This is a genomic window from Brachybacterium tyrofermentans, from assembly GCF_014897585.1.
Classification (GTDB): Bacteria; Actinomycetota; Actinomycetes; order Actinomycetales; family Dermabacteraceae; genus Brachybacterium; species Brachybacterium tyrofermentans.
In genome coordinates, this window is sequence record NZ_JABUXW010000023.1 from 1 (window position 1) to 57,671 (window position 57,671).

47 protein-coding genes (1 of these 47 running past the window's edge) are annotated in these 57,671 nt (G+C 71.2%); 22 read left to right on the forward strand and 25 right to left on the reverse strand.

Features of this window, described 5'->3' with window-relative positions; translation table 11 throughout:
• Window positions 1–420: 420 nt before the first annotated feature.
• The 7 genes from INT49_RS15770 to INT49_RS15800 all read right to left on the reverse strand — a co-directional run bounded on the left by INT49_RS15770 (window position 421) and on the right by INT49_RS15800 (window position 7,929).
• Window positions 421–636, reverse strand: a complete 216-nt coding sequence (locus tag INT49_RS15770) for a hypothetical protein (protein ID WP_226850713.1) — start codon at window positions 634–636, stop codon at window positions 421–423.
• Between the two features lie 20 nt (window positions 637–656).
• Window positions 657–962, reverse strand: a complete 306-nt coding sequence (locus INT49_RS15775) for a hypothetical protein (RefSeq protein ID WP_193118713.1) — start codon at window positions 960–962, stop codon at window positions 657–659.
• Window positions 963–1,461: 499 nt separating this feature from the next.
• Window positions 1,462–3,351 (reverse strand): ABC transporter ATP-binding protein, encoded by a 1,890-nt coding sequence (locus INT49_RS15780; protein WP_193118714.1) that lies wholly within the window; start codon window positions 3,349–3,351, stop codon window positions 1,462–1,464.
• A complete protein-coding gene (locus INT49_RS15785; RefSeq protein WP_226850715.1) occupies window positions 3,348–5,795 on the reverse strand; it encodes an ABC transporter ATP-binding protein in 2,448 nt (815 codons plus the stop codon). The genes INT49_RS15780 and INT49_RS15785 overlap by 4 nt, the downstream gene beginning before the upstream one ends.
• The gene (locus tag INT49_RS15790) at window positions 5,792–6,301 is read right to left on the reverse strand and encodes a DUF456 domain-containing protein (RefSeq protein ID WP_193118715.1); all 510 of its coding nucleotides are present in this window, start codon (window positions 6,299–6,301) and stop codon (window positions 5,792–5,794) included. The genes INT49_RS15785 and INT49_RS15790 overlap by 4 nt, the downstream gene beginning before the upstream one ends.
• Window positions 6,302–6,527: 226 nt before the next feature.
• Window positions 6,528–6,854, reverse strand: coding sequence for a branched-chain amino acid transporter permease (locus INT49_RS15795; RefSeq protein ID WP_319021656.1), 327 nt, complete (start codon window positions 6,852–6,854; stop codon window positions 6,528–6,530).
• Window positions 6,847–7,929: an AzlC family ABC transporter permease gene (locus INT49_RS15800; RefSeq protein ID WP_319021657.1), complete on the reverse strand. Its 1,083-nt coding sequence runs from the start codon at window positions 7,927–7,929 to the stop codon at window positions 6,847–6,849. The genes INT49_RS15795 and INT49_RS15800 overlap by 8 nt, the downstream gene beginning before the upstream one ends.
• Before the next feature lie 74 nt (window positions 7,930–8,003).
• Between INT49_RS15800 and INT49_RS15805 the strand changes: the two genes are divergently transcribed.
• A complete protein-coding gene (locus tag INT49_RS15805) occupies window positions 8,004–8,549 on the forward strand; it encodes an Lrp/AsnC family transcriptional regulator (protein ID WP_193118717.1) in 546 nt (181 codons plus the stop codon).
• On the opposite strand, the gene INT49_RS15810 is transcribed toward INT49_RS15805, so the two are convergent.
• Window positions 8,434–9,645, reverse strand: coding sequence for a VanZ family protein (locus INT49_RS15810; protein WP_193118718.1), 1,212 nt, complete (start codon window positions 9,643–9,645; stop codon window positions 8,434–8,436). The genes INT49_RS15805 and INT49_RS15810 overlap by 116 nt on opposite strands.
• 208 nt (window positions 9,646–9,853) lie before the next feature.
• On the opposite strand from INT49_RS15810, the gene INT49_RS15815 reads away from it, so the two are divergent.
• A complete protein-coding gene (locus INT49_RS15815) occupies window positions 9,854–10,552 on the forward strand; it encodes a VanZ family protein (protein WP_193118719.1) in 699 nt (232 codons plus the stop codon).
• Here INT49_RS15815 and INT49_RS15820 read toward each other — a convergent pair.
• The 4 genes from INT49_RS15820 to INT49_RS15835 all read right to left on the reverse strand — a co-directional run bounded on the left by INT49_RS15820 (window position 10,537) and on the right by INT49_RS15835 (window position 16,383).
• Window positions 10,537–10,926, reverse strand: a complete 390-nt coding sequence (locus INT49_RS15820) for a tautomerase family protein (protein ID WP_193118720.1) — start codon at window positions 10,924–10,926, stop codon at window positions 10,537–10,539. The two genes, INT49_RS15815 and INT49_RS15820, sit on opposite strands and share 16 nt — an antisense overlap.
• Window positions 10,927–10,996: 70 nt before the next feature.
• Window positions 10,997–11,968: a beta-ketoacyl-ACP synthase III gene (locus tag INT49_RS15825; RefSeq protein WP_193118721.1), complete on the reverse strand. Its 972-nt coding sequence runs from the start codon at window positions 11,966–11,968 to the stop codon at window positions 10,997–10,999.
• Window positions 11,969–12,136: 168 nt separating this feature from the next.
• A complete protein-coding gene (locus INT49_RS15830) occupies window positions 12,137–15,205 on the reverse strand; it encodes an AAA family ATPase (RefSeq protein ID WP_193118722.1) in 3,069 nt (1,022 codons plus the stop codon).
• Window positions 15,202–16,383, reverse strand: coding sequence for an exonuclease SbcCD subunit D (locus INT49_RS15835; RefSeq protein WP_193118723.1), 1,182 nt, complete (start codon window positions 16,381–16,383; stop codon window positions 15,202–15,204). Before INT49_RS15835 ends, INT49_RS15830 begins: the two co-directional genes overlap by 4 nt.
• Before the next feature lie 194 nt (window positions 16,384–16,577).
• Between INT49_RS15835 and INT49_RS15840 the strand changes: the two genes are divergently transcribed.
• From INT49_RS15840 to INT49_RS15850, 3 genes are all read left to right on the forward strand, one after another.
• Window positions 16,578–18,158 carry a dihydrolipoyl dehydrogenase family protein gene (locus INT49_RS15840; protein ID WP_193118724.1) on the forward strand — a complete coding sequence of 527 codons (1,581 nt, stop codon included), beginning with the start codon at window positions 16,578–16,580 and terminating at the stop codon, window positions 18,156–18,158.
• A 176-nt stretch (window positions 18,159–18,334) separates the two neighbouring features.
• On the forward strand, window positions 18,335–19,027 hold the full coding sequence (locus INT49_RS15845; protein WP_193118725.1) for a hypothetical protein: 693 nt from the start codon (window positions 18,335–18,337) through the stop codon (window positions 19,025–19,027).
• Window positions 19,028–19,143: 116 nt separating this feature from the next.
• The gene (locus INT49_RS15850) at window positions 19,144–19,947 is read left to right on the forward strand and encodes a class I SAM-dependent methyltransferase (RefSeq protein ID WP_319021658.1); all 804 of its coding nucleotides are present in this window, start codon (window positions 19,144–19,146) and stop codon (window positions 19,945–19,947) included.
• A 67-nt stretch (window positions 19,948–20,014) separates the two neighbouring features.
• Here the strand turns inward: INT49_RS15850 and INT49_RS15855 are convergent, their stop codons facing one another.
• The 5 genes from INT49_RS15855 to INT49_RS15875 form a co-directional block, all read right to left on the reverse strand.
• Complete coding sequence (locus INT49_RS15855) at window positions 20,015–20,692, reverse strand: SRPBCC domain-containing protein (RefSeq protein ID WP_193118727.1); 678 nt, start codon at window positions 20,690–20,692, stop codon at window positions 20,015–20,017.
• Between the two features lies 1 nt (window position 20,693).
• Window positions 20,694–21,194, reverse strand: coding sequence for an ArsR/SmtB family transcription factor (locus tag INT49_RS15860; RefSeq protein WP_193118728.1), 501 nt, complete (start codon window positions 21,192–21,194; stop codon window positions 20,694–20,696).
• Between the two features lie 72 nt (window positions 21,195–21,266).
• Window positions 21,267–22,877 carry an APC family permease gene (locus INT49_RS15865; RefSeq protein WP_193118729.1) on the reverse strand — a complete coding sequence of 537 codons (1,611 nt, stop codon included), beginning with the start codon at window positions 22,875–22,877 and terminating at the stop codon, window positions 21,267–21,269.
• A 27-nt stretch (window positions 22,878–22,904) separates the two neighbouring features.
• A complete protein-coding gene (locus INT49_RS15870) occupies window positions 22,905–25,709 on the reverse strand; it encodes an ExeM/NucH family extracellular endonuclease (protein WP_193118730.1) in 2,805 nt (934 codons plus the stop codon).
• 189 nt (window positions 25,710–25,898) lie between these two features.
• Window positions 25,899–28,463, reverse strand: coding sequence for a bifunctional metallophosphatase/5'-nucleotidase (locus INT49_RS15875; RefSeq protein WP_193118731.1), 2,565 nt, complete (start codon window positions 28,461–28,463; stop codon window positions 25,899–25,901).
• 714 nt (window positions 28,464–29,177) lie between these two features.
• Here INT49_RS15875 and INT49_RS15880 point away from each other — a divergent pair.
• On the forward strand, window positions 29,178–30,629 hold the full coding sequence (locus tag INT49_RS15880; RefSeq protein WP_193118732.1) for an NAD(P)/FAD-dependent oxidoreductase: 1,452 nt from the start codon (window positions 29,178–29,180) through the stop codon (window positions 30,627–30,629).
• Between the two features lie 57 nt (window positions 30,630–30,686).
• Here the strand turns inward: INT49_RS15880 and INT49_RS15885 are convergent, their stop codons facing one another.
• Window positions 30,687–32,399, reverse strand: a complete 1,713-nt coding sequence (locus INT49_RS15885) for an FAD-dependent oxidoreductase (RefSeq protein ID WP_319021659.1) — start codon at window positions 32,397–32,399, stop codon at window positions 30,687–30,689.
• A gap of 300 nt (window positions 32,400–32,699) precedes the next feature.
• On the opposite strand from INT49_RS15885, the gene INT49_RS15890 reads away from it, so the two are divergent.
• The 6 genes from INT49_RS15890 to INT49_RS15915 all read left to right on the forward strand — a co-directional run bounded on the left by INT49_RS15890 (window position 32,700) and on the right by INT49_RS15915 (window position 39,587).
• On the forward strand, window positions 32,700–33,926 hold the full coding sequence (locus tag INT49_RS15890) for a Gfo/Idh/MocA family protein (RefSeq protein WP_193118733.1): 1,227 nt from the start codon (window positions 32,700–32,702) through the stop codon (window positions 33,924–33,926).
• The gene (locus INT49_RS15895) at window positions 33,926–34,918 is read left to right on the forward strand and encodes an ABC transporter permease (protein ID WP_193118734.1); all 993 of its coding nucleotides are present in this window, start codon (window positions 33,926–33,928) and stop codon (window positions 34,916–34,918) included. Before INT49_RS15890 ends, INT49_RS15895 begins: the two co-directional genes overlap by 1 nt.
• A 4-nt stretch (window positions 34,919–34,922) precedes the next feature.
• Window positions 34,923–35,891, forward strand: a complete 969-nt coding sequence (locus tag INT49_RS15900; protein ID WP_193118735.1) for a carbohydrate ABC transporter permease — start codon at window positions 34,923–34,925, stop codon at window positions 35,889–35,891.
• Window positions 35,888–36,622: a DUF624 domain-containing protein gene (locus INT49_RS15905; RefSeq protein ID WP_193118736.1), complete on the forward strand. Its 735-nt coding sequence runs from the start codon at window positions 35,888–35,890 to the stop codon at window positions 36,620–36,622. The genes INT49_RS15900 and INT49_RS15905 overlap by 4 nt, the downstream gene beginning before the upstream one ends.
• Window positions 36,619–38,226, forward strand: coding sequence for a type 2 periplasmic-binding domain-containing protein (locus tag INT49_RS15910; protein ID WP_193118737.1), 1,608 nt, complete (start codon window positions 36,619–36,621; stop codon window positions 38,224–38,226). Before INT49_RS15905 ends, INT49_RS15910 begins: the two co-directional genes overlap by 4 nt.
• A 248-nt stretch (window positions 38,227–38,474) precedes the next feature.
• Window positions 38,475–39,587: an ROK family protein gene (locus INT49_RS15915; RefSeq protein ID WP_193118738.1), complete on the forward strand. Its 1,113-nt coding sequence runs from the start codon at window positions 38,475–38,477 to the stop codon at window positions 39,585–39,587.
• Between the two features lie 7 nt (window positions 39,588–39,594).
• Here the strand turns inward: INT49_RS15915 and INT49_RS15920 are convergent, their stop codons facing one another.
• The 3 genes from INT49_RS15920 to INT49_RS15930 are packed head-to-tail and all read right to left on the reverse strand — an operon-like array spanning window position 39,595 to window position 44,965.
• Window positions 39,595–42,324 (reverse strand): DUF3488 and transglutaminase-like domain-containing protein, encoded by a 2,730-nt coding sequence (locus INT49_RS15920; RefSeq protein WP_193118739.1) that lies wholly within the window; start codon window positions 42,322–42,324, stop codon window positions 39,595–39,597.
• An 8-nt stretch (window positions 42,325–42,332) separates the two neighbouring features.
• The gene (locus tag INT49_RS15925) at window positions 42,333–43,784 is read right to left on the reverse strand and encodes a DUF58 domain-containing protein (protein WP_193118740.1); all 1,452 of its coding nucleotides are present in this window, start codon (window positions 43,782–43,784) and stop codon (window positions 42,333–42,335) included.
• Entirely contained in the window at window positions 43,781–44,965 is a 1,185-nt protein-coding gene (locus INT49_RS15930) for an AAA family ATPase (RefSeq protein WP_226850717.1), read from the reverse strand. Before INT49_RS15930 ends, INT49_RS15925 begins: the two co-directional genes overlap by 4 nt.
• 140 nt (window positions 44,966–45,105) lie before the next feature.
• On the opposite strand from INT49_RS15930, the gene INT49_RS15935 reads away from it, so the two are divergent.
• The gene (locus tag INT49_RS15935; protein ID WP_193118741.1) at window positions 45,106–46,377 is read left to right on the forward strand and encodes a hypothetical protein; all 1,272 of its coding nucleotides are present in this window, start codon (window positions 45,106–45,108) and stop codon (window positions 46,375–46,377) included.
• An 84-nt stretch (window positions 46,378–46,461) separates the two neighbouring features.
• On the opposite strand, the gene INT49_RS15940 is transcribed toward INT49_RS15935, so the two are convergent.
• Window positions 46,462–47,718, reverse strand: coding sequence for an MFS transporter (locus INT49_RS15940; protein ID WP_193118742.1), 1,257 nt, complete (start codon window positions 47,716–47,718; stop codon window positions 46,462–46,464).
• Window positions 47,719–48,207: 489 nt separating this feature from the next.
• On the opposite strand from INT49_RS15940, the gene INT49_RS15945 reads away from it, so the two are divergent.
• From INT49_RS15945 to INT49_RS15960, 4 genes are all read left to right on the forward strand, one after another.
• Window positions 48,208–48,603 carry a phage holin family protein gene (locus INT49_RS15945; RefSeq protein WP_319021660.1) on the forward strand — a complete coding sequence of 132 codons (396 nt, stop codon included), beginning with the start codon at window positions 48,208–48,210 and terminating at the stop codon, window positions 48,601–48,603.
• A gap of 1 nt (window position 48,604) precedes the next feature.
• A complete protein-coding gene (locus tag INT49_RS15950; RefSeq protein WP_193118744.1) occupies window positions 48,605–49,060 on the forward strand; it encodes a DUF3618 domain-containing protein in 456 nt (151 codons plus the stop codon).
• 30 nt (window positions 49,061–49,090) lie between these two features.
• Window positions 49,091–49,387: a DUF4235 domain-containing protein gene (locus INT49_RS15955; RefSeq protein ID WP_193118745.1), complete on the forward strand. Its 297-nt coding sequence runs from the start codon at window positions 49,091–49,093 to the stop codon at window positions 49,385–49,387.
• A gap of 125 nt (window positions 49,388–49,512) precedes the next feature.
• The gene (locus INT49_RS15960) at window positions 49,513–50,838 is read left to right on the forward strand and encodes an ATP-binding protein (RefSeq protein ID WP_319021661.1); all 1,326 of its coding nucleotides are present in this window, start codon (window positions 49,513–49,515) and stop codon (window positions 50,836–50,838) included.
• Window positions 50,839–50,925: 87 nt separating this feature from the next.
• Here INT49_RS15960 and INT49_RS15965 read toward each other — a convergent pair whose 3' ends face one another.
• Complete coding sequence (locus tag INT49_RS15965) at window positions 50,926–51,555, reverse strand: AAA family ATPase (protein WP_193118746.1); 630 nt, start codon at window positions 51,553–51,555, stop codon at window positions 50,926–50,928.
• Window positions 51,556–51,762: 207 nt separating this feature from the next.
• Between INT49_RS15965 and INT49_RS15970 the strand changes: the two genes are divergently transcribed.
• From INT49_RS15970 to INT49_RS15980, 3 genes are all read left to right on the forward strand, one after another.
• A complete protein-coding gene (locus INT49_RS15970; RefSeq protein WP_193118747.1) occupies window positions 51,763–52,308 on the forward strand; it encodes a YdeI/OmpD-associated family protein in 546 nt (181 codons plus the stop codon).
• Entirely contained in the window at window positions 52,305–53,408 is a 1,104-nt protein-coding gene (locus tag INT49_RS15975; RefSeq protein ID WP_193118748.1) for a Gfo/Idh/MocA family protein, read from the forward strand. The genes INT49_RS15970 and INT49_RS15975 overlap by 4 nt, the downstream gene beginning before the upstream one ends.
• A gap of 73 nt (window positions 53,409–53,481) precedes the next feature.
• Complete coding sequence (locus tag INT49_RS15980) at window positions 53,482–54,534, forward strand: patatin-like phospholipase family protein (RefSeq protein ID WP_193118749.1); 1,053 nt, start codon at window positions 53,482–53,484, stop codon at window positions 54,532–54,534.
• 81 nt (window positions 54,535–54,615) lie between these two features.
• On the opposite strand, the gene INT49_RS15985 is transcribed toward INT49_RS15980, so the two are convergent.
• The gene (locus INT49_RS15985) at window positions 54,616–54,861 is read right to left on the reverse strand and encodes a hypothetical protein (RefSeq protein ID WP_193118750.1); all 246 of its coding nucleotides are present in this window, start codon (window positions 54,859–54,861) and stop codon (window positions 54,616–54,618) included.
• A gap of 59 nt (window positions 54,862–54,920) precedes the next feature.
• On the opposite strand from INT49_RS15985, the gene INT49_RS15990 reads away from it, so the two are divergent.
• The gene (locus tag INT49_RS15990; protein ID WP_226850736.1) at window positions 54,921–55,466 is read left to right on the forward strand and encodes a TetR/AcrR family transcriptional regulator; all 546 of its coding nucleotides are present in this window, start codon (window positions 54,921–54,923) and stop codon (window positions 55,464–55,466) included.
• Window positions 55,467–55,533: 67 nt separating this feature from the next.
• On the opposite strand, the gene INT49_RS15995 is transcribed toward INT49_RS15990, so the two are convergent.
• Window positions 55,534–56,301, reverse strand: a complete 768-nt coding sequence (locus tag INT49_RS15995; RefSeq protein ID WP_193118751.1) for a DUF6270 domain-containing protein — start codon at window positions 56,299–56,301, stop codon at window positions 55,534–55,536.
• Window positions 56,302–56,556: 255 nt separating this feature from the next.
• Between INT49_RS15995 and INT49_RS16000 the strand changes: the two genes are divergently transcribed.
• Window positions 56,557–57,671 carry the 5' portion of a glycosyltransferase family protein gene (locus tag INT49_RS16000; RefSeq protein WP_193118752.1) on the forward strand. 808 nt of this gene lie beyond the right edge of the window, so the window shows 1,115 of its 1,923 coding nt (coding positions 1–1,115); it begins with the start codon at window positions 56,557–56,559; the stop codon falls past the right edge of the window.

The window sequence follows — 57,671 nt, forward strand, 5'->3', positions numbered from 1 at the left end:
CCGTCAGCAAGGAAGTCCGTGTCCGCCTACAGGGAGATTGGCATGTCCGCTAGCAGCGAGAGCCCACGAGAGCTTGCCGGTGCCGGCCCCGAGGTCGACAGCGCGAGGAGCGGTGGAGGCCGCAGGGCGTGCGGTGCCGTCGGTGTCAACGGCGCATGCACCGGCTGCTGTCAGGTGGTCGCCGTTCATCTCGGCGAGGATCGCGTCGAGCGTAGCGGGCGGATAGCCGGGCCGGAGTCGGTCGTAGTCCTCGCCCTGGCCCTGGAAAGACGCCGCGAGAGCTTCTTTGCGCTCGGCACTTCCGAAGCGGGGCTCGTCGCGAGCGGAGATCGAGGGGACGGGAGGGTTCACGGGATCCGGCACGTCCAGGATTCTAGGTCCTTGCCGGCATGGACGGCTATGCCGGATGTGCCCCAGGTCTCAGTCTTCGATGTACCCCGTCTCCGGGTCGATCTGCTCCAGGAAGTTCCGAATGTTCGCCAGATGATCGGCCATCTCCAACGGTGGTGAGTTGTGGGCAGCGAGAGAGAACCCGTACTGAGCATTCGGGCCCGAGGTCCAGGCATAGCTGTAGTTGCCGGGAGCACCGCACGAGACCATGAAGACCTCCCCGTCGCACTCCACCCTGAAAGGCACCAGCGTCACCACCTTCCGCGTCAGTAGGTCCCGGCCCTGCTCAGCAGGAACGGTACGGCGATGAGCACCGCGAAGACAAGGACGAGGGCGAGAGCGGCCAGGGCGAGCCGCCAGGACGCTGCCTCCCGCCCGCGCACCAAGGCCACGAAGCTGAGCACGGTCGTCACGAGCGCGAGCAGACCGCCGAGAAGCGTCACGGGGATCAGGACCAGCACGCTCTCGATCCAGTCCTGATGCTCGGTGGCCTCCGTGGAGCCGTCCGGCGGCGGCAGGTAGTAGGTGATGCGAGCGGACGCAGCCGCTATCAGGGTCGCGAAAGCGGACACGAGCGTAGCGATGGCCCCGAGCACAACCGTGAGCACGGCTCGCAGGGATCGCTTCGCCCCGGGAACCGGCACCTCGGCCCGAGGCACGTCAGCCCGTGGTTCCCGGCCAGTGCTCGCCTCCGTACCCATGCCACTGCCCCTGCCTGCATCCGCATCCGTATCCGTGCCTCCGGCGTCGTGCTTCGTTCCCATGGCCCGCCCCCTCATCCCACGCGACCGTCGGTCCTCTCCGACGCAGAGCGGCCGGTCCTCCGGCCACCCCTGCAGGACAAAGAGTGACCGGGCAACCCGCCGGTGTCGATGGGGACTCCTCCACGAGCTGGCCGAAGCAGTCGGCCAGAGCAGTCAGCCAGATCAGCTGGCCGGAGCAGTCGGCCAGTAGCCAGCCGGATCAGCTGGCTGGAGCAGTCGGCCAGTAGTCAGCCAGATCAGCTGGCTGGAGCAGTGGGCCAGAGCAGCTGGCCCGGGAACCGCCCGCTGCCCGACCCGGCCGCCCTGGTCACCGCGACGCCCGATGCGCCACCCAGGAGCGGTGCAGGCCCGCGTAGATCCCGCCCTCGAGTTCGACCAGCTCGGCGTGGGTGCCGTGCTCGGCGAGGTCGCCGCCGTCGAGCACCATGATCCGGTCGGCGCGCTCCGCGGTGGAGAGGCGATGGGCGATGGTGATCGTGGTGCGGCCGCGGGCGAGGCCGTCGATGGCCTGCTGCAGGCGTACGTCCGCCGCGGGGTCCACGGCGCTGGTGGCCTCATCGAGCACGATCACGTCGGGGTCGGCGAGATAGGCACGGGCCAGGGCGACCAACTGCCGCTCTCCGGCGCTGAGGGACTCGCCGCGCTGGCCGACGGGGGTGGCCAGACCCTCGGGGAGCTCGTCGGCCCAGGTGCCCAGGCCCAGCTCAGCGAGCGCCTGGTGCATCTCGGCCTCGGTGGCGCCGGGCCGGCCGTAGAGGAGGTTGCCGGCGACCGTGGTGTCGAAGAGGAAGCCCTCCTGCGGCACCATGATCACGCGCGAGCGCAGCGAGGCGTACGGGATGAGGTGTACGGGCACCCCGCCGATGAGCAGCTCGCCGCTGGCGGGATCCATCATGCGGGTCAGCAGCTTGGCGAAGGTGGTCTTGCCGCTGCCGGTCTCCCCCACGATCGCGATGCGGCTGCGGGCGGGGAGGTCCACGGTGATGCCGTGCAGAACCTCCGGGCCCGTCGGGTAGGAGAACCGCAGGTCACGGATCTCGATGTCGAGCAGACCGTCGGGCAGCTCGGCCGCGCCGGGCACGGGATCCAGGCGCTTGCCGGTGTGGGGGTCCATGGCGCCGCCGGGGTCGGCGACGTCGGCCGGGGTGTCGAGCACGCCGAGCACGCGCCGCCAGCCGGCCACCGCGTTCTGGGCCTCCGAGAGCATCTCGATGCCCATCCGCACCGGCTGGCTGAACAGCGACACGAGGAAGACGAACGCGATGACGCCGCCGGCGGTGAGATCCGCGCCGGGCAGGTTCGCGCCGAACGCCTCGGTGCCCAGCAGGATCCCGACCACGACCACCACGGCAGTGGCGAGACCGTCGGCCGATTCGGAGAGGAAGAACGAGGCGGACTGCGGCTTCAGCACGGAGAACTGGGCGTTGCGCACATCCCGGACCCGCTCGAACTGGCCGGCGCGGGTGCGGTCCTCGACGCCGTAGGCACGCACGGTGGCGGCGCCGACGAGGGACTCCGACACGGAGCCGAGCATGGTGCCCACGTTCGCGCGGACCTGCTGGAAGCGAGCGCGGATGCGCTTCTGCAGCGACCCCATGATGAGCAGGATCGGGATGTAGCAGATCCACACCACGAGGGCGAGCGGCCAGGAGTAGAAGGCCATCACAGCGGTGGCGAGCACGAGCTGCATGCTCATCACCACGAGCATGATGCCGCCGAAGCTCATGAACTGGCTGACGGTGTCGACGTCGCTGGTCACACGGGACACGAGCGCGCCGCGCTGCTCGGTGCCCTGGGTGAGCAGCGAGAGGTCGTGGATGTGGCGGAAGGCGCGCTTGCGCAGAGTGGCCAGCGAGGTCTCGGCGAGCCGGAACAGCCGACGGTTCATCAGCACGTTGCAGGAGGCGGTGACCAGCAGGACCAGGGCGGCGAGACCGGCGGCGCCGGCGACGAAGGCGAGGTCGGGCTGTTCGGGGGCGATGATGCCGCGGTCCAGGATGGACTGCACCGCGATCGGCACGACGACCTTGCCGCCGGTGGCGACCACGGCCAGCAGCAGGGTGATCCAGATGCCGCGCAGCAGCTCCGGGGTCAGCGCGAGGCCGCGCCGGATCGTGTGCAGCGCGGACTCGTCGGCGGTGGTCTCGCTGCCGAGGGCGGAGGACTCGGCGCGGTCGGCTGCGGGTGCGGCGGTCATCGGCCATCCTCCTTCTCGTCGCGCGGGGCTGAGTCGGGTGCGGGGCGCGCCTCGTGGCGGCCGACGGGGCGCGGCGGGTCCGGTTCCGGGCCGACGTGGTCCGCCTCCGCACCGTCCGGGCCGACGGGACGCGGCGCATCCGGGCCGACGGGGCGCGGCTCCACACCGTCCGGGCCGACAGGGTCGAGCTCGGTCGGATCCGGCGGGAGCGCATGCATCGCCCCGGTGGTCGCGGGCGGCTCGCACTCGCACTCCCCATCGGGGGTGACATCCTCGCGGCGGTACCTGCCCTCGCCGTGGCGCTCCACCGCGGCGGAGACGGTGCGGGCCCGGTCGGCGTCCACGGCGATGCTGGGATCGGGGCCGTCGCTGGGCTGCGGTCCCGACGACTCGAGCAGGTTGTGGGAGATCGCCGCTTCGTCGTACGCATCGACCAGGGAGCGGTAGCCCTCGCTGCCCGTGCGCAGCTCCTCGTGGGTGCCGCTGGCGGCCACGCGCCCGTGGTCGAGGAAGACGACCTGGTCGGCGAGGGAGATCGTGGACTTGCGGTAGGCGATCAGCAGCAGCGTGGACGAGGTCATCTCGCGCCGGATCCCGTCGAGGATCGCGAGCTCCACGGTGGGGTCGCAGGCGCTGGTCGCATCGTCGAGGATCAGCAGGCGGGGCCTGCGTGCGAGGGCACGGGCCAGGGCGATGCGCTGGCGCTGCCCGCCGGAGAGCGATCCGCCGCGCTCCCCCAGCTCCGTGTCGAGGCCGTTGGGCAGGGCGTTCACGAAGCTCTCGGCCTGGGCCACGCGCAGCGCCCAGCGGATCGTCTCCTCGTCGATGTCCTCGCCGAGGGTGACGTTCTCGCGCACGGTGTCGTCGAAGATGAAGGCCTGCTGGAGCACCAGGGCGACATCCGCGGTGAGGGCGTCGGCCGTGAGGGTGCGCAGGTCCGCGCCGTCCACGGAGATGGCGCCCTGGTCGGGGTCAACGAGCCCGGCGGCGAGCAGGGCGAGGGTGGACTTGCCCGAGCCGGTGGCGCCGACGACGGCCAGCACGCGCGTGCCGGCGCCCGGATCAGCGCGCAGGGTGACCCCGTGCAGCGCCGCAGAGGTGCGCAGATGGTCTTCGGCGCGTGCGCCGCGACCGAGGATGACCTGGGCGGGGTCGTCGCGGTAGACGAAGGAGACCTCGTCGAAGGTGAGCACGCCGGGACCCTCGGGCAGGGCGTCGGGGCCGTAGGTGCGCTGCTCGGTGACGTCGAGGATCTGCTGCACGCGGCCGCCGCCGACGACGGTGCGCGAGAGGTCGCCGAGCACCCAGCCGAAGGAGCGGATCGGCAGGGACATCAGGGTGAACAGGTACGCGACCTCGACGAGCTGGCCCGTGGTGAGGTGCCCGTCGCCGATGCGCCACGCGCCGAGCACGGCGACGGCGAGGATGCCGAGGTTGGGCAGGGCGTCGATCGCGGGGTCGAACCAGCCGCGCACGTAGCCGAAGCGGATGCCCGTCTCGCGCAGGTCGTCCGCCGCGCGGGTGAAGCGCTTCTCCTCGACGTCCTCGCGACCCAGGGACTTCACGACGTTCGCGCCGTCGAAGGACTCGTGGGCGATCTCGGCGACCTCGGCGCGAAGCCGCTGGGAGCGCACCGCGATCGGGGTCGCGAAGCGCTGCAGCAGCACGTTGAGGATGATCAGCAGCACGATCAACGCGAGCATGACCAGCAGGATCACGGCGTCGATGCGGGCCACGACGACCGTCGCATAGACGAGCATCACGATCGTGGACAGCGCGAACGGGAAGGGCGCCATCGCGAAGAACGCGGCCTCGACGTCGGAGTACACGGAGCTCAGCAGGGTGCCGGTGGACTGACGGCGGTGCCACAGCAGCGGCACCTTCGCGTAGACCGCGGTGAGACGCTCGCGGTAGAGGCGGAACAGGTCGAACTGGGCGGCGGCGGCGAAGATGCGGCGGGCCATCACGGTCACCGCGCGGGCCACGGCGATGCCGAAGATCGCGAGGCCGCCGCCGACGATGAGGCCGATCTGCGGCTCGCCGCCGGCGAAGGACGGCACGACGACGTTCTCGGTGACGCGCCCGATGATCGAGGAGGTCGCGATCTGCAGCAGCGCGAAGACGGTCGCGCCGAGCACGGCCAGGGAGAACCAGGTGCGCTGCTCCCATGAGCCCTTGAGCAGGCGCTTCAGGCCCGGGACCAGCACGGCGGGGTGGTCGCGCTCGATGTTCGCGATCGGGCGCGGCGCGGAGGTGGGCGCGGTGCCGTCAGCAGGGTCGGGTGCGCTTCCGCGGGCGGGAGCGGGCGAACCGCCGGCGGTCGAGGCGGCGCGGGTGGGGACAGCGTCGGTCGTGGAGGCAGGGTCGGGCATGGGGGCAGCGTCGGGCGTGGTGCCGGGAGTCGCGGCGGAGCGCGGGCTGGGGCCGGGGACGGGGCTGGTCATGCGGTCACGAAGTGGACGACGACGCCGACCGCGAACACGATCGTGGAGAGCATGGCCAGCGAGAACTCGATCATGATGCCCACGCCGAGCGCCTTGACCGCGATCCAGGCGGAGCCGAGGCCTTTGCTCAGGTCCTTCTGCCGGACGGCCTCGCTGATGCACAGGCCGAGCACGAAGCCGATCGGGAGCCCCAGCAGCGGGATCACGAAGAAGCCGACGATGCCGGCGGCGATGCCCACATAGATCGGCCACATCGGCACCTCGGCGGCGTGCAGCTTCCGGCCGGTGAGCACGTAGCTGGTGGTCATGCCGATCGCGCTGAGCACCAGCACGATGGCGAAGACGATCCAGGCGGGCCAGCCGCCGATCACGATGGCCCAGACCAGGGTCGCGATCGCGATCGTGATGGTGCCGGGCAGCACGGGGACGACGATCCCGGTGAGTCCGACGATGTAGGCCAGACCCGCCAGGACGGTGACGATGATCTGGACGGTGAGGGAGTCCACGGGTCCTCCGGAAGGGCTCGAAAGGTTTCAATCCCCGGGGGTCGCGTGAGCGTTCACGGCCAGGATGCGGGGCGGCGTCGGCCCCGACGGACAGGGCTTTCTCCATCCTATCGGGATGGTCCGACGGATCGCCCGGAACAATCGCAGCGGCAGCGGCAGGAGCAGGAGCAGTCGAAGCGGCAGAGGCATGAGCAGGGGCAAGACCAGGAGGTCATGCTGCGCCTGGTCAGAACAGATTCACCAGGAGCACGAAGGTGAGGGTGCCGAGCCCGACGCTGAGGAGCGTGCGCCGGCCGCCCAGCAGATGCGCGGCGATGGTCACCACGGTCGCGATCGCCGCCGGGACGAGGCGGTCGGGATCGGCGTCGATCGAGCTGCGCAGCGTGGAGACGGCGAGGATCGCGAGGATCCCCACCGGCATCCACAGCGCCATGACGCCCACGAAGCGCGACTCCTGCAGCGGGCCGAGGATCGCGAAGGGTACGGCTCGCAGGGAGAACGTGATGACCAGGCCGATCACGAGCACAGCCAGGTAGTACCAGGCCTCAGGCACGATCGGCCCCCTGCGTGGCGCACGATGGAACCTGGGCAGCGCCCCTGGCGGCGTCCTGAAGCGCGCTCTGATCGCCAAGGGCATCCGGCACGGCGGGCCGACGTCGATCGGCTCTTCTCGCGGTGAACAGGTAACGCACGGCGAGCAGGGATACGAAGCCGATCATGCCCACGAACAGCGCGGATCCCGGGACCAGCAGCAGAGCGAGGCTCAGGGCGAGCCCGGCCAGCAGCAGCGAGGGGACCTGGCGGCGGGACCGGCAGGCGTCGAGGGTGAGCGTGATGAACAGGGCGCACAGGGCGTACTCGAGGCCCTCGATACGACCCGGCAGGAACGAGCCGATCGCGACGCCCACAAGGCCACCGCCCACCCAGTAGCTCTGGAAGGCGAGCTGCATGGCGACCAGTCGCGCGCCGGTCCAGGTGCCCGGCCGCGCGGCGGAGACGGCGTAGGCCTCGTCGATCAGCGCATAGAGGGAGTAGAGGCGAGCCAGCGGGTGGCGCACCACGCGCAGAGGGAACGAGAAGGCGTAGAAGACGTGGCGGAAGTTCACGAGAACTGCCGTGAGCGCGATCGTCGCCAGCGGGGTCCCGACGGCCATCAGCCCCACGAGCAGCAGCTCGACGGAACCGGAGAAGAGGAAGATCGACAGGCCCGGGGCGACCCACCAGGGCAGGCCGGTCTGCACCACGAGCATGCCGAAGGCGATGCCGATGGGGAACATGCCCAGACCGGCCGCGAAGGAGAGGCGCACACCGGTGGCGATCTCCTGGCGGCGCGTCCCGGCGGTCTGCGGAGGATCGGCGGGGGCAAGAGCGGGCGCGCTCTCGCCGACAGGGATGGCGTCGAACGCATCGCGCACCTCCGTGGCGTGCGCCCGCTCGTCGGCCCCGCGCTCAGCTCCACGTCCTGCCTCTCGCTCGGCCCCGCGCCCGGCCCTCTGCTCGGCCCTCTGCTCGGCCCCGCGGTCGGCCTCACAGCCGGCTCCGGGCAGTGGGTCATAGCCGGGGCCCGTCGGCGCCGCCGCCGTGCGGCCATTCCGGAGGCCACCCTCTGCGCTGATCAATTCCGTCACAGGAGCAATCATCGCAAGATCAGGGCTTCTGAGGATTGCGCATGCAGCAGTCCAGATACCCTACTATGCAATATATGAGCATTGATGACGTGGATCGCGCAATACTCGAGAACCTCCGTGAGGACGGGCGACTCTCGAACGTCGCGCTGGCCGATCGCGTGCACCTCACCCCCGGGCCGTGCCTGCGCCGGGTGCAGCGTCTGGAGGCCGACGGCGTGATCCTCGGGTACGCCGCACAGATCTCGCCGGAGGCGCTGGGGCGGGCCTTCGAGGTGATCCTCGACGTGGACCTCACCGCGTACGACCGCGGCACTGTGGAGCACTTCGAGACCACGGTCGCCGCCTTCGACGAGGTGATCGAGCTGAACCGTCTGTTCGGCTCCCCCGACTACTTCGTGCGCGTCGCGGTGAGCGACCTCGAGGCGTACGAGCACTTCCTCACCGAGCAGATCATCACGATCCCGGGGGTCTCGAAGATCTCCTCCCGCTTCACGATGAAGGTGCTCAAGAGTCAGCGTCCGTCGAGATCGACGGCGGCGAGTACGGCGGCGTCGGGTTCGGTGGCGTCGAGATCGATGGCGTCGTCGGCGTCCTCCGGTCCACCATCTGCGCGCCGCTGATCCGCCCGGACAGGCCGTTGCGGTCCACGAACAGCACCACGACCAGGGTTCCGAGCACCACGGCGGCCGCGGCCGCGTTCAGCAGCGAGGGCACGAGCGGCACGTGGGCTCCGGCGGCGAGGTCGGCGAGGCCGGGCGCCAGGGCATAGACGCCGGCTACCGGCAGGGCACGCAGCAGACGACGACGGCGGCTCCCCCGTCGGCCGTCCCACAGCGGCCGGATCGCGACCAGCCGCTGCCCGGGCGAGGCGCCGCTCCCCCGCAGTGCCGGCAGCACCACAGTGAGCAGCACGCCGACGAGGAGCGCCACCGGTTGCAGGAGCGCGGCGGTGGTGAGCGCCGCGTAGGGCAGCTCCCTCGCCCCTGTCGCGACCGTCCAGACGAGCGCCATGGCGAGCACGGCGACGGTCTGCAGCATCGCGGGCATCACGGAGATGAGAGCGGCGTCGAGCGCCGAGCCCAGCAGGCGACGGATTCGGGTGACGGGCTGCGGGGGCAGCGCGGCGAGGGCCGCCGGGCGCGGCACCCAGCTGGCGACGAAGGGCGCTGCCACGGCCCCGATCAGGGCGCCGGCGGTGTTCGTGAGCAGGTCATCGACGTCCGCCACGCGATAGCCGCAGTCGTAGATCCCCCACAGGCCGGTGTACTGCGTGGTCTCGATCAGCAGCGAGGCGGCGAGTCCGAGGAGGATCGCCGTGGGGATCCCGCGACCGGTCATCGCACGCACGAGCAGTCCCAGCGGGATGAACAGCACGATGTTCAGCAGAGGCTGCGCGATGGTCGCGAGGGCGAAGGAGGAGCCGATCCCGTTCTCGCCGACGATGCGGGCGATATCGGCGATCACCGCACCCGGGATCACCTGCACCGCGCCGCCGCTGCGGCCCACGCACACCGACGGATCCGGCAGCGGGAGCAGCGTGTACGCCACCAGGGCCACCCCATAGACGGACAGCGCCGCGGTGCCCAGCAACCGCGTGAGGCTGAGCCGGCCGTACGCCGAGTATTGGACGAGGACCGCGGGAACGAGGACGCCGAGGAACACGACCGTGCCGCCCACCAGGGCGAAGGGGATCTGCCAGGTCCACGTCTCGATCATGGTCCCAGCCTAGATAGGCAGGTGGCGACGGGAATCAGTCCGGGGTGCCGACCGTGATCATACCGTGGTGGGAGGCCCGGCCGAGGGGCGGGTCCCGGTCGACGGGCGGGTCCCCGTCGAGGGCGTTTCTCGGTCGAGGGAAGGGTCGGGGCGAGGGACCGGTCTCGGGGGTCTGGTCCCATCCAGCATCGCCCCGTACGGTTCCCCCGTGAGCGAGCTGCTGCGCCTGGGTCTGGTGGGGGTGGTCGGTGGGATCGGCGTGTTCGTCGTGATCCTGGGACCCGCCCTCCTGCTCCAGCGACGCCGATTCGGCCGGGTGCGACCGAACCGCCTGGCGGGCGTCGCCGTGATCTGCGTGTACACGATGTCCCTGGCCGGGCTCACGGTCGCGCCCGCCTACGAGATCGCGGCGACCTGCCGGAATCGGGCGGGCGGCAAGCTGCACCCCTATCCCTTCAGCTGGGTGACCGACATCCTCCAGCTGCACGACAGCGGGGTGAGCATCCTGGGCCTGGCGCTGAGCTTCCCGGTGCTGCAGCTGCTCTCGAACGTCGTGCTGTTCGTGCCGCTGGGAATGGTGCTGCGCGGAGTGTTCCGGCTGGACACGACCACATCGCTGGCGATCGGCGTGATGCTGTCGGTGCTCATCGAGGCCACCCAGTACACCGGCGCCTGGGGGCTGTACCCGTGCGGGGTGCGGATCGCCGACATCGACGACGTGTTCGCGAACTCGCTCGGCGCCCTGCTCGGGGCGCTGGTCGCGCCGATGCTCACCAGGTGGCGGGTGCCGCTGTTCGTGCACGAGCGGCCGCTGGATCGTGCGGTCGACGGGGTATCGGCCGACGAAGCAGGCGGCGAGGCGGGCGACGACGCGACTGCCGCCTCCGAGGATCAGACGTCGACCTGATACCCCAGACTGAGGTCTGCGGCGTTGGCTCCGCGGATTCCCCAGTTCACCGTCGGGGTCTCGGTGATCGTCACCTCGACGCTGTGGGCGAGAATCCCGACGTCCCGCTCGAGACGTGCGAAGAGCTCGGCGATCACGGCTCGCTTCGCGATGTCGCTGCGGCCCTCGAACATCGAGATCTCGATGATCGTGTAGTCCGATCCGCGGTTCTCGGGGTGGAGGAAGTCCTCCGGCTCCAGCGCGATGAAGCGGTGGAACCGCTTCTCGGCCGGGTAGTCGAGCGCCGTCATGACAGCGCCATGGATCGCGTCGGAGAGCGCCGAGCGTCGTCGCTGGATGGATTCTCGGTGCCCGTACACGATGATCTGCGCCATGGGCCCAGTTTACGGAGCGGGCGCAGGGACGTCCCCGCTCCGGGCCCGTCACGCTCCGGGCCCATCCCGCTCAGGGCAGGCGCACGACCTGGCCGGCGTAGGAGAAGCCGCCGCCGAAGCCGAGGAGCAGCGCGGTGGCGCCGGCGGGGAGGCGGCCGGCCTCGCGCATCCGGGAGATCGCCAGCGGGATCGTGGCGGCGGAGGTGTTGCCGGAGGTGGTGACGTCGTCGGCGACGATGGCGTCCTCGCGCAGGTCGAGGGATGCGGCGAGCGGTTCGATCATGCGCAGGTTCGCCTGGTGCGGGACGAAGACGTCGATGTCCGACATCTGCAGCCCGGCGGCGGCGACCACGCGCTCGGCGATGCCGGGTGCCTCGCGCAGCGCCCAGCCGAGAACCTGGCGTCCGTTCTGGGAGAAGCACCCGGACGGCGGGCTGATCGTCACGGCGTCGACGAGGTCGGGGACGGTCCCCCACACCACGGGATGGATGCCGGGCTCCTCGGCGGCCTGCACCACGGCCGCGCCGGCGCCGTCCGCGGTGAGGATGCAGGTGGTGCGGTCGGTGTAGTCGGTCTTGGCGGAGAGCTTCTCCGCGCCGATGACCAGAGTGGTGCGCGAGGCGCCTGCCCGGATGCCCTGATCGGCGACTGCCAGGGCGTGGCTGAAGCCGGAGCAGGCGGCACCGATGTCGAAGGCGGCCGGGGCGGAGAGCCCGAGGGCCTGCGCGACGCGACCGGCTGCACTCGGGGAGCGTTCCTCGTCGGAGCAGGTCGCGACGATCACCTGGGTGACCTCGGACGGTTCGATGCCGGCGTCCTCGAGAGCGGCGCGGGCCGCGTGGGTGGCCATCTGCGCGACGGTCTCGGACTCGGCCGCGATGTGCCGCCCCTCGATGCCGGTGCGTCGGCGGATCCAGTCGTCGCTCGTCTCGACGATCGACTCGAGGTCCACGTTGGTCAGGATCCGTTCGGGCCGGTAGTGGCCGGTTCCGATGATCGCGGACCCTGGGGCAGGGGTGGCAGGGAGGGAGGAGTCGGTCATGGTGGTCCTTCCGTCGGGAGCCCGATGATCGGGGTCTCCCGCGCTGGTCGCAGGCGTTGCTCCATCATTCCGCACTGGGGCGTACGGGTGCGGCGGAGAATGTGTCCGCGCTGTCACACGAGCCTTCCGCCCGACGGTCCCGGATCGCGCCGTCCCGTTGTCTCCTCGCTAGGCCGTCACGCTGAGGGTGGAGCGGAAGTCCGCGCCGCGGCGCACATGGATCTGCTCGGCGATCTGGGCCTTCATGTCGCCCACGTGGCTGACGATGCCGATCACGCGGCCGGTCTCGGCGAGCCGGCCGATCTCCCGCACCACGGTCTCGAGGGTCTCCGGGTCGAGGCTGCCGAAGCCCTCGTCGATGAACAGGGTCTCCATCTGCACCCCGCCGGCCTCACCCATGACGATGTCGGCCAGGCCCAGGGCGAGGGCCAGGGACACGAAGAAGGTCTCGCCGCCGGAGAGGGTCTCGGGCACGCGCACCTGATCGGTGCGCCGGTCCAGCACCAGCAGGTCGAGGCCGGTCTTGCGGGCGCCGCGGGCGCCGGTGTCCCGGAGCAGCTCGAGGTCGGAGCCGGAGAACAGGGCGAGGCGGGCGTTGGCTGCCTCCACCACGGCGTCCAGCCGCCACATGAGCACGTAGGTGGACAGCTGCACGCGGTCGCCGTCGCTCGATCTGCCGGTCGCGAGGTCGGCGACCCGCACCACCACGCCGGCGTCCTCGCTGACGGTGCGCACCTGGTCCGTGGCGGTCTGCAGCACCGTGCGGGCGGCTGCGCCGCGTTCGGCGACGGCGCCGAGGCGGGCGGCGAGGCCACCGGCCTCCTGAGCCGACTCCTGAGCAGCGGTGTGCGTGGCCGTGGCCGCGGTGAGGGCGGCGTCGGCTGAGTCCTGGGCCTCGGCGGTGGCGACGGTGGTCTCGATGCCCTCCTCGGAGAGGCCGTCGGTGAGCCGGGACTCGTCCACCGCGCGCTTCTGGACGAGGGCTTCGAGGCGGCGGCGCTCCGATGTCTCGAGCACGGCGGCGCGGGCGTCCTCCGCGGTGGTCAGCTCGGCGGCGGTGAGGGCGGTGGTGGCTTCCTCGGCGAGCTCGTCGGCGCGGGTGGAGGCCTCGGTGCGGGTGCGCAGTGCCTCGCGCAGCGCGGTGGCGGCGCGGGCGCGGGTGAGGTGGGCGAGCCGGCGGGTCGCGATGGAGTCGTCCTCGCCGCGGGCCTCGGTGACCTTCGCGCTGTCGGCCGTCAGGGCCCGGGTGGCCTCCTCGATGGCGGTGCGCTCGCGTTCGACGGCGAGGCCGTCGGTCCCCTTGCGCTGGGTGAGGCGGTCGGTCTCCTCGTCGAAGGCCGTGATCGTCGCATCGATCTCGGCGGCCTTCTTCTCGGCCTGCTGTGCGACGGTGACCTGCGAGGTCGCGGCGTCGACGGCGGCCTTCGCGGTCTCGGGGGTGAGGTCGCCGGCGGCTTCGCGGAGGCGGGTGAGCTCCTGGTCGGCCAGGGCGTGGGCCTGCTCGGCGCGGGCGTGCGCGGCCTCTGCCTGCTGGCGGGCCTTCTCGGCGGCCTCGACCTGCTCGGGGCTCACGGCGTCCTCGGCGGCGCCGGCCGGATGGGGATGCTCGAGGGCGCCGCATACCGGGCAGGCGTCCCCGTCGGCGAGGTCCACGGCGAGCTCGGCGGCGATCCCGGCGAAGCGGCGGCGGCGCAGATCAGCCTCCGTGGCGGCGCGGTCCTGGGCGGTGCGCAGCGTCGCGACGGCCTGCTCGTGGGCGACCTGGACCTTCGCCTGCTGGGTCGCGGCGGCTGTGGTGGCCTGCTGGCGCTCCGTCGCAGTGCGCAGCGCGAGCCGGGCGTCGCCGAGGGCGCGCGCGGCGGTGCGGGCGGTGTCGCGGGCGGTGACCTGCTCGGTGCGCTGGGCCGGGCGCGCGCCGAGCTGCTCGGTGAGCGCCCTCAGCGCGGCCGTCGTCTCCACGAGGGTCGAGCGGCGCGCGGTGAGCTTCTGTTCGCGGGCAGGGAGGGCGGCTTCGAGGGCGACGAGGTCGGCGAGCGTGCCGGCGGCGGTCGTGGCCTCATCGGCCGCGGCGGTGAGCGCGGTGGCGGCGTCGTCGGCCTCGAGCAGGTCCACGAGCGAGGGATGCTCCGGGCGTGTGGTGGTGGCGAGCTGGGCGAGGGCCTCGATCGCGGTGGCGGCCTGGGCGGCGGCGAGGTCTCGACGGCGCAGGATGTCGGCGACGGGGCGGGCGGTCTCGTCGCGCTGCAGGGAGCGCCGGGCCGTCTCGACGGCGGGCTTGTCCGCGGTGAGCCGCGCCGAGAGCGCATCGAGCTCGCGGCGGCGGTCGATGCGCTTGCGGGCGGTGCGGGCGGTCTCGGCGGCCGTGCGGGCGGACTGCTCCGCGGTCGTGGCGGTCTGGGCGGCGTCGCGTGCCGCGGAGGCACGGGTGGTGACGGCGGCGAGGTGCTCGTCGGCCGCTGCGGCCAGCGGTTCCAGGCGCAGCGCCTGGGCATGGTCGTCCAGGGCGGTGACCTGCTCGGTCTCCAGGGCGGTGGCCTCGGTGAAGCGGGCCAGCGCGGTGCCGAGGGTCTGCTGCGCCTGGTCGACCTGGCGCTTGGCGGTCTTGCGCATCTCCTCGAGCTGCTTCTCGACGGCGGCGTAGGTCTCGGTGCCGAAGACGCGCTGCAGCACCAGCTGCCGCTCCCCGGTGCCGGCGCGCAGAAAGCGAGCGAACTCGTTCTGCGGCAGCAGCACGGTCTGCGTGAACTGGTCACGGGTCAGGCCCACGGCGCGCTGGATCTCGCGGCCCACCTCGTCGATTCGGGTGGCGATCGCGTCGACGCCTCCCCCGCCGCCCACCTCGTCGGCGATCACGGAGGGGATGAGCTGTGGGGAGCCGATCCGCCACAGCACGGCCTTGGCCTGCTCCTTCGTGGTGCCCGTGCCGCGCATCTTGGGGCGCTGGAACTCGGGCTGGCGGCGCACCCGGTAGATCCCCGAGGAGGTCTCGAACACGAGGTCCACGACGCTGGGCTCGGTGGGCTGCGCGAACTGGGAGCGGATCCGGGCGTCGCTGGTGACGCTCCCGGCGACCTGCCCGTAGAGCGCGTAGGCGATCGCATCGAGGATCGTGGACTTGCCAGATCCCGTCGGCCCCTCGAGCAGGAACATGCCGCTCGCGCCGAGCGCGGCGAGGTCGACCTCGACGGTGCCGGCGAAGGGGCCGATCGCGGTCAGGCGCAGGTGGTGGAGCTTCATGAGGCCTCCTGCTGGCGACGCACGTGGCGGTAGGCGCGCTCGATCACGTCATGCTCGGCGCTGGTGGGCGCGCCACCGGTGACGTCGGCGAGGAACTGGTCCATCACCTCGAGTGGGTTCGCCTCGCGTCGCACCACAGGAGTGCCCTCCCGCGCCTCCCGACCTTCCGGGGCGTACTCCGTGAGCAGCAGGTGCGGGTACCCCTCACGGAGCTGTTCCTGCAGGTGGGCGGGCCGCGCAGGGTCGGTGACAATCGCCTTCACCCAGTCGCTGCCATGCTCCTCGCTCTGCGCGAGGATCTGCTCGAGGGTGCCGCGCAGCTCGGTGAGGCGGCGAGGCACGGGAGTCTCGATCCGTTCCACGGCGACCACGGCGCGGTCGCCGTCGGCGGCGCCGGGTGCACCGAGGTCGACGAGCAGCACGGACTTGCGATGGGCCTGCTCCGAGAAGGAGAAGGCCAACGGGGAGCCGGAGTACCAGGCCGGTGCCCCGACGGTGCGCGTGAGGTCCTGGCAGCCGTGGAGGTGGCCGAGGGCGAGATAGTCGATGCCGCTCAGCACGCCGGCGGGCACGGAGTCCACGCCGCCGACGGACAGGTCGCGCTCGGAGTCGCTCGCCTCGCCACCGGTGACGAAGGTATGGGCGAGCACGACGGTGCGGGCGCCGGGATGAGCGGTCGCGCGCTCGCGCACCCTCTCGAGGGCGGCGCGGGTGACGGCCTCGTGGCTGCGGGCCAGCGGTGGTTCCCCGTCGGCCACGAGCTCGGTGCGCACACGATCCGGTTCGAGGTAGGGCAGGCCGAAGAAGAGCACCTCGCCGTGCTCGTCCTCGACGGAGACGGGATGCTCGATGCCGGGGACGTCGGTGAGCAGGTGGATGCCGGCCCTCATGAGTCCGCGGCCGAAGCCGAGCCGCTCCGGGGAATCGTGGTTGCCGGAGGTCAGCACCACGGTCGCGCCCGTGCCGGCGAGCCGGGCGAGGGCGGAATCGAGCAGCTTCACGCTGGTCACTGCGGGGACTGCACGGTCGTACACATCACCAGGGATGACGACCACGTCGACCTGCCGCTCCGTCACGAGGTCCACCAGCCAGTCGAGGAAGGCGGCCTGGTGCTCGTGCAGATCGACCTTGTGCAGCGTGCGCCCCAGATGCCAGTCCGAGGTGTGCAGGATTCTCATGCCCCGAGCCTACGGAGAACGTCCGACAGTCGAGCGTCCGGCGCGCAGCTGTGAATTGTCGGGCACTGGGGAGGAAAGACGCGGATCCCTCGTCAGCAGGGACGGAGCCCCGTCCGGTCACGGGTGCTCGCCCCGGAGGACACGGAGTGCCCGCACCCCGTGACTCCGCCCTGAGCCAGGCGTAGCGTGCCGACATGGCTTCCGATGCACAGTCCTCCCCCTCAGACACCGCCGCCGACACGACCGATGCCGCCACCAGTGACGCCCCCGAGACGCCGACCGAAACTCCGTCCGTGATCACCGCCGATGTCGTCGTGATCGGTGGCGGTCCCGTCGGCGAGAACGTCGCCCAGTACGCGATCGAGGGCACGGATCTCACCGCCGTGCTGATCGAGGGCGAGCTGCTGGGCGGCGAGTGCTCCTACTACGCGTGCATGCCGTCCAAGGCCCTGCTGCGGCCGCTCTCGGTGGCCGATGCCGCCTCGCATCTGGAGGGCATCTCCACCCCGGAGGTCGACCGCGACGCCCTGCTGGCGCGACGCGACATCTGGGTCTCGCACTACGACGACACCGGCCAGGTGCGGTGGGCCGAGGGCGCTGGGATGCAGGTCGTGCGCGGCCACGGCCGGCTCGTCGGCGAGCGCGAGGTGCGCGTGGAAGGGCCCGACGGCGGGGAGCGGACGCTCGTGCGAGCGACCCGCGCCGTCGTGATCGCCACCGGCTCCCAGGCCGTCATCCCCGAGCCCCTGCGCGCTGTGCAGCCATGGACCTCCCGGGACGCGACCGGCGTGCAGGACGTACCGGACGAGCTGCTGATCGTCGGCGGCGGCGTGGTCGCCGTCGAGGCCGCGACCTGGATGGCGGCGCTCGGCTCCCAGGTCACGCTCCTCGTGCGCGGCGCCGGATTGCTCACGGGCTTCGAACCGTTCGCCGGCGAGCACGTGCTGGAGGCGCTGAGAGACCTCGGGGTCACGGTGCAGCTCGACACCTCGGTGCTCTCCGGCCAGCGCACCGACGCCCGCGACGCCGGGCTGGGCCGGATTCATGGCGGCCGCGTGAGCCTGCAGCTCCAGGACGCGCAGGGTGACCGCGAGATCGGCGGGGACGAGGTCCTGGTCGCGACCGGGCGCACCCCGCGCCTGAGCGACGTGGGCCTCGACGCCCTGGGCCTGAGCGCCGACGACGTGATCGAGGCGGAGCATCCGGCGACGGGCGGCTCTGCGGGCGCCGACTCGGCAGGCGACAGCTCGGAGAGCACCGCCCTGCCGTCGTGGCTGCACGCCGTGGGCGATGCGAGCGGGGACGCGCCTCTGACGCACTGGGGCAAGTACCGCGCCCGGGTGATCGGGCAGGCGATCCGGGCGGGTGCGACCGACGGGCGGCTCGAGCCGGTTCCCGAGATCGTCCCGGTCCCCCAGGTGGTGTTCTCGGATCCACAGGTCACCAGCGTGGGCCTGACCGAGAAGGCCGCGCGCGACGCCGGCCACGACGTGGTCACCGCGCAGGTCCCCTTCGGCGGGGCTGCCGGTTCCTCCCTGCTGCGGGACGACGTCACGGGCACCGCCCAGCTGGTCGTCGACCGGAAGACGGGGACTCTCGTCGGTGCCACCTTCGTGGGCCCGGAGGCCTCCGAGCTGATCCACGCGGCGACCATCGCGATCGTCGGTCAGGTGCCGGTGCACGTGCTGCGCCACGCGGTGCCGAGCTACCCCACGAGCTCCGAGCTATGGCTGCGGCTGCTCGAGGAACTGCCCCAGGAGCTGCGCGCCGGCTGACCCTGCCTTCCCTCCTTCTACAGTCCTCCTTGTCCAGTCCTCCTCGGCCAACCCTCGGCCAGCCCTCATCCCTTGGAAGGAGATGACAGATCGCACTGGTGCCGTCGGCCCCTGGTCCGGTGCAATGGGTGCTGAGGGCGGGACGACGATCCGCCCCGAACGGCCCCGGGAGGATCATGTTCACGCGACTGCGACGCTCACGGCAGCTGCGCCGCGCCCGTCCGGGGGACGGCAGCGCGCTGAAGCGCTTCCGCTGGTGGCAGCTGGCCACGCGCACCCTGTTCGATCTGGAGCCGGCGCCCGACGGCACCCGGCCCGCGAGGTACACGGTCGACGTCCGCTATCTCGCCGCCGAGCTCGAGGGCGGGAAGATCCCGGAGGGCTCGAAGCACGCGCAGGTTTCGCTGTATCGCGACGGGGTGCAGGAGAACATCGCGAATCCGCCGGTGGCCTTCGCCGTGCCCGATGGGGTGATCGAGGTGGCGACCAATTCGTACGGGCTCACCCGTATGCACCACGTCCCCGAGGGCGGGTACCCGCGAGCGCTGCACCCGCATCCGCGCACGCTCGAAGGGCTGCGGGCGCGGTTCGGCCGGCGATTCCCGCTCGCCAGTGCGCTGATCGGGGCGATCGCGATCGTCGTGCTCCTGGTGGGGGTGGTGATGATGGTCCCCCAGGCCGCCGAGCTCATCACGCAGATCGAGGTGGTCGCCGAGAACGTCGGCACGTTCACCTCTCCGATCTCTCTGCCGGCATGGTTGAACGTGTCCCTCGTGGTCGCCGGGATCCTCGCGGCGACCGAACGGGCGCTGACCCTGCGCAACCACTGGCTGATCGACGCCGAGACGACCTGGACCGCGTTCGCATGACCACGGGAAGGAACACCGTGCGCGACACGGAGCAGGATGGCGACGGGCTGCAGGATGACAGAGCAGCGACGAATATTCGCTGGTCACGCGGTCGGCAGACCCCTACCGTCGACCCTGTGACCTCTGAGAACGACGCACCACAGCCCGATACTGACACCGCCACCGACCCCTCAGCCTCCGAGGCGCACCCTGACGCGATCTTCGCCGATCCGCGCCTGGCCGCCTGCTATGACACCTTCGACGGCGAGCGCGACGACCTCGACCACTACGAGTCGATCCTCGAGGAGCTCGGCGCCCGCACCGTGGTCGACGTCGGGTGCGGGACCGGCGCGCTGGCCGTGCGGCTGGCCGCCGCCGGCCTCTCGGTGACCGGGGTCGATCCGGCACTGGCGTCGCTCGAGGTCGCGCACACGAAGCCCGGTGCGGGACGCGTGGACTGGATCCACGGCACCGCCGTCGACCTCCCGGCGCTGGATCCCCCGCTGGGCGCCGACGCCGCCGTGATGACCGGGAACGTCGCCCAGGTGTTCGTGACCGACGAGGCGTGGGCAGCCACCCTGACCGCGATCCGGGCCGCGGTGCGCGAGGGTGGCCATCTCGTGTTCGAGGCTCGTCGGCCCGAGCGCCGTGCCTGGGAGGAGTGGCAGGCGGAAACCGCTGAATCGGTCCACGAGGTGCCCGGGCTGGGCCAGGTGCGCTCGCGCCCCACACGGTTCGACGTCGACCTGCCGCTGGTCACCTTCGCCGACGAGTTCTTCTTCGAGGACGGCTCCACGCTCACCTCGACCTCGACGCTGCGGTGGCGCAGCGAGACCGAGCTGCGGGACTCGCTCACGGCCGCCGGCTTCGCCGTCCAGGAGATCCGGGACGCCCCGGACCGGCCGGGCCGGGAGTTCGTGGTGATCGCCCGCGCAGCCTGAGACCCGTGAGCCCGACCGACGTCAGGCTCCGGCACCAGCCGGCGTCAGGCCCCGGTGCCGATCGGAGTCAGGCCTCGGTGCCGGTGCCGGTGCCGGTGCCGGTGTAGAAGCCGTAGGTCGCGTCGGCGAGGCGCTGAGCCACGTCGGCGTCCGCCCCGGACGCGGCATGCGCGACGGCCCAGCCATCGGCCGCACCGCGGTAGAACGACCGGCCCTCCTCGGTGCCCGTCCAGGCCTCGGCCTCGGAGGGGGCGAGGGAGCCCTCGGTGGCGCCGAGGTGGAGAGCGAGGCCCAGCAGGCCGCCGTCCCAGCCCACGCCGGTGGCGCCGGGGCCGAAGGTCTCCCACATCTCGGCGGGGATGTCGGCGGTGAGCGAGGTGTGCTCGAGCTCGAAGCGGGTGGCCTCCTCACCGTCCGCGGCCAGGCGGATCGTCAGCCAGGACACGCCTCCCATCATCTCCCAGGTCACGGAGTACTCCGCCATGCCGTCGGCCGGCGGCTCGCAGGCGAGGATCTCGCCGCCGGCGTTGCCCTCGAACTGGTAGCGGCCGCCGAGCTGCAGGTCGCCGCTGATCGGCAGGAACCAGCGCTGGATGCGCTCGGCGGTGGTGACCGCCTCCCAGACGTCGGCGAGCGCGGCGGGATAGGTCTGCTCGAGCGACTGGACGTGCGCGGGCTCGCCGTCGCGCTCCTCGAGGCGGTAGGACCGCGTGACGGACTGCAGCTGGGTGGGAACGTCGACCATGTCAGGTCTCCTTCGGATCGTGGACCGCGATGGGCCGGATGCCCGGTGCGGCGTGGGTGGGTGCGGGACTCGCAGATGTGGATGTCGTGGACAGGGGTTCCGTGGACGAGCGGGAGGTGCCGACCCCGGCCGATGGGGCAGGCCCGTCGTCGGCCGACGGGGTGGCATCGGCGGCGAGGCGACGCTGACGCCGCCCGCGGGCGAGCTCGGTGCCCAGGGCATCGAGCGCCGGCAGCCAGAAGCGCTCGAAGGGCGTCAGCCAGTCCCTGGCCTCCTGGGGGCCACGGGCATCGACCGCGTACAGCCGGCGGCGCCCGTCAGCCCGGACGGTGGCGAATCCGTGCTCGCGCAGGACACGCAGGTGCTGGGAGACGGCCGGCTGGCTGATCCCGAACTCCTGCTGCACGCACTCGCCGATCTCGCCCGCGCCGAGCTCCCCCTCGGCGAGGAGCTCGAGGATCCGCCGCCGCACGGGGTCACCGAGGACATCGAGTGCGTGCATGCGGTCATCCTCGCCGTCCGCCTCATATAAGTCAAGGCTTAATTAATCGCCGGGGCCAGTTGCGCGCAGTGATCAGCGGCGAGCTCTCACCACGATTGCGCGGTACGCGACGCCGATCCCGACCAGGACCACCCCGGCAACCACGGTGCGCCCCGGCAGCGCCGCCACCAGCACGACGCAGCCGATCAGTCCCCCGATCTGCAGCGCCTTGGGGAACAGCCGCCACTCCCCGGCCTGGGTGAACGCCGCGAGGTTGCCGATCGCGTAGTACAGCAGCACCCCGAAGGCGGAGGCGGCGATCGCGACCAGCACGTCCGAGGCCAGCAGCACCAGCGCGAGCACGGCGAGCGCCGCGACGATCTCGGCTCGCTGCGGCACGGCGTAGCGGTTGCTGGACTTCGCCAGGGGCCGCGGCAGGTCGCCGCCGCGGGCCATGGCGAGCATCGTGCGGGACACCCCGGCGATCAGGGCCAGCAGCGCCCCGGCGGCGGCTGCGACCGCACCGATCGTGATCACGACGGACCAGGCGCCGCCGGCGCCCACGGATTCCAGAGCGGTGAGGAACGGCGCGGGCCCCCAGCCCTCACCGCCGGGGGCGGGGCCGACGAGCACCAGCAGCGCGGACAGGCCCAGGTACAGGGCGCACACCATGGCGAGCGCGAGGAGGATCGCGCGCGGGATGGTGCGGCGCGGCTCGATGACCTCCTCGCCGAGGGTCGCCACGCGGGCGTATCCGGCGAAGGCGAAGAACATCAGCGCCGCGGCCTGCAGCACGACGAGGGCGACGCTGACGATCCCGCCGGTGCCGGCTCCGAGCACGGCCGCCAGTCCCCCGTCCCACAGCCCGGTGGCGGCGTCGGCGAGCGGGCCGGGCACGCCGCCGAACGCGGGTCCGGCCGACGTCATGTCCGCCGGTCCCGCGCCCTCGAGGATCCCGGCGCTGGGCCCGTCGCCGCGCACGAGGCCCACGAGCAGACGGCCTGCGGTCAGGAGCAGCGCCGCGAGGGCGATGGTCACGAGCACGCGGGCGAGTGCGGCGGTGCGGGTGATGCCCACCAGGTTCACCGCGGTCAGCGCCATCACCACGAGCACCGCGACGATCCGCTGGCCGGGTTCGGGCACCAGGTAGGCGGCGATGACCAGGGCCATCGCCGCGCAGGACGCGATCTTGCCGATCACGAAGCACCAGCCGGCCACGAAGCCCCACCAGGGACCGAGCTGCTGGCTGCCGAAATGGTAGGTGCCGCCGGAGCTGGGGTGCTGGGCGGCCAGCTGCGCGGTCGAGGTGGCGTTGCAGATCGCGACCACGGCCGCGATCAGCACGGCGACAGGAGCCAGCGCCCCGGCGAGGTCCTGGGCCGCGCCGAGGGACACGAACGCACCGGCCCCGATCATCGAGGCCAGGCCGATCACGATCGCGTCGCCGAGGCGCAGCCGACGGGCGAGCCGGCCCGGCGTCGGCGCTGCGCCGAGGCTCAGCCCCGGATCCAGCTCGGAGCCGGGGCCGAAGTCGCGCCCCCGGCTCGGGCCTGCGCCGCGAGCAGGGATGGCGTCGGCCCGGGATCCGGCCGTCGGACCGGGACCGGCTGTGGAGCTGGGGCCGGTAGCTGAACCGGGACCAGCCCCGGGATCCGCGTCAGGATGCGGGCCGGGGCCGGTGCCGGGACCAGATGAGGACGTCATGGGGTCCAGTCTCGTGGATGGGGCGGGTCAGCCGTTGCGACCGTTCGCGTTTCCGTTCCCGTTGCCATGGCCGTTCCCGTTGCCCTTTCCGTGGCCGTTGCCGCTGCCGTGCCCGATCCCGCTGTTCTCGCCGGGGCCGGAGCCGTTGTTCTTGCCCGGTCCCTTGTTGTCGTTCTCGCGGGGACCATTGCCGTTGCCATTGCCATTGCCGTGACCCTTGCCCGGGTGCTCACCCTCGCCGGGGTTGTCACCCTCGCCCGGGTCCTCGCCGTCCTCGCGGAATCCGGCGTCCAGGCCCACGATGATCGGGTCGTGGTCGGAGGAGCCGAACACGCCGGGCTCGTAGAGGTCGGTGGTGTTGTTGAGATAGCGCGAGTACTGGGTCATGACGGACTCGGCGCCGTTGATCTGCCAATCGGTCGCGCCGGTGACGCGCTCGGAGACGGAGGCGTTGCCCAGGACGTGGTCGAGGGAGCCGACCATGCCGCCGTAGCTGTAGGACCAGCCGGCGGGGTCGTGGGCCTCGGCGAGGTCCAGGAACCCGTCGGCGTAGAAGGTCTGGAGGGGCTCCTCCTGGGTGTAGGCGTTGAAGTCGCCGCCCAGCAGCACGTCCTCCACGCCGAGCTCCTCGGCGCGCTCCTGCGACCAGGTGTGCAGCGCCTCGGCCTGCTGCAGGCGGGAGGTGCGGGCGTTGCCCTGCACCGGGTCCGCGGGCAGGTCCGCGTCCTCGGCGTCCGCCGAGCCCTTGGACTTGAAGTGGTTGACGACGAAGAGGAACGGCTCGCCCTCGACCTGCTGATCGCCCTCGCCGGTCACCGGCACGAACACCTGGCCGATGGGCTCCCGGGCGTTGTCGAACGCCGGGTCGCCCGTGAGGATCTGGGCGTCGCCCTGCAGCTGCACCTCGGCGCTGCGGTAGATGATCGCGTTGGTGATCACGTCCTGCCCGCCGTCCACGCCCTGCGCGGCGTAGGCGTCCGCCGTGGGGACGTAGTCCCAGGTGCCCGCGCCGTCGTGCTCGTTCAGCGCGGCGACCAGGGTGGCGGTGGCCTCGTCGGCCTCCTCGCCCAGGCGGGCGGAGTTCTCGATCTCCATCAGGCCCACGACGTCGGCGTCGGTGCCGGAGATGGCCTCGACGATCTTGCTCTCCTGACGCTCGAGGTCGTCGGCGCCCCAGGCGCCGCGCAGGTCGCAGCCGCCGCGCACGGTGGTGCCGTTGCCCTCCATGTCGGTGTACGGCTCACAGCCGGGGGTGTCCTCGCCGAGGGTGGTGAAGTAGTTCAGCACGTTGAAGGTGGCCACCTGCAGGTCGCCGCCCACCTCGTCCGGGGCGTCCTGGCGGGTGTCCTCGAAGGCCACGCCGTCGGCCTCGGAGCTCTCCCAGGGGCTGGTGACGTTCAGCCGCCACTGGTCGAAGGAGTAGGTGACCACGACGGGCTGCTCGAAGCTGGGGGCGGCGCCGACGCGCACGGGCTCCTGCGTGGTCAGCCAGCTCATCGGCAGCTGCGCGTTCCGCGAGAAGTCGGTGGTGCGGCCGTCGTCCAGCAGCACCAGGTTCTGCGCCTGCTCCTCGAAGTAGGCGGTGGCCTCGGCGCCGGGAGCCATGATGTCGCCGGCCTGCTGGAGGGGCTGGTCGCCGATCGCGAGGCCCACCTCGCCGAACGTGTTCGTGGAGTAGACGTCGGTGACGGTGAAGTCGCCCTCGCCCGGCAGGTAGAGCATGTGCTCGAGGCTCTCGCGCTGGGCCTCCTGGGTCGGGAAGCCGCTGTCGATCGTGGCGGGCTCCACGGGCTCGAGGGCCTCGGGAAGCTGCTCGAGGCCCTCGGCGCCGACGGTGACCTGGGTGGAGTCGTGATACTCGGCGACCTCACCGGTCACGCGCACGGAGTCGCCGATCGCGACCTGGCCGGCGGTGTCCGGGGAGTACACGAACACGGCGGTGGATCCGGTGTGCTCGGCGAGGTCCAGGGCGCCGCCGGTGCCGCCGGTCTGGATGATGTAGCCGTCCAGCCCGCCGGTGGCGTACACCGCGGTCACCACGCCCTCGGTGATCACGGGCGTGCCCGCCAGCTCGGAGGCGGCGCCGGTTCCCTGGATCTCGGCGATCGTGGCCGGGACGGGGTCGACCGGCTCACCGGGATCCTCCGGGTCGCCCGGATCACCGGGGTCCGGCTCCTCGGCGCCCGACGGGGTGGGCGTGGGGGCGCCGGCGGTGAAGTCGGTGGAGTTCTCGCCGGTGGCGGCCACGCGGGAGACGGAGGTGGCGTTGGTGGTGGCGGGCGCGGGGGCCTCGCCCGAGAAGGTGGCGGCCTCGCCCCAGCCCAGGAGGTCCACGACGGCCGGATCCTCGGCGCAGGTGGCGCCGGTGCAGGCGAGCTTCCCCTCGGCGTTCGACAGCGCGAAGACGCCGCCGGTACCGAAGGCGTTGATGCCGGCCGTGAGATCGGCGCCGGGCAGCGGGTCGCCGTTGCCGTTGCCAGCGGCGAGCTGCACCAGGAAGGTGCCGCCGGCGGGGACGCTGCCCTGCAGCGCGACGGTGTTGTGGAAGGCGCCGGTCTTGGAGGCGTACTGCAGGGACCAGCCGTCGATGCTGAGGTCCTGGTCGGTGGTGTTGCGCAGCTCCACGAAGTCGTTCTGGAAGCTGGCGCCGGAGTTGCCTCCGCCGCCGTAGGCCTCGCTGATCTGCAGGTCGCCGGGGGCGACCACGGCGGCCTGGGCGGTGGAGATCAGGCTGGGGGCGAGGCTGAAGCCGAGGGCCAGAGCAGCTGCGGCGCTGCCGACGCGGGTCATGTGCGTCCGCAGGCCGGAGCCGTGGGTGGTGGCGGTGCTCATTCGGGGTCTCCTGGTGAGGCGGGGGTGGGATCGGCCCGGGGTGTGGACCTGGGGTGGGGCCAGCGGGTGGGTCGGGCGGTGGGGCTCGGCAGGAGGCTGGGCGCCGGCCGGAAGGCGGCAGATCATGCGGTCCGCACGACGACGGGGCCGGGCCGGTGGGGCTCGGCCCCGTCGTCGTGCGGGGTTCGATCAGCGGCGGGTCAGGCGGCGCCGCAGCCCGAGAGCGCCGACGCCGGCCAGCGCGATGACGCCGATCGCGAGGGCGAACGGGGCCACCTCCGCGCCGGTGCGAGCGAGGTCCGACGGGCCGTCGGCCTGGACGTCCGTGGAGTCGGTGTCCGCCGCGTCGGTGCCGCTCGTGTCGGTGCCGGACGAGTCGGTGCCCGTGCTGTCGGTATCGGCCGTGTCGGCATCGGTCATGTCAGCGTCCGAGCCGCCGGTGGTCGGCGGCACGGTGGTGTCGTCGGACGCGTCGTCGGCCGCATCGTCGGCGTCGTCCGCCGGCGGTGTCGTCGCGTCGTCCGCCGGCGGTGTCGTCGCGTCGTCCGCGTCGTCGGCCGGCGGGGTGGTGTCCTCGCCCTCGTCGCCCGCGTCGCCCTCATCGCTCGGGGGCGTCGTCGTGTCGTCGCCGTCCTCGCCGCCATCGCTGGGCGGAGGCGTCTCGTCCTCGCCGCAGACCTCCGGGGCGCCGCCGGCGGACCAGGTGAAGGACGGCAGCTCATAGGTGATCGCCGTGCCCTCGTCCGGGACAGCGGTGATGGTCAGCGGCACCACGGTGCCCTCGGGCACGCACAGCCAGTCCGTGAGGGCGACGTCGCCGACGTAGCGGCCCTCGTCCTCGAGGTAGGCGTAGGGCGCCTCGAAGGTGCCGTGCTCGCCGGCGTCCACGCTCACCGAGGTGATCTCGGGGGCGCCGAGGCTGAGGGACTCCAGGCCGCCCAGTCGCAGCACCGGATCGGTGTCCACGCCGGCCTCGGAGTCGTACTCGCCGCCGTCGAGGATCTGCAGGTCCAGCTGCTGCTGGGAGTAGTCGGGGGCGAGGTTCTCGTTCGCGCCCAGGTAGTCGATGAAGGCGTCGCGGTCCAGCACGCCGGAGTCGCGCACGTTCTGCGCCTCGGACAGCGCCCACATGTTGTCGCCGCCCTCGAAGAGGAAGCTCGCGGTGACGATCGTGTAGGTGGCGTCGGGATCGATCGGCTCACCGTTGATGCGGATGTCGACGATGTGGTCGTCCATCTCACGGGTGCTGTCCAGGACGTACTCGACGTTGTTGGAGACGTTGAAGGCGAGGAACTCGCTGGTGGGCGCACCCTCGGCGTCGCGCTGCCACTGCTCCTCGAGCATCTGCGCGAACTGGGCCCCGGTGACCTCGCCGGAGTTCAGGGTGTTGCCGAAGGGCACCATCGTGTTGGCCTCGGCGTAGGTGACCACGCCATCGCCCTCGGCGCCGGCCGCCTCGTTCCACAGCTCGGCGCGGATGCCGCCGGGGTTCATCCAGCCGATGACCTCGTTCTCGCCGTCCAGACCGGCGTCCTCGAGGTACCACTTCATCGAATCCGCGAGCATGTTGCCGGCGGCGGAGTGGCGGGAGCGGTCATCGCCCTTGGTGGTCGCCTGATCCGTGACCGGGGAGAGGGTCTGACGGATGCCGTTCTCGTCGTACTCCGCGACCGTGGAGTCCCACGAGGTCGTGATGTCGTCGGAGATCGTGCCGACCTGCTCGGCGCCGAGCACCTCGGCGTTGGCGATCGCGTCGGCGATGATCTGGGAGGCGGCGTCGTAGGTGGCATCCCCGGCGCAGGCGTCGAGGTCGGCGTTCTCGGTGGGGATCAGCTCGGTGCCGCCCTCGACCACATCCCAGTCCCCGTCGTCGCCGAGCGCGAGGGTCACGGAGCCGATGTTGGCGCCGCTGGAGCCGGTCTGCACGACGGGTCGCACCTCGCCGTCCTGGCCGGGCACCGGGGCGTCGAAGGCGTAGGTCTGGTGGGAGTCGCCGTTGAAGATCGCGTCGACCTCGGAGGATGTATCCGTGACGATCTCGTCGAAGATCGGGTCGGAGTTGCTGGGTGCGGAGCCGGGCTCCCCGTTGCCGGAAGCGCCTTCGTGGTACGAGGCCACGAGGACGTCATACTCCTCGCCGGACTCGTTCAGCTCGTCGATGGCCTTGTTGACACCCTCGACCGGGTTGCCGAAGGTGAGGCCCTCGATCGCCGAGGGGCTGACCTTGCCGACGGTCTTGGTGGTGACGGCGCCGATCACGGCGACCTTCACGTCACCCGCCTCGACGATCGCGTAAGGCTCCAGGGCGTGGCTGCCATCGGCGTGGTACACGTTCGCGGCCAGGTCCGGGAAGTCGGTGCGCGGGGAGATGCGATCGGTCAGATCGTCCTGGCCCTTGTCGAACTCGTGGTTGCCGATCGCGCTCGCGTCCACGCCGAGGGCGTTGAGGAAGTCGATGGTGGGCTCGTCCCCGTCGACGGCTGAGGCGAAGGCGCTGCCACCCACGTTGTCCCCCGCTGAGAGCAGAGCAGAGTTCGGGTGCTGCGCCTGGGTGCTGGTGATCGTGCAGGCGAAGGCGTCGCCGGCCCCGAGGGCGCCGTGGAAGTCGTTGAAGGTCAGCAGATTGACCTCGTCACCGCTCTCAGCAGCGACAGCAGCACCGAGCGGGACGACGGCCGACGCGACGACGACGGCGGCGGCCCCGAGGCCCACGGACGCGCCGCGCGCGAGGCGGCGGACGGGGGGAACGAACATGAAGGTCTCCTGGGAGTGATGTGTGCGCACGCCGTGCGCCTGGGGATATCTCATCCCATGGATTTCGCAACACGCTCGGGGTTCCCCGTTCCGGTTTCGACTTGTCACCGCGCGTTTACCGATCCCTGTGACTCGCACCTCGTTCATGACTGCCGCAAGGGGACGCCTTGACTCTTCCATGACGATCGCTCGCGCCCAGCGGGGTGGGGATCGTCCGTTCCGACCGATGGAGTCGACCGAGCCGACGGGCCGAGTGACCGACGGGCCGACGGGTCGACGGGCCGACGGGTCGACGGCCGTCGGGCAGACCGTCTGACCGACGGACGGACGGAGGGGCCGACGGGCGGACGGGCGGAGGGGCGGAGGGGTCGACGGACCTGACGCAGTCCCGAGAGAGAGGCGGCGATCACGGAGCATCCGCCCTGAGTGCGCTTTCCTTGTGACGCACGACGTGAGAGCCGGGGGATACGGTTACGTGACGGTCCGCGAAGTGGGTAGCATCGGTGAGTACTTCGGACGACACGCCTCCTCGCGCACTCGTCTCTGGCCCCGGGCCCGACCGGTCGTCGAGCTCGCCTCCCCGGGTCGCACCCGGCATCGTCCGCAGCTCGTCGATCCTCCTCAACCTCCAGCCGACGCCGGCTCCCCTGTCCAGGGACGCCATCGGTGCCCCGCCGGGACGCCGACCACCGTCACTCCAAGGAGTCAGTTCCCATGGTCCTGCCGATGCCGTTCCTCTCCCGCCGACCCACCGTTCCCGCGAAGGACGGCGCGAGCTGGCCGCACGTGATCATCCTGGGCGGCGGGTTCGCCGGGGCGCACGCCGTGGGGGCCCTGCGCGATGCGCGGGTGCGCGTCACCCTGATCGACCGCAACGTCTACAAGACCTTCCAGCCGCTGCTCTACCAGGTGGCCACGGCCGGCCTGAACCCGGGCGACGTCACCATGTTCCTGCGCGGCCTCTCCCTGAAGGTCCCGAACATGCGGTACCGCCAGGGCGAGGTCGAGGGGGTGGACCCCGAGCGCAAGGTGGTCAAGCTCGACGAGGGCCAGAAGGGCATCCACGAGCTGTCCTACGACTACCTGATCGTGGCCAACGGCGCGACGACCACCTACTTCGGCACCCCCGGCGCCGAAGAGCACGCGATGCCGATGTACACCCGCAGCCAGGCCCTCGCGATCCGCGACCGCATCTTCTCCGAGCTCGAGCGCTCCAGCCGTGAGGACGTCCGCGGCCACGACAAGCTGCACGTGTGCATCGTCGGCGGCGGTCCGACGGGCGTGGAGATCGCCGGCGCCCTCGCGGACTTCCGCATGCAGGAGCTGGACATCCTCTATCCCGAGATGGACCCGGGGACCTTGCAGGTCACGGTGCTGCAGCGCGGCGATGAGCTCATCAAGGAGTTCAGCCCGAAGTACCGCGAGTACGCCGCCGAGGAGCTCAAGGACCGCGGTGTCACCCTGCGCCTGGGCCACGGTGTGAAGGAAGTCGGCTACGACCACGTGGTCCTGGACAACGGGTCGATCCTCGAATCCGACATCACCATCTGGGCCGCGGGCGTCGCCATCCCCGATTCCGTCAAGGAGTGGGGCCTTCCGCAGGACAAGCGCGGACGCCTCGCAGTGGACGACTTCCTGCAGGTCAAGGGACATCCGGGCGTGTATGCAGCCGGAGACATCGCCGGCCAGGACGAGGCTCTCCCCCAGCTCGCCCAGCCCGCGATCCAGATGGGTCAGGCCGCCGCCCGCGCCATCGCCGCAGAGGTCGCCGGCAAGCCTCGCAAGAAGTTCAAGTACACGGACCTCGGCACCATGGCCACCATCGGCCGTCACGCCGCGATCGCCGAGATCCCGGTTCTCGGCGGGCTCTCCGGCGCGATGGGCTGGGCCGCTTGGCTGGGCGTGCACATCACCAAGATGATCGGGCACCGCAACCAGCGCGCCGTCGCGATGAACCTGATCTCGCTGTACTCGGGTTCCCGCGCCACCCACCAGCCGAACCCCGTGGTGGGCGAGGTCAACTCGCTGCGCGCGGCCCGGATCTTCGAGGAGCAGGCCGCCAAGCGGAAGTTCGGCAAGGGGGCCTGCGCCGACGCGCCGGCCGACGAGGCAGCGGCCGCCGCCGCCCCCGGGGCCAGCAGCGTCCCGGGCCCGACGAAGGACTGACGCGCACGGGGTACGGACCTCGTGTCCGTTGCCCCGCTGCCGCACAGCCCCGCTGCGTCACCGCAGAGCCTCGTCCGGTTCCGGCAGGCGCCGACGGATCGCCTCGGGCCACTCGAGCCGCACTCCTAGCTCGTCTCGGAGCAGCGCCTGCAGCTCCGCGACCCTCTCGGGGCTCGCGTGCACCTCGGCCGGGGTCACTCCACGACGGCGACAGATCTCGGCGAGCGCGCCGACGGCCTCGCCGATCGACCACTCCACGGGGTGCAGCCGATAGGCGCCGTTGGTGATGTGGGTGGTGCCGATGTTCTTGTTGGCCGGGAGCAGGTTCGTGACGTCGGCCGGGATGAGAGCCCCGAGCGGGATCTGGAACGGGAAGGAGTCGATGTCGACGTAGGTGCGGGCCGACGTCGACGGGTGCAGGTCGATCCGGTAGTGCCCCGTCCCCACGGAATCCGCGAACTCCGCGGGGCCGGCGAACTCGCCGCGCATCTCCCGGCCGATGTGCTCCTCCGTCACGGTGAACAGCGCGCGGATGCGGCGGGACTCACGGATGTAGGGCTGGCGGGCGAGCCCGTCGGCGGTTCCCAGGACGTCTCCGCGCAGCCGGAGCTCCGGGTACCCGTGCCCACCTCCGGTGCGGGGCGCCTCGGTCTGCAGCCAGTGCACGAAGGACAGGGTCAGCTGGCGTGCTTCGTCCTCGGCGCGCGCCCTCTCCTCGGCGCCGACGCCGAGCAGCGGCAGATCCCAGAAGTCGATCTGCGGCCAGTTGACCAGGCTGATCTCCCCGCCCGGGGTGCCCGGCTCGAGGACCTCCTGGGAGCGCACCCGACGGTAGTGCCACATGCCCCGTCCGTCCTGGACACCCTCGTCACCGACCGGATCCTCCAGGAAGACCGGGCGGTGGCGCACCTCGAGCGTGATCGGGTGGACGTCGTCGAAGGAGAGCTGCGGGCCGGGCCAGAAATCGGGGACCACGGTCGCGTACCGCTCGTACAGCGCGGGTCGGGGCACCAGCTCCCGATTCCCCGGCGCCCATTCGAGCGCGCAGCACCAGGTGATCGCCTGCTGGTCGAGGGGATCCGCCTGCTCGGGGGCATGGAGCTCGCCATGCTCGCTGCGAGCTTCCGCGCCGATCACGTGCTCGACCTCCCCGAGCTCCAGCAGATCGCCGAGCTCGGTGGCGTCGACGATCAACGGAACCCTCAGGATCGTCTCCACGCCGGTCCGGAGCTCGCGGACGACCACCGAGCTGATCCGGTCTCCGTCACGCTCTGCCGCGGTGGGTTCGTGCTCGCGCAACCAGGTGATCTGCCCGCTGGACAGCAGCGGGGAGAGCATCTGCTCGAGCACCAGCGCCCCGATGCGGGGCTCATGGCAGAGCTTGGACACGAAGCCCTTCCCCGGGTTCAGCTGTGCATCGGCCCGGGCGCTCTGCGTGAGCGGGAAGTTCTGCCGATAGTGCTCCCGGACCGCCTCCCGGAACTCTGTGTAGCTCGCCGAATTCGGGTGGGACTCCACCCACGCGGACTCGTCCGGTGGGACGCCCTGCACCGTGAGCTGGCCGCCGAGCCAGGGATCCGCCTCCGTGAGGATCACGCGATGGCCGAGCCGCGCGGCGGTGAGAGCGGCCGCGACCCCTCCGAGCCCGCCGCCGATCACGACGAGATCGGCCGCCAGCTCGCGCGGCTCGGGTGCTGGCGCTGGCGCCGGTGCGGGCTCGGGTGCTGGTACGGGATCTGGTGCTGGTGTGGTCGTGCCGGGAGAGGTCACCGATTCATCCTGTCGAGTCGGAGGAGGTGGCCGCAGGATATGCCGCAGCCCACGGCCGCGGGGGCGAAGAGCGCCTGACGACGAGCCGATTTCACTCCCTCGAGGAGCCTCGTTCATCGTCATGAGAAGTCGCGTTCATGGTGACCAGGACGCGGATCTCGGCCCCAACGATCCAGTTCCCAGCTCGGGGTTGACATGGGTCACAGATCGACTCTAGGTTCTGTTACATCCTTACGTAACCTCCCCTCACCCCCACCTCGAGCGGCACATCCACCACTCTCCAGCATAGGTGTCCAGTCCATGAATACTGCCCGAATAGCCACGAAACAGCTGAGAGTCGGCCTCGTCGGCTCCGGCCAGCGCGCCGCCTCCTATTTTCGTAACGTCCCGGCAGATATGGCGGATTCTGTCGACCTCTCGGCGATTTCGGATCCAGATCATGAGCGCCGCGAGGCCTTCGCCGGTCTCTTCGCCGCACAGCCCGACTTCCATGACGATGGCGTGGAGATGCTGCGCGATCGCCACCTCGACGCCGTGGTCGTCGCCTCCCCGAACGACCAGCACGTGGCATACGCGGTCGAGGCGATGCGGCAGGGGCTTCCGCTGATGCTCGAGAAGCCGGTCGCGACCACCGTGGAGGGGCTCTCCGCGCTCTGGTCCGCGGAACAGGCACGAACCGCGTCCCGCACCGTCGTCGGATTCGTGCTGCGCTACACGCGCTTCTACGAACGTGTGCGGGAGATCGTCCGCTCCGGCCGGCTGGGCGAGATCCTCTCGGTCCAGGCCGACGAGAACCTCGGCACCGGGCTGACGCTCATGCAGTACCAGGGCTGGCGACAGGACGTCGGGCATTCCGGCGGCTGGATGCTCGAGAAGTGCTGCCATGACGTCGACGTCCTGGGATACGTCCTGGGCAGCCGCCCCGTGCGTGTGCACTCCATGGCCTCGGCCCTCGCGTTCCGGCCCCGCGCGGAGAGCGAACAGCTGCCGCGGTTCCGCCCGACCGCCGGGCCCGGCGAGCTCGACTTCGGGGACGAGGCGACGAAGAACGCTCTGCGCTCGAGCACCCAGCACTCCCCCTACGGCCCGTCCGGTCTCCCGGACCGCCAGGTCGCGACCTTGGAGTTCGGCAACGGTACGCTCGCCACCTTCACCGCCGTGATGGCGCAGCCGCGCTCCACCCGTCGGCTGCGGATCTTCGGGACCGAGGGTCTGCTGGAGGGCGACCTGAGCGCCCGGACCCTCGATCTGTCCTTCCCGGATCCCGCCGGTGGAGCCGGGTCCACACAGGAGCACGAGAGCGTGCAGATCGGCGCGAGCGGCCACCACGGAGGCGACGAGATCCTCGGTGAACTGTTCTGGCGTCTCGCCGCCGGGGAGGACCGGACCCCGCGGGCCGGTCTCGCCGAGGGCATCGACGCGGTGCTGTGCGCGATGGCCCTGCAGGACTCGGCCCGCACCGGGATGCCGGTGCACCTCGCGGATCTGCGTCGTGCGGTCTTCGGCGCCTCGGAACCGGTCGCCTGATGTCCTCCGCGTCCCCGTCGGCCACGCGTACGTCGACCGCGTCCCCGCCGGCCGACCAGCCCGCGGCGTCGTTCCCGCAGCCGTCGCGCCGGCGCCGGCTGCGTCGGCGCGTGGTCGCGAGCTGGCAGCTGTATCTCCTCGCCGCCCCCGCCCTGATCTTCTTCCTGATCTTCAACTACGTCCCGATGTACGGGGTGCAGATCGCGTTCAAGGACTTCATCGCGAGCAAAGGGATCGCCGGCAGCCCCTGGACCGGGTTCGAGAACTTCGAGCGCTTCTTCGGGTCGTTCTACTTCTGGCGCCTGCTGAAGAACACCCTGGTGCTGAGCGTCTACCAGATGCTCCTCTTCCCGCTGCCGATCATCCTGGCGCTCGCGCTCAACGAGCTGAAGAGCAGGTTCTTCAAGCGGTTCACCCAGACCCTCACCTACGCACCGCACTTCGTCTCCACGGTCGTGGTGGTCGGCATGCTGTTCGCCTTCCTGGACCCCAACACCGGGCTGCTGAACCATCTGCTCGGGCTCGTCGGGCTCGACCCGATCCAGTTCATGCAGGATCCGGCCTGGTTCCGTCACCTCTACGTGTGGTCCGGGGTGTGGCAGTCGCTGGGGTGGAGCACGATCATCTACCTCGCCGCGCTGGCCGGTGTGAACCCCGAGCTGCACCAGGCGGCGGAGGTCGACGGCGCGAACCGCCTGCAGCGGATCCGGCACGTGAACATCCCCGCGATCATGCCCACGGTGGTCATCCTGTTCATCCTCGACTTCGGCAGCTTCATGTCCGTCGGCTTCGAGAAGGTGCTGCTGATGACCAACACCCTCAACGCCGAGACGGCCGACGTCATCCAGACCTTCGTCTACGAGACGGGACTGATCCAGGGCCAGTACAGCTACGCAGCTGCCGTCGGGCTCTTCGACTCGGTCATCAACATCATCCTGCTGATCACCGTGAACCAGCTGGCCCGCAAGTTCTCCGAGAACAGTCTGTGGTGATCCCATGAACACGACGACCAAGCTGCGCCCCGGCGGCACAGCGTCCGACGACTCCCTCAACGGGTCCCCTGTCGAGCACCGCGCCGTGGGCAGCCGCGACGATGCGTGGTTCGACCGCTTCAACGTGCTGTTCGTGCTGTTCGTGGTGCTGGTGATCGGCTATCCCCTGTGGTTCGTGGTGATCGCCTCGATCAGCGACCCCCACGCCGTGGAGACCGGGAAGGTCTGGCTGTGGCCTGTGGACGTGACGCTCGACGGCTACCGCCGGGTGTTCGGGCAGGCGGCGATCTGGATCGGCTACCGCAACTCGATCGTCTACACCCTGGTGGGCGTGGCGGTGCATCTGGGCCTGATCCTGCCGTGCGCCTATGCCCTGTCGCGGAAGCACATGGCGGGACGCACCGGCGTGACCTGGTACATCCTGTTCACGATGCTGTTCTCCGGCGGCATCATCCCCACCTATCTGCTGATCAAGGATCTCGCCCTGCTGGACACCATGTGGGCCGTGATCCTTCCCGGCGCCGCCGGCGCCTGGTCGATCCTGGTGGCGCGGGCCTTCTTCACCCAGACGGTGCCCGAGGAGATCGGCGAGGCCGCCAAGGTCGACGGGGCGAACGACGTGCAGACCTTCTTCCGCATCGCGCTGCCGCTGTCGGCCCCGATCATCGTCACGCTCGCGCTGTTCCACGGCGTGGGGCTGTGGAACGAGTACTTCAAGGCGCTGATCTATCTCTCGGACCGCGACAAGTTCCCGCTCCAGCTGATCCTGCGCGAGCTCCTGGTGGTCTCCGAGGACCCGTCCGTCGGCGGCGGGGGCGGCGGTGATGCCGGCTCGATCGTCGAGCAGGTGCGCCTGGCGTCGCTGATCAAGTACGCGGTGATGATCGTGGCGTCGCTGCCGCTTCTGATCATCTACCCGTTCCTCCAGCGGTTCTTCACGCAGGGCGTGCTGATCGGGTCGGTGAAGGGATGAGCGCCTCCCGAACCCTGGCCGGCCTGGACGCCCTGGTCCATCGCGCCGTGCAGCTGGTGTGGCTGAACCTGTGGTGGAGCATGCTGACGCTGCTGGGCGGGGTCGTGCTCGGCGTCGGGCCGGCGAGCGTCGGTGCCCATGCGGTGGCGAGCGCCTGGGCACGCGGCGACCAGGACGTCGACGTGCCGCGCACCATGTGGACGCACTGGCGATCCCACTGGGGCCGGTCCGCCGGGATGGGCCTGCTGGCACTCGCCCTCGCGTCGTCGCTCGCGGTGACGTGGTGGATGTCCCGCGGGGTCCCGCCGATCCCGTCGGCCGTCACCCAGGGGATCGTGCTGCTCACCGCGCTCCTGCTGGCCGCGTCGCTCCCCTACCTGCCATGGGTCCTCGAGCAGATCGATCCGGACGCCCGCCCTCGGGTCTCCGTCATCGTCGCCTCGGCGCTCGCCCACGCGCTGAGCCGGCCGGTGCTGAGCCTCGTCGTGGTCGCCGCCTGGATCGGGTGGCCGACGCTGCTGATCGTCTCGGGCTGGCCCGGCCTGCTCCCCGTCGTCGGCGTCGGCGTCCCGTTCGCCGTCTCCGCGTGGTGCCTGCACCGCGCGTTCCCCCACCCCGTCCACGCCCCGTCCATATCCGTGTTCGCCGACGGCTCCCCCGCTTCCACGTTCTCCCGCCCAGGCCACCCGGCCGTGACGAGTCCCCTGCACGACCTCGAGAGGAAATCATGACCCGTTCACCGTTCACCCGCCGTACCGTCCTCGCGTCCTCCGCCGTCCTCGCCTCCTCCACCGCTCTGGCGGCGTGCGGCGGCGGGGGTGACGAGGGCGGGGACACCGCCGAGAAGATCGAGAACCCCGACGAGAACATCAATCCCGAGGGCCTGCCGATCGTCGAGGAGGAGATCACGATCTCCTTCATGTCCCGTCGGTCCAACGCTTCGGCGGAGGACTGGAACGAGGTCGCCGCGGCGCAGACGACGCAGGAGCTCACCAACATCGAGGTCGACTGGGGCCTGGTCAATGAGGAAGCAGCTATCGAGCGTCGCAATCTCCTTCTGACCAGCGGCGACTACCCCGAGGTCTTCTACCGCACGGGGGTTCCCAGCGGCGACATCGCGAAGTACGGAGAGCAGGGCACGTTCATCCCGCTCAACGATCTGATCGAGAAGTACATGCCCAACCTGACGGCGCGGATGGAGGAGTACCCCGCGCTCCGCACCGGCCTCACCTTCCCCGACGGGAACATCTACTCCCTGCCGGGCATCTACGACCCCACAAGCCTCGGTCTGCGCTACCAGACGAAGTTCTGGATCCGCCAGGACTGGCTGGACCAGTTCGGCATGGCGACCCCGGAGACGCTCGAGGAGTACCAGGCCTACCTCGAGGAGGTCGCTGCGAGCATCGAGGGCTCGATCCCGCTCGGCGGCCAGGACATGGGCTCCATCCTGACGAGTCTGTACGGGACGTTCGGCCTCGCGAACCACGGCAACGATGCCGGCCTCATCGACCTCGACGCGGACGGCAAGGTGCGCTACTTCCCGGCCAGCGAGGAGTACCGCGACCTGTTGTCCTTCCTGGCCGGCCTCTACAGCAAGGGTCTCCTGCAGCAGGACATCTTCGCCACCGACGCCGCGGCGTTCAGCGCGAACGGGACCGAGGGGCTGCTGGGCTCCTGCGGGGTGCAGACCCCGTCGGGCTACTTCGGGAAGGAGGGCGACAACTACGTCGCGCTCAAGCCATTGGTGCGCAACGCCGGCGACGAGCCGGCCTGGCACGCCGTGCGGTCGGAGCTCTCCTCGATCGGCAACTTCGTGATGACGGACAAGTCCGAGCACCCCATCGAGATCGCCCGCTGGATGGACTTCTGGTTCGGTGAGGAGGGCGCCAAGCTGTTCTTCCTGGGCGTCGAGGGCGAGAGCTATGAGGAGGTCGACGGGCGTGACGAGCTGATCCCGGAGCTCCTGGAGGACAAGACGGTCGACGAGGCCCTGAAGCCGTACGTCCTGTACCTCGGGGGCTGGTACCCGGGCTGGGCCACGGACGACTGGTTCCGCGGCGTCGAGACCTCGGAGCAGTCCACCGAGGGATCCAAGGTCGTGGAGCCGTACGCCCTGAAGGAGGTGTGGCCCGCGTTCACCTTCACCGCAGAGGAGTCGCAGCAGATCACCACGATCGGCAACGACATCTCGAAGTACGCCGAGGAATCCCTCGCCGCGTTCGTCACGGGTGACCGGTCGCTGGACGAATGGGACGACCACGTGGCCACCTTCGAGCAGATCGGTTTGGCAGATTTCGTCGCGGCGCACCAGACCGCCTACGAGCGCCGTTCCTGAGGCCACCTCCGTCGTCGTGCCCGGCAGGCCAGGACTGCCGGGCACGACGGCCGACGACTCGACGCCCCAGGGCACGACGTCAGTGGGCAGAGCGTCCAGGGACCCAACGGGTACCGTGAACGACCTGAGGGCCGCGGACCGGACGGACCGCCGCAGTCCGGACATCGAGCCCCACCGCCGCTCCTGCGAGACCTCCGTTCCTGCTCTTCCGACCGCCCCGTCCGCGATCGATCTCAGAAAGTCCTTCCATGACGACGAGCCCTTCGGGCGCCGGCACCTCCGGCGCCGACACCACCCTGGTGCGACGGTGGAACCGCAGCACGGTTCTCGCCGCCCTGCGCACGGGTCCCGAGAGGACGCTCACGGAGATGGCCCAGGCGACCGGGCTGTCCCGGCAGACCCTCACCGCCGTGTTCACGGAGCTCGACGACCGGGGCCTGGTCCAGGTGCACGCACCGGCCACCGGGACATCGGGCCGCCCCGCCCGCCGGTACAGCTTCCAGTCCACCGCCGGCTACGTGCTGGGCCTCTACTTCTCCCCCACGCAGGTGCTCGCCCTGGTCACCGACCTCGACGGCACCATCATCGCCCGCGAGCACGCCGCGACGCCACGTGATCTCCCTGCCCCGGACAGGCTGCGGAGGGCGCGCGAGATCTCGCTGCGGGCCACCGCGCCCGCCGGAGACGTCTGGGCGGTCGGGGTCGCCACCACCGGCGTCGTCGACCCCCAGGGCACCGTGCGCAGGGCGAGCCAGATCCCCGGCTGGACCGGGCTCGATCTCGCAGGCACGACCGGGTCGTGGTTCCACAGCGCCGCGGTCGCCGGGAACGACGGCACCCTCGCCGCGCTCGGCGAGAAGTGGCAGGGCGCCGCGCGGTACGCGAACGACGTCGCACTGATCCTCTCCGGTCGCCCCACCGGACAGGGCATCCTGCTGGGGGGCCGCGCCCATCACGGCAGATCGGGCGCCGCCGCCGAGCTGGGTCGACTCCTGCACGACCAGACCTGGAACGCCGCCGCCGTGCTCGAGGAGGCCGGCCGCAGCGCTGAGGAGGTGTTCCGCGCCGCTGCCGAGGGGGAGCAGAAGGCCTCCGAGCTGGCCGATCACCTCGCCCACCACACGGCCCGCGGCGCCTCCGTGCTCGTCTCGGTGCTGGACCCCGAGCTCGTGGTGATCGCCGGCGAGTTCACCGCCGGTGGGCAGCCCTTCGTCGACGCCACCCGCCAGCACCTGAGCACGATGTGCATCAATGTCCCCGAGGTGGCCCTGTCGGTGCTCGGCGACGACGTCGTCCCCCTCGGAGCAGCCCGGCTCGCCCTCGACCACCTCGAGGAAAGGGAGTACGTCCTGGACGCGTGACGGGGAGTCAGCGAGCGTTGCGGATCAGGGTGGCGAGCAGATCGGCGTCCCGGCGCAGGGCGGGCATCTCCGGCGTCGGCTCACCCGGCGCGACCCCAACCACAGGCCCAGCCCCGGCTCCAGTCCCGGTCCCGGCCCCAGCCCCAGCCCCAGCCCCAGCCTTCGTCGAGTGCGACGTTGGCGCGGGTATCGAGGCGTCACGACCGCCCGAAGGTCGCACTCGATCGTCCAGGTGAGGCTCGGGGGCATGCGGGGACGCGTCGCCAACCACGCGGCTGCTCGACGCCGGCGGGGCGCCGACCGAGGCCGGCTCCGGGAGGGGCGCGGCGTACAGAGCGGCGGTGTAGGCGGACGCGATACGGGCGGCAGCGGCGCGATGCTCGTCGGTGACCTCGACATCACCCTCGTCGATCTGGTCCAGGAGGTCCCCGAGGGCGCGCGCAGGGGGCAGGGCGCCGTCGAGCGCGAGGAGCCGCGGCGGCGCGCTCCAGGCGCCGGTCCAGCCCAGCCAGCGGATGGCGACGGAGCGCACCGTCAGCTCGCGCCCCAGCTCAGACCACGCCAGCTCGCCGGCGCGACGCCGCTCCCGCTCGGCGACGATCGCGGCATCGAGCCTGCCACCGCCGCTGCCCGGACCGCCGCCTCCACCGCTGCCGCCGCCGTCACCAGCACCGCCCTCACCACCCCCGCGCACGAGGCTGTTCCACCGCTCATCGCGCAGGGTCACGCGGTGACGACGGATCAGCACCACGGCCGCCGCACCGCCGGCGGCGACGAGGAATCCGATGGTGAGGCCGGTGAACAGCCCGCTCTCCACCCGCTTCACGGTCACGGGGTTGGTCACTGCTCCCCCGCCGTCGGAGGCCGAGGCGTCGGTCGTCTCCTCGGGATCATCCGTGGTGGTGGGGTCCTCGCTGGCCGGGGTCGTCTCCTCTTCCGGAGTGGGTGAGTCGCTGGGTTCCTCGGAGGGCTGCTGCTCGTCCTGCGCAGTGGAGCTGTCCGAGGTGATCCCCGGAGGCGTCACCCCGTTCGCGGCGGCGGCCGGCGTCGGCTCGAAGCGCACCCAGCCGTATCTCGCCCCGAACCACACCTCGGGCCAGGCGTGGGCGTTCTTCGCGCTCACGGACCACTCGTCGCCGTCCTGCTTCCCGGGGGTGAAGCCGATGGCCACCCGGGTGGGATATCCCTGCGCGGTCATCATCAGGGCGAAGGTGGCGGCGAACTGCTCGCAGTAGCCGATGCGATCGGCGAGGAACGACTCCAGCGGGTCCTCCCCCGGCGGGGAGTTCACGGTGAGGGAGTACGCGAACTCGCTGCGGAAGTAGTCCTGGTAGGCGACGGCGGTGTCGAAGGCGTTGTCGGCGCCGGCCTCGTCGGCGACGTCCACGGCGAGGTCCTGGGCGATCTGGGGGACGTCCTGGCGGGAGATGTACCCGGCGTTGAAGGGCTGCTCGAACACGGCGGGGTCCACGCCGCGCAGCTGGTCGGCGGTGGCGTTCTCCGGCGCGGTCAGCACGGTGTAGTCCAACCGGCTCAGATCGGCACGCACCCCGCGCAGGGCGATCTCCCCGCTGGTCGGCTTCAGCTGCAGGTCCCGGGAGATGTCCGCCTCGTCCGTCGTGATGCCGCGGATCCGCTCCGGCGCGGGCAGGCGGTCACCGGCGAGGTCCAGCACGTGGAACTCGGTGCGCAGCAGGCCCGCGTCGTTCCCGGCGGCCGGATCGGTGCCGTCGGAGGCGTCGGAGTACGCGCCGACCCCCATCGCGGGGCTTCCGCCCTCGTCGGCCGTGTTGCGGAAGGTCTCCCCGTCGAAGCTGTTCAAGGTGCGCAGGCGCAGGTAGGACGGCTCCTCCGCGGAGGTCGAGTAGCGCAGCACCTCGACGTCGCGCTGCTGGAGCAGGGAGCGGCGCACGGAGATGTCGTCGTCGATCATCACCGGGCCCAGCGACGGCAAGTCGCGGTTCTGCCACTGGTTGATCACGTCCATGTTCAGGGCGACCTTCGTCGGGGCCACCTTCGGGAGCGCGAGCCCCACGGGCACCGTGAGCGCGGCGACCAGCAGCACGCACAGCGCGGCCGCCCCGGTCGCGCGGGCGGGGCTGGTGAGCGGGCCCGCCTGGGGCCGACGGTCCCCTTCGAGATACCGCGGATCGGAGTGCACGGTGCGGGTGGCGAGGATCAGCAGGCCGGCGACCACCGGCCCCATGACTGTCCACCAGGCGCCGCCGGAGGGCTGCTGGAGGGCCGGGATCAGCAACGATCCGAGCAGGGCGAGGCCCACGGGGGTGTGCCACCCCAGGTCCACGAACACGAGGTCCAGCAGCAGGGCGCCGAGGGCGAGCACGAGCATCACGACCACGGTGCCGCGGGAGCCGAGGGTCAGCGGCGCCATCCCGCCGGCCAGCTCGTTGAAGGCGCCCGGGAAGATCGAGGCCTGGGCCTGCACGAGGGCGAGCGGTCCGTCACCGAGGTCCACGAGGCCGTGCCCCATCTCGACCACGACGAGCTGCACCACGACCACCAGCATCTGCACGAGGGGCACCAGCAGCGGGGGGCGCAGGAACTGGCGCAGCACCATCCCGGTGACGATCACGGGGGTCGAGGCGGTCAGGGTGAGCATGAACCAGGAGGAGCCGGCCAGCAGCATCGACAACGGGGCGGACGCGAGCAGGATCGCGACCAGCAGCAGGAGGGAACGACCCACCAGGTCCCCGCCCTGCAGCAGGGGGCGTCCCATCAGTGGGCTCATGACTGCGCCCCCGCCCTCGTCGACCCCGAGGCCGAGCCCGAGACGGCGCTGGTCGAGGCGCCCGACCCCGCCGTCGCCGACCCAGCGCCGGCGGCCGGCTCCTCCGCATCGCCCGCGGTGAGCAGGCCGTCGAGGGTGTCCGCGGTGGTGCCGCGCACCAGGGTCCAGCTGCCGAGCATCGAGCGGGTGGGGTGTAGGGCCTGCCGGGCGGCTGCGAGCTTCTCGGCGTGCTCCTCGTGGGCGTGCCCGAAGTCGTCGCCGTCCGCGGGGCCGATGCGGCGGGCCCGACGGGGCGTCGGGTGATCCTCGTCCTCGAGGGCGGGCCGCAGGGCGATCGCGGTGCGGTGGGCGGCGCGGCCGGCGAAGCGGTCCAGCTCGAGGCCGGAGAAGGGGTCGCCGACGTCCGGGCCCAGGGCGATCGCGAGGGCGGTGTGCCCGGCGGCGTGGTCGACGCCCACGCCCAGGGTGGAGACCTCGTCGTCATCGAAGTCGACGTCGGCGAGCGCGAGCAGGGAGGCGCGGGACTCGACCGCGTCGGCCTCGCTGCCCAGTGGGGAGGGGCCGGGGATGCCGCGGCGGCGGCCGCTGCGGGTGATCTCGTCGCCGGAGGCATCCACGATGCGCACGTCCCAGCCGTTCAGGCCGAGGCTCTCGAGCACGGTGGCGGCGTGGGAGACCAGGCGGTCCTCGATCTCGGGGCCCACGTCCTCGCGGCGCGTGGTGTCCAGCACGATCACGGCGCTGTGCCCGGCGGCGGGCTCGTCCTCGCGCGTCATCAGCCGGCCGGTGCGGGCGCTGGCCCGCCAGTGGATGCGGCGGATGTCGTCCCCGGCCGCGTAGGGGCGCGCGATGGGCCCGATCTCGCCGACGCCCGGGGACGAGAGGGCGCTCAGCGGCCCGTCACGGGTGATGCCGGTGGCTCGCTCGGAGCCGGGGGCGAGCTCGGCGACCACGGGCAGGCCGGTCAGCTGCAGGCCGTCGTCGACGGTGCGGCGCAGATGGAACAGGCCGAACACGTCGCGCACGATGACGCTGTACGGGCCCAGCGGATGGGATCCCCGGTGGGCCACGCGCAGCACGTGCGGCATCCGCCGGGACAGCGGGAGATCGCCCTGGCCGCCGAGCGCTGCGGGGAGATGCTCGCGCACGGCGCCGCGGGCCAGCGGGATCACGGTCAGCAGCGCCCGGGTGAGCATCTCGAGCTGCACGCGGGCCACGGAGCCGACGGGCACGGCATCGTCGATGACCTGGCGGCGCGCGCGCAGGCCGATGCTCGAGATCCCGATCCCGATCGCGCCGATCAGCAGCGCCAGCAGCAGGGCCGCCGCGATGTAGCGGGCGGGCAGGACACGGGTGAGGTCCGACGCGACCCAGCACAGCAGCGCCAGGACCGCGACGGCGATGCCGCGCGCGGTGGGGCGCAGGACCGTCCCGGGTCGCGGCGTCACGTCTGCGAGGTGTTCCGCAGCACCTGGTCGACCAGCTCCCCCGCGCTCGCGCCACGGGACAGGGCCTGCGGGGTCAGGTGCATGCGGTGGCGCCACACCGGCATGATCACGGACCGGACGTCCTCGGGATCCACGAAGGTGCGCCCGTCGAGCACGGCATGCGCCTTCGCGGCCCGCACCAGGTGCACGGCGGCGCGGGGCGAGGCGCCGAGCGTGACCTGCGGGTGGGAGCGGGTGGCGGCCGCGAGGCGCACCACGTAGTCGAGGATGACCTCGGAGGCGTGGACGCGGCGCACGGCGCGGACGTGGGCGGCGATCCGCTCGGGGGTGGTGCGGGTGCGCACGGCGTCCAGGACGTCGCGGTCGCCGACGGGGACCGGCCCGGCCTGCGCGGCGAGCATCCGCGTCTCGGCCGACTGCACGGGGTAGCCCATGGAGGTCTGGGCGAGGAAGCGGTCGCGCTGGGCCTCGGGCAGCCGGTAGGTGCCCTCCATCTCCACGGGGTTCGCGGTCGCGACCACCATGAACGGCTCCTCGAGCTCGTAGGTGGTGCCGTCGACGCTGACCTGACGCTCCTCCATCGCCTCCAGCAGGGCGGATTGGGTCTTCGGGGAGGCGCGGTTGATCTCGTCGGCCAGCAGGATCTGCGTGAACACGGCGCCGGGCCGGAACTCGAACTCGCTGGTTGCCTGGTTGAAGATGCTCGCGCCGGTGACGTCGCCGGGGAGCAGGTCCGGGGTGAACTGGATGCGGTGGCGCTTCGCGCCGAGCGCCGCGGCCAGCGACTTCGCGAGCATCGTCTTGCCCACGCCGGGGATGTCCTCGATGAGGAGGTGACCGCCGGCCAGCAGCACGAGCAGCGAGGTCTGGGCGACCTCCCTCTTGCCCTCGACCACCGTGGCGATCTCGCTGATCACGGACTCGGCCTCGGTGGCGATCTCGCGGGCCTCGGCCTCGGTGAGGGCGGGGATGCCGCTGGCGGGAGCGCCGTCGACGGGGATGTCGGCCGGGATGCCGGCAGGGGCGTCTGCGGGGTTGCCCGTGCCCGGATCGGCGCGGGTCGCTCGGGCTCTTCGCGCCGTGGGAGCCGCAGGGGCTGCCGGGGCCGTGGGGACCGCAGGAGCTCGGTCCGTGCTCCGGTCGTCCTCCGGGCCGGGTCCGGGTGCGTCGTCCTGCATCATTGCGTGCTCCTTCGATCGGTCGCCGTTTGCCGGGTTCTTCACGAAGAATTTGCCGGGCCATGTGACCTGCTTGGGCGTACCACAGAGTGCCCTCGCTCTAGAGTATGACGGGTTGTCCATGTCTTCCGAGGAGTCTTTCTGTGACGAGTCGTCAACGCTCGGCCGCCACCGGTCTCGGTGCGGGCCTGGTGCTGGTCGCTTCGTGCGCCCTGATGCCGTCGGCGACGTTCGCCGCGCCGGCCGCAGGCACCGCGCCGGTGACGCCGCCCGTCGTGTGTCAGGCACCCAGCGCCGGTGCCTCCCCGCAGAGCGTGGACCTCGGCGAGACGGTCTCCATCACCGGCGAGTGCTTCGGGGAGAACAAGAGCGGGACGGTGACGATCATTCCGCCCGAAGGCGGCGGCGGGACCACCCTGGACGTCTCTTCGGACAAAGCCCAGAGCATCTCGACGGCGTACACCCCCGAGGTCGCGGGTGACTACCAGTTCCTGATCGACGTCGAGGGCACGCAGGTGAGCGGATCGTTCTCGGTGGCAGAGCCGGCCCCCGAGCCCACGCCCACCGAGGAACCGACGGAGGAGCCGACAGAGGAACCCACGAACGAGCCCACCGAGGAACCGACGGAGGAGCCGACGAACGAGCCCACCGAGGAGCCGACAGAGGAACCCACGGAGGAACCGACAGAGGAACCCACCGAGGAACCGACAGAGGAACCCACCGAGGAGCCGACGAGCGAGCCCACGGCGGATCCGACCGTGGAGCCCACAGAGGAGCCGACGGACGAACCCACCGAGCCCGACGACCAGGAGACGACGCCTTCTCAGGGTGACCCCTCCGCCGGGAACGACGGCGAGCAGGACGACGATGAGAAGCCTGGCTCCGCGGGGACGCTCGGTCCTGATGCGCCGACCCCATCGCCCGTCGCCCCGAGCGAGCCCTCCGACGAGAGCACGCCGCCGGACACTACTGATCCGTCCGGCGAGAGCACGCCGTCCGGCGAGAGCACCGCGTCCGACGAGCCGGCCCCGTCGGCCGGTGGAGCGGGCTCGGCCGAGCCGACTGATGCCTCCGACTCGCAGTCCTCTGACGCCGAGGACTCCTCCTCGGCAGACTCCTCGCAGCAGGCTCTGATCGATCAGGTGCTCCGCATCGGCACCTTCCTGAACGGGACGCACGGTGGCGTCACGGACGGCGGCGGGACCGGGGGCGACGGCAGCTCCGCAGAGGGCGGCAACTCGTCAGACGGCAGCTCGTCGGGCGGCGCGGACGGCTCCGAGGCCTCCGACGGCTCGGACAGCGGCCTCGCCGAGACCGGCAGCAACGCCACGATCCCGGCCGCTCTCGCCGCACTGGCCCTGGGACTCGGCGGCATCGCGTTCTGGATCGCCGGGCGTCGCCGCACCCACCGCTGACTCCCACCGCGGACCAGCGGGACGACCGTCCTCCTTCTCCCGCCGTGCGCTGAGGACCGCTGACCGGTCAGGCACCCAGACCGGTCAGGCCCGTCGGCTGCGCGCCGTCTGCATCCCGGTGAGCACCGCGATCACGAGCGCCCCGAGCATCAGGCCCACCCCGCCCACGGCCACCGCGCCGCTCACCCCGACCAGGGCGCCGAGCCCGGCGAGGGTGATGCCGTTGCCGGTGCGCATGCCGCTGCCGATCATCCCGTAGACCCCGACCACGCGCCCGCGCTGGTCCGCCGGGGCGCGCAGCTGCACGATCGCCTGGCCCACCGAGGTGGCGGCGAGGTTCGCGACGCCGCCCACCACGAGCGCGGCGACGGCGATCCCGTAGTGCGAGGTGGTGGCCACGATGAGGCTGGTGAGCCCGAACATCACGGCGGCGACCACGGCGGCCTTGACGTCCGCCTTGATGATGCCGGTGGCCTCGAGCAGGAACCCGCCCACCACGCCGCCGATCCCGTTGGCGAACAGCAGCAGGCCGTAGCCGAGGCCGCCCTCGTCCCCCGCGCCGAGGGCGTCGGCGAAGTTGGGCATCGACACCGTGAGCGAGGAGCCGACGCACACCGCGATCAGCCCGGCGAGCGCGATCATGCCCACGAGCACCGTGTCCCCGGCGACGGTGCGCAGCACGCGCGGGGTGTCCAGGATCGAGATCCGCTCGCGCATCACCAGGCCGCTGCGGGAGTGCCCCGTGAACGGCGTACGGATCATCAGCAGCGTCATCGGCAGGTAGAAGGCGATGTTGGCGAAGATCCCCCACGTGGGCCCGAGCAGCAGGAGCAGCACGGAGCCGACCACCGGCCCGGCCAGCACGCCGAGGCTCTTGAACGTCGCGTTCAGGCGCACCGCGCTGGGCAGCTCGCGCGGCTCGGCGAAGTCGTGGAGCATGAGCTGCTCCGCCGGTCCCCACAGGGCGCCGGCGCAGCCGTGCAGCACCAGCAGCACGCAGGCGCTCCACATCTCCAGGCTGCCGGTCAGGAACAGCACGCCCCAGCCCAGGGACACGAACGCGAACAGCCCCTGCGCGATCTGGATGATGCGCCGGCAGTCGTACTTCTCGGCGAGGCCGCCGAAGAGCACCGACAGCAGCAGGAAGGGCAGCCAGTGGCTGATCACCTGGAAGCCGACGAGCCACGGGGAGTGGAAGGTCTGCCAGAGCACCCAGTAGGTGATGACGTGCTCGATGTTGTCGCCCATCATCGAGAGCCCGGCGGTCATCAGGTACGGGCGGGAGTGCTTGTCGCGCAGGGGGCCGAAGCGGCGGGGGCGCGGGGAGGCGGTGGTGATCATGCCGGCCTCCGCCTGTCCGGGGCGGCGCGTCGCGCAGCGGCGACGGCGATCTGAACGGGCACGGGGGTCCTTCGGGCGGGAGCGGCGCAGGGGCGAGGACAGGGGGCGAGCGATGGTGCGAGAAGTGAGTGCGGAGGAATGAGTGCAGAGGAATGAGTGCAGAGGACGAGGAGGATCGGTCCGGACACCGTACTGCGACCGGGTGCGCAGGTCACGGCGGGTCCAGAGCGTGACCCGATCACCCGACACCGCTCGCACCCGCTCCGGGTGGACCGTCACGACCGGCTGGTCGAGCACCGGTGGGTCCTGCGAGTTCACGCCATCGATACAGGTCATGCGTCGTCGTCGAGGAACCGGGTGCCCGATCCCCTGGAGCACGGGAGAAGGGCATGTCTAGGCTGGGGCCGTCGGCGGGCTCCGTGCCCGTCGGGCGTCCGGGTCGCCGGCACGTGCATGCCACCGGCCATCGCAAGTCCGAAGGGAGCACTCGTGAGCAACCCCCGTCCCACGGAAGACCCCTCTGTCGCCGATCTCGTGGATCGCCTGTCGGAGCAGACCGCACGTCTCGTGCGGGACGAGCTGAAGCTCGCCCGCGCCGAGTACACCCAGAAGGCCAAGCAGGGCGGGACCGCCGTGGGCCTCTTCGGTGCCGGCGCCGTCCTCGCCTGGTTCGGGCTCGGCTCCCTGATCGCCACCGCGATCCTGGTGCTCGCGCTCTTCCTGCCCGCCTGGGCGGCCGCCCTGATCGTCACCGTCGTCATCTTCCTCATCGCGGGCATCGCCGCCCTGATCGGCAAGAAGAAGACCGAGGGCCTGACCCCGACGCCCGAGCGGACCGTCGCCACCGTGCGCCGGGACGCGGACGAGATCAAGGAAAGGATCTGAGATGACCCACGCAGCGAACGACGCGGCCCGACCCGGGGGCCCCGACTCCGGCCCGATCCGTCCTCCCGAGACGGAGACCGGCCTGCCCAGCACGGCAGTCCCGGAGCCGTCCGGCGATGCCACGCCCGAGGAGATCGAGACCGACATCGCCCGCACGCGTCGCGATCTGGCGAACACCGTCGGCGCGCTCTCCGACAAGCTCGACCCCAAGGCGCAGGCCGACAAGCAGGTCGACGAGCTCAAGGCCCGCGCGCACGAGCAGAAGGCCCGGCTGCAGGGGCAGGCGGAGCAGGCTCGCGAGTCCGCCCGCTCCTCCGTCGCCCAGGCCCGTGACCAGGCACGCGATGCGGCCACCGATGATCTGGGGCGTCCGAGCTCCGTGCTGTGGGCGGCGGGCGGCGCCACCGTGGGCCTCCTGATCGCCGCGGTCTCACTCCTGGCGAACCGCCGCCGCTGACGTTCCCGCCGAGACCTCGAGGAGCCCACCATGGCCCATGAGAAGACCACCAGCACCTCCGCCAAGATCCTCTACCGTCCCATCGGGCTCCTGAGCGGCGTCGCCAGCGGCGCGGTCGCCGGGATCCTGTTCAAGCAGATCTGGAAGCGCGCCGCCCCGCAGCATCCCGAGGACACCCCCAAGGCGCTCGAGTCCGAGTTCCCGCTGCGGGAGATCGTGATCGCCGCGGCGATCCAGGGCGCCCTCTATGCGACCGTCAAGGCACTCGTGGACCGCGGCGGTGCCCGCGCCTTCGAGAAGGTCTTCGGGGAGTGGCCCGGGGACTGAACATCGCCGCACATTGCGAGCGGTGCTCCGCCGCCCCTGCGGCGCGATCTCTCCTGCGGAATGTCCTCGTCCGAGTTCGTGTCCGTCACAAAGTTGAGCACCAGGGCGCCGGGTGAGCTGCGAGGGTGGCACCGAACCACAGCCGTGGAACACCGTTGATAACGTTATCGCGGACGCAGTGCTTTGATAACGTTATCAACATGCGCACCTCTGTGAATTGCCCCTTCAGCCCGCACGCCGACGTGGTGCCGCCGATTTGGGCCGGCCGTGAGGTTCAGCTCCGCGACTGGAGTGACATCGTGCGACCTCGACGGGTCTCCGGGCTACCGGAGCGAGGGCGCACCATTCTGGGCGAACCAGGGGTCGGGAAGTCGAGTCTGCTGACGAAGATCTCCGAAGATGCAGCGGAGCACGGGGACTGGGTCACAACCCAGCTGCGCATCCCCTCGAAGGCAGATCCGCTCAAGATCGTTGCCGCGGCGCTGCTCAAGCTCGCGAAGAAAGCGGGCCTGTCGACGGCACGCGAGAAGCGCCTCGACGACCTGTTCCGGCGGGTCTCGGACATCTCCGTCAAGGGAGTCGGCCTCAGCCTCCGCGAGGCGGACGGGCCAGAGCCCTTCACCTCGCTCACCGAGCTGCTCGTCGAAATCGGGATCGCTGCGATGAATCGCGGGGACGTGGTCGCGCTGATCCACATCGACGAAGTTCAGAACATTTCCGACGAGCACGTCCTCTCCCAGCTCCTCATCGCCCTGGGCGATGCGATGGTCAAGGAGGTCGAGGTCCAGGCTCCAGGAGGATTCCTCGTCAAGCGACGGCTGCCCATCTCGGTCTACCTCACCGGGCTGCCAGACTTCGCCGACATGAGCTCTGCTCGGCGAGGTGCGACCTTCGCCCGCCGGTTCGCAACCACGACGCTCGAGTCGTTCGGGGACGACGCGCTCGAAGCAGCACTGCAGCCGTTCGTCCTCTCCGGTTGGGAAGTGCCTGACAATGCCGGTGGCACCGGCCGGGTGACGATGGAGCCAGCGGCTCGCGACGAGATCCTCGAGCTATGCAAGGGCGAGCCGTTCCTCTTCCAGCTCGCGGGAGAGAAGGCCTGGTATGCGGGCAGCACCGACGTGATCACCCGGGACCAGGTGATCACGGGGTGGACAGAGACAGCCCGCGACGAGGCCGCAGGGCACGTTGAGCGGATCATCGAGCGACTCCCCCAGCGGGAGCGGGAGATGCTGGAGGCGATGATCGACCTGCCGCCCGACAAGCGCAGCCTGAAGAACATCGCGACGTCCATGGGCTTCGAGAAGTCGACACAAGCCGGTCCGACCTCGCAGCGCCTCGACACGAACCGCAAAATCATCCGTCGCGGAAATATCTATACCTTCCGCAACCGCGCGATCGAGGCCTATCTCTCCAGCGAGTGGCCTGACGTCGCCCCGGAGCGAGGATGAACCTGTGTGCCTCTCCCGAACGCCCGAGGGCCGAGCATGGGGCGCGGGCACCGAGCTCCTCCGATGCCGCTGCTTCAGCGTCGAAGCTCAGTGTCGCGGCACTTCTGCGGGGCAGTCTTCCAGGCGGGCGACCGTCACCTGACCGCCGAGCTCCTCCACGATCAGGTCCACCGTCTCCTCAGCGCTGAGGCGGCTGGAGCCGACCCAGAGCGCGTCGTCCCCGAACGCCTCCCCCATCCGTGCGAGCAGGCCCGCGTGGTCGTCGAAGTCGAACCGGGCCCGCTCGTCCCGCTGCAGGTTCCGCTCCACGCAGGCGGCGGGGTCGGGGGCCAGCACCACGGTGCGCAGACCCAGATCCCCGAGCGCGCTCGAGAACACGTCGAACTGCTCCCGGTCGGGAACGATCCAGTCGATGACCGGGGTGATCCCGGCGCCGACCATGTTCCGTGCGAGGTCGCAGAGGTTCCGGTTGCACAGGGCGACCTGCCGCCTAGCCTCCTCGGCGGGCTCGCCGAGCGGCCACACGTAGCCGCTCACCACCAGCCGGGCCACGAAGTCGCCGTCGAGCAGGGCGGAACGGTTCAGCGTCCCGGCGAGCATCCGGGTCACCGTGGACTTCCCCGCGGCCGGTGGTCCGGTGACCAGCAGGATCGCCCTGCCGCCGTCGAGGGCGGAGAGTCCCGGGAGCGCCGCAGGAGAGGAGTCGGCTGACGTCATGGAGGCACCGTAGAGCGTGCCCGGGCGACGCCGCCATCGAATTCCCGGATCGGGAACCGCTCCCGGGCCGCAGGGCCCGGCGAAGCGTACGTCGAACTGCGACCCGCGGGGCCGCGCTCGCGAGCGACGGATCGACGGTCTGCCCTGCGAGTGAGCACCTCGTAAACTGGGCAGAGTCCCCATCCGATCACGTCCCGAGGAGCGCCCATGGCTGTGAAGAAGACCGTCACCATCGAGGGCACCGCGACCGTGCTCGCGATCAACGGCCGCCTCATCGCGCCCCTGCCGGAGGCCGCGAGCGAGCAGCTCCCCTCCCGCGGCCAGGTCGCGATGGTGGGAGCTCTGAACGATCACGAGGTCGAGCTGGTCCTGGAGCCCGACGGCCGCAAGGGCCACTGGATCTCGCTGGACGAGGAGCTCGTGAGCGCGCTCGGGGCGGCCGACGGGACGAGCATCTCCTTCGCCCTGACCACCGCCTCGCAGTGGCCCGAGCCCGAGGTGCCCGAGGATCTCGGCGCGGCGCTCGAGAGCGCGGATGACGTCGAGCACCAGTGGGACTCGATCACCCCGATGGCCCGCTGGGAGTGGGTGCGCTGGGTGGGCGCCACGAAGAACGAGAGCACCCGCGCGAAGAGGGTGGACGTGTCGATCGACAAGCTCCGCAAGGGCAGCCGACGCCCCTGCTGCTTCGACCTCGCCTCGTGCACGGATCCGGAGCTCTCCAGGAGCGGGAAGCTCATCGGTCTGTCGTGAGCCAGTCACCGCTCCGCACCGCGATCCTGGGATATGGGGTCGCCGGCCGCTTCTTCCACGGCGCCTTCCTCGGCGTGGATCCCTCCTACGAGGTCACGATCGTCGCGACCTCGAATCCCGAGCGCGCCGCTCAGGCCGAGCAGGACCACCCCGGCGTGCGGATCATCGGGGACCCGCGTGACATCGGCGCCCATGCCTCGGACCTCGATCTGGTGATCGTCTGCACACCGCCCTCCAGCCATGTCGCACTGGCCCGCACGGCCCTGCGATCCGGCCTGGACGTCGTCGTCGACAAACCGTTCGCCCCCACCAGTGCCGAGGGCCAGGAGCTGATCGCCGAGGCCCACGCCCTGGGGCGGCGCCTGTCCGTCTTCCAGAACCGCCGGTACGACGCGGACTTCCTGACCCTGAAAGGCCTTGTCGAGACCGGCGACCTCGGAAGGGTCCATACATTCGAGTCCCGCTTCGAGTGGTGGAAGCCCGCGGGCGAGCGCAGCTGGAAGGCGCAGACCCCGGTCGCCGAGGGCGGCGGGATCCTCTTCGACCTCGGTCCCCACCTCATCGATCAGGCGATCCAGCTCTTCGGCCCCGTCTCCGAGCTCCTCGCCTCCGTGAGGACCGCCGGATCCGCCGCGGACCAGTCCCCCGCCGGAGGCACCGCCTCTCGGCCGACGGGCCCGGCCAACGTGGCCCAGCTGATCCTCACGCATGCCGACGGGGTGACCTCGCACCTGACCATGTCGAGCCTGTCCGCCCTGCCGGGTCCTCGATTCCAGGTCTCCGGCGACCGGGGCGCCTGGCGCACCGTCGGCAAGGATCCTCAGGAGGCGGCACTGCGCTCCGGGACCCTCCCGGACGCTCCGGGGTTCGGCCACGAGTCCGAGGAGGCCCGCGGCGAACTGAGCTCCGGCGCCGACGTGACCCGTACTCCCCCGGGAACCGGGGACTACGGCCGCTACTACCGCGAGCTCGCCGACGCCCTTCGCACCGGCTCCCCGGTCCCGGTGGACCCGCAGGACTCGGTCGACGTCCTGACGCTCATCGAAGCCGCGCATCGCACTCCCCGCTCCACCGTCTCCCCCGGCGGCTCCGCGGGCTGAGTGCCGCGGGCAGTGCACCGGCCGTTCCCGCGCGGAGCCCCGGGCGGACCAGCTGGTCATCTAGGGTGATCCCATGGACACCGCCCAGCCCCCGTCCTCCCTCGCAGAGGGCGCAGAGGGCGCAGAGGGTCGGCGGGTCGACCTCGTCCTGGAGGGCGGCGGCGTCAAGGGCATCGCCCTGGCCGGCGCGATCGAAGTGCTCGAGGAGCGCGGCTACCGCGTGAACCGGGTAGCCGGCTCCTCTGCCGGGGCGATCGTCGGTGCCCTGATCACCGCAGGGGTCTCGGGGACCCAGCTCGCACAGATCCTGCGCGAGACCGACTACACGCGGTTCGAGGACGGCCCCTTCTACACCCGGTTCCTGCTCGGAAAGGCGCTCAGCATCCTGCTGCGCAACGGCATCCACCGCGGCACCTACCTCACGACCTGGCTCGAGGAGCAGCTCGCCGCCCACGGCGCCACCTATCGAACCGGTACCTTCGCCGACCTGGAGTACGGGGATCCGGACCCGGTGCGCGCCCTGACCGCTGAGCAGCGCTCACGCCTCGTGGTCACCGCCTCGGACCTCACCGCGGGCCGCCTGCGACTACTGCCCCAGGACGCCGACGCCTTCGGCCTCACGCCGGGGCAGCTGCGCGTGGTCGATGCCGTGCGCGCCTCGATGTCGATCCCCGTCGTCTTCCGGCCGGCGAAGTGGAAGACCCGGCGAGGCCGTCCGGCCTGGCTGGTCGATGGCGGGCTGCTCTCCAACTTCCCGGTCTCCGTGTTCGACCTTCCGCCGGGCCAGGTCCCGCGGTGGCCCACCTTCGGCATCAAGCTCTCGGCGAGGCCCGACGCGGACTTCGGGGTCGCCAACGAGATCTCGGGTCCGATCTCCTTCGCCAAGGCTCTTCTGAACACGGCAACCGGCTTCTACGACCGGATGCACATCGACGCCTCGCACTCGGTGGCGCGCACGATCTTCATCGACACCGCGGCGGTGCGCCCCACGCAGTTCAACCTGAGCGATGTGGACGGGGAGCTGCTGTACCGGAGCGGTCGGCAGGCGGCGGAGAAGTTCCTCGACGGCAATCAGACCAACCCGGCCTGGGACTTCGACCGCTATATCGCCGCCTACCGCTCCTAGCGGCTCCGCCGCGGGCGAGGGCCACGCGACGGTCCTCCGTCGGCATGGCGCCCGCTGACGACCGGGCAGAGCTCTCAGTGCTCATCCTTCAGTGATCGGTTGGCCGTCCCTGTCCATGGACGCCGACGGCGCCTCCGCATCCGCATCCGCATCCGCAGCCGCAGTGAGCGGGAACGTCACGCCGGTGAGCTCCTCCGACAGCGACCACAGGCGCCGGGCCATCGCCCCGTCGGAGGCGCGCCGGGATCGGCCCACCGGCCCCGGCGCACCGCGGCCCTGCAGGAAGCCGCGAGGACCGAGGTAGCTGTTCCCGGGGAGGTCTGCCACGGCGGCCTGGAGGGAGGGCAGCGCGCCCCTACCATCACGGAAGTCTCCTTGACGCCCTGCTGGGCGCCGCCGAGGCCACCCTGCGCACACAGGGGCAGGAGGAGCTCTCGCTGCGTGAGCTCGCCCGCGGGATCGGCGTGAGTCACGGGGCGCCGCGTCGCCACTTCCGCGACCGGCAGGCGCTGCTGGACGCGTTGGCGATCACTGGCTTCGAACGCCTGGAATCTCAGGTTCGACGCACGCTCGACGGCGCCGACGAGGACTTCCCCGCGCGGCTGCGCGCCACTGTGAACACCTTCGTGCGCTTCGCGACTGACAACGCCGCCCTGCTGGAGCTGATGTTCTCCAGCAAGCATCGTGAGGGCGCCGAGGACGTGCGCGCCGCCGCCGAGCCCGGTTTCACCCTGATGTTCGGCCTGATCACCCAGGGGCAGGAATCCGGGGAGGTGGCGCCCGGGGATCCCGAGCAGGTGAGCATCGTGCTGGTCGCGACGATGCAGGGCATCGCGACACTGATCAATGGCGACATGGTCGATGTGTCGCTGCTCGACGAGCTCACGGACAGGGCCACCGATCAGTTCCTGCGGGGTGCGGGCCCCGCATGAGCGATGGTGCCTGCAGAGAGCCGGCGCGATAGGCCGACCTCTCGGCGCACGGTTGCGCCTGGGCCGGTCAGCTCGACGTGTCCTCGCGGGCCGCAAGGACCCGCGCCACGATCTCCTCGTACACGTCCTGCGTGTAGTGGAACGGGGCGAGACCCCAGCGGTGCCCGGGGTCAGCGAGCACACCCAGGGGCTGCAGCTCGAGAAGGGTGAAGCCGAGATCGCGCAAATGGTCGAAGTAGCGCCGATAGGCCTCGTTGGCTTCCATCGCGCTGGTACCCATGCTGAGCGGCGTCTCGCGGCCGTCGACGGTCACGAGTGCCCACGGCACCTGCAGCACGATCGTCTTCTCGAAGAGGCCGAGCTCACGCAGACGGTCGCGGAAGGATTCAGCACGCGGAGCCCAGAGCGCGAAGTGCTCATCGGAGCCGAAGGCGACATGGCGGGCCCCGTCGACGGCCTCCAGGACCTCGGGCACGGCGGTGACGTCGATGCTGCGCGTGACGACGGTGTCATCGTCGAAGACGTGCACGCCGTGGCGCTCATCGGTGAGGTCCCACAGCAGCAGGTCCGCGCTCGGCGCGATCTTCTCGAGGCGACGCTCGAGGTCGCCGGCGAAGTCGGCCTCCATCATGCGGCGCTGGAACCGCGAGGACACCTGGGGATCCTCAGGGAATCGCACCGAAGCATCCTGGCCGGCGGAGATCAGCGACTGACGTGCGACGTAGTCGGCGACGATCAGACGGGAACCACCGGCGAGATCCACGGAGTCGCGCGCCACGCAGCTGCCATAGATCGCTACGCGCAACGGCGTCGTCTCAGCAGGCTGATCGGTCACGGCAAGTCCTCTAACATTCCGGCGGCGGGGTCCCCGAGCAGGCGGGTCGGGCGTCAGAGTACCTGGGTGCCTCCCGGCGGCCTCGAAGTTGGTGCCTCTCTGTGGCGCTCCCGACAACCACCCTTCGATACTGCCGACGGTCCGCTCGGAGGGCTGACGGGACATCTCGAGGCTCCCTCGCCGCCTCCGATCATGGAATCATGAGGCGCCTGTCCTCTCTCTCCACGCCCCGCTCTCCCCCACCCTGAGGTGCCCATGCCCCCGCAGTCCTCGTCCCGCCTGCAGACGCTCCGCACCGGGCTGTGGCATCTGCGCACCGGTGGTCTAGCCCAGGTGCGCACGTGGAACCGTCGGCGCCACACCGTGTCCTACGGGGTCGGCGACGGGCTGGGCAGCAAGGACGCTCAGGGGCACCTCTCCTTCCCGCCGGCCAAGCTCGTCGAACGAGCGCCTCGCCTGGAAGGCCTGCGCGTCGCGGTGATCCTCGACGACTTCTCGATGCTGGCCTGGAGCCACGAGTTCGAGACCGTAGCGGTGAAGCCGTCGACGTGGCGCGAGCAGCTCGCCGAGCAGCCGGTGGATCTGCTGCTGGTGGAGTCCGCCTGGCACGGCAACAAGGACGCCTGGCAGTACCAGCTCACCGGCTCGAAAGCTCCGTCCGAGCCGTTGCGAGAGCTCGTGGCCCACTGCCGGGACGCCGGGATCCCCACCGTGTTCTGGAACAAGGAGGATCCGCCGCACTTCGAGGACTTCCTGGACACCGCGACGCTCTTCGACCAGGTGTTCACCACGGATGTGACCCTGCTGCCGCGGTATCGGGAGGAGCTGGGCCACGACAACGTGGAGGTGCTCCCCTTCGCTGCGCAGTCCGCCGTGCACAACCCGATCCGCCCGAAGCACGGTCACCAGGCGCGGGACGTCGCCTTCGCGGGCATGTACTTCGCACACAAGTTCCCCGAGCGCCGCGAACAGATGGACATGCTGCTGGGCGGGGCGCTCGATGCCTCGGCGCGGATGGAGACGGGCCTGGAGATCTTCTCCCGCTTCCTCGGCGACGACGAGCGGTACCAGTTCCCCGGCGACCTCGCCGATCGTGTGGTCGGCTCGCTCGGCTACGACCGGATGCTCACCGCCTACAAGGCGTACAAGGTGTTCCTCAACGTGAACTCCGTGGTCACGAGCCCGTCGATGTGCGCGCGCCGGATCTTCGAGATCACCGCGTCCGGCACGCCGGTGGTCTCCGCCCCCTCCCCCGCGATCGGCAAGTTCTTCCCGCAGGACGAGGTCCCCGTGGTCGACTCCCGGGAGGACGCCGCGCACGTGGTGCGAGCCCTGGTGCGCTCCCCCGAACTGCGCGATCACACCGTGCA

Excerpts from the sequence above, each read along its gene's own strand:
- INT49_RS15780 (WP_193118714.1), bottom strand. The coding sequence starts at position 3,351 with ATGACCGCCGCACCCGCAGCCGACCGCGCCGAGTCCTCCGCCCTCGGC.
- INT49_RS15785 (WP_226850715.1), bottom strand. The coding sequence starts at position 5,795 with ATGACCAGCCCCGTCCCCGGCCCCAGCCCGCGCTCCGCCGCGACTCCC.
- INT49_RS15805 (WP_193118717.1), top strand. The coding sequence starts at position 8,004 with ATGAGCATTGATGACGTGGATCGCGCAATACTCGAGAACCTCCGTGAG.
- INT49_RS15810 (WP_193118718.1), bottom strand. The coding sequence starts at position 9,645 with ATGATCGAGACGTGGACCTGGCAGATCCCCTTCGCCCTGGTGGGCGGC.
- INT49_RS15820 (WP_193118720.1), bottom strand. The coding sequence starts at position 10,926 with ATGGCGCAGATCATCGTGTACGGGCACCGAGAATCCATCCAGCGACGA.
- INT49_RS15825 (WP_193118721.1), bottom strand. The coding sequence starts at position 11,968 with ATGACCGACTCCTCCCTCCCTGCCACCCCTGCCCCAGGGTCCGCGATC.
- INT49_RS15830 (WP_193118722.1), bottom strand. The coding sequence starts at position 15,205 with ATGAAGCTCCACCACCTGCGCCTGACCGCGATCGGCCCCTTCGCCGGC.
- INT49_RS15835 (WP_193118723.1), bottom strand. The coding sequence starts at position 16,383 with ATGAGAATCCTGCACACCTCGGACTGGCATCTGGGGCGCACGCTGCAC.
- INT49_RS15840 (WP_193118724.1), top strand. The coding sequence starts at position 16,578 with ATGGCTTCCGATGCACAGTCCTCCCCCTCAGACACCGCCGCCGACACG.
- INT49_RS15845 (WP_193118725.1), top strand. The coding sequence starts at position 18,335 with ATGTTCACGCGACTGCGACGCTCACGGCAGCTGCGCCGCGCCCGTCCG.
- INT49_RS15855 (WP_193118727.1), bottom strand. The coding sequence starts at position 20,692 with ATGGTCGACGTTCCCACCCAGCTGCAGTCCGTCACGCGGTCCTACCGC.
- INT49_RS15860 (WP_193118728.1), bottom strand. The coding sequence starts at position 21,194 with ATGCACGCACTCGATGTCCTCGGTGACCCCGTGCGGCGGCGGATCCTC.
- INT49_RS15865 (WP_193118729.1), bottom strand. The coding sequence starts at position 22,877 with ATGACGTCCTCATCTGGTCCCGGCACCGGCCCCGGCCCGCATCCTGAC.
- INT49_RS15870 (WP_193118730.1), bottom strand. The coding sequence starts at position 25,709 with ATGAGCACCGCCACCACCCACGGCTCCGGCCTGCGGACGCACATGACC.
- INT49_RS15875 (WP_193118731.1), bottom strand. The coding sequence starts at position 28,463 with ATGTTCGTTCCCCCCGTCCGCCGCCTCGCGCGCGGCGCGTCCGTGGGC.
- INT49_RS15880 (WP_193118732.1), top strand. The coding sequence starts at position 29,178 with ATGGTCCTGCCGATGCCGTTCCTCTCCCGCCGACCCACCGTTCCCGCG.
- INT49_RS15890 (WP_193118733.1), top strand. The coding sequence starts at position 32,700 with ATGAATACTGCCCGAATAGCCACGAAACAGCTGAGAGTCGGCCTCGTC.
- INT49_RS15895 (WP_193118734.1), top strand. The coding sequence starts at position 33,926 with ATGTCCTCCGCGTCCCCGTCGGCCACGCGTACGTCGACCGCGTCCCCG.
- INT49_RS15900 (WP_193118735.1), top strand. The coding sequence starts at position 34,923 with ATGAACACGACGACCAAGCTGCGCCCCGGCGGCACAGCGTCCGACGAC.
- INT49_RS15905 (WP_193118736.1), top strand. The coding sequence starts at position 35,888 with ATGAGCGCCTCCCGAACCCTGGCCGGCCTGGACGCCCTGGTCCATCGC.
- INT49_RS15910 (WP_193118737.1), top strand. The coding sequence starts at position 36,619 with ATGACCCGTTCACCGTTCACCCGCCGTACCGTCCTCGCGTCCTCCGCC.
- INT49_RS15915 (WP_193118738.1), top strand. The coding sequence starts at position 38,475 with ATGACGACGAGCCCTTCGGGCGCCGGCACCTCCGGCGCCGACACCACC.
- INT49_RS15920 (WP_193118739.1), bottom strand. The coding sequence starts at position 42,324 with ATGGGACGCCCCCTGCTGCAGGGCGGGGACCTGGTGGGTCGTTCCCTC.
- INT49_RS15930 (WP_226850717.1), bottom strand. The coding sequence starts at position 44,965 with ATGATGCAGGACGACGCACCCGGACCCGGCCCGGAGGACGACCGGAGC.
- INT49_RS15940 (WP_193118742.1), bottom strand. The coding sequence starts at position 47,718 with ATGATCACCACCGCCTCCCCGCGCCCCCGCCGCTTCGGCCCCCTGCGC.
- INT49_RS15950 (WP_193118744.1), top strand. The coding sequence starts at position 48,605 with ATGACCCACGCAGCGAACGACGCGGCCCGACCCGGGGGCCCCGACTCC.
- INT49_RS15955 (WP_193118745.1), top strand. The coding sequence starts at position 49,091 with ATGGCCCATGAGAAGACCACCAGCACCTCCGCCAAGATCCTCTACCGT.
- INT49_RS15965 (WP_193118746.1), bottom strand. The coding sequence starts at position 51,555 with ATGACGTCAGCCGACTCCTCTCCTGCGGCGCTCCCGGGACTCTCCGCC.
- INT49_RS15970 (WP_193118747.1), top strand. The coding sequence starts at position 51,763 with ATGGCTGTGAAGAAGACCGTCACCATCGAGGGCACCGCGACCGTGCTC.
- INT49_RS15980 (WP_193118749.1), top strand. The coding sequence starts at position 53,482 with ATGGACACCGCCCAGCCCCCGTCCTCCCTCGCAGAGGGCGCAGAGGGC.